This window comes from Amycolatopsis sp. NPDC051373, from assembly GCF_040689465.1.
GTDB lineage: Bacteria > Actinomycetota > Actinomycetes > Mycobacteriales > Pseudonocardiaceae > Amycolatopsis.
The window spans coordinates 57,672-112,212 of record NZ_JBFBAE010000007.1 but is presented as its reverse complement, the minus strand read 5'-3'; the positions used below and the strand labels follow the sequence as shown (position 1 = coordinate 112,212).

The following is a 54,541-nucleotide window of genomic DNA, read 5'->3' as shown; positions in this document are numbered from 1 at the left end:
GTGAGGGTGGCGACTTCGGTGACCATGAGTGCCTCCCTCAGGCGGTTTCGACGGGCAGGTCGGCGCGGGCGCTCCACTCGTTCCACGAGCCGTCGTAGTTGGTCCCGAGGGGGAAGCCGGCGATGGCGAGTCCGAAGAGGACGGTCGAGGCCGCGACGCCGCCATTGCAGTAGGCCACGACCGGCCGGCCGGGGTCGAGCTCGGCCGCGGTGAAGAGGTCCTTCAGCTCGGCCGCGGAGCGCCAGGTGCCGGTGGCGAGGTCCACGAGGTCTTCGCGCGGCACGTTCACGGCGCCGGGGATGTGCCCCGGCCGGTTGCCGGGACGCGCGATCTCGCCGGTGTACTGGCCGGGATCGCGGGCGTCGACGAGCTGGATCTCCGGTTTGTCCAGTGCGGCCAGCACGTCCTCGGCCGTGGCTCGCAGTTCGGGGCGGGTGTGCGGGGTGAACACGGCGCGCGGGTGCTGCGGCACGGCCGTGTCGACGGCCCGGTTTTCCTGCTGCCACAGGGTGAAGCCGCCGTCGAGCACGACCACGCGGTGGTGGCCGTAGTAGTGCAGCGCCCACCACAGGCGCGTGGCGAAGGTCGACGCCGGGTGCGTGTCGTAGGCCACCACCAGGTGCTCGTCACCGATCCCCGCCCGCGCCATCGCGTCGGCGAACTGCCGCTCGGTGGCCACCTGCACGGGCACGGCGTCGTCCGGGTCGACGATGTCGCGCGTCCAGTCGAGGAACACCGCGCCGGGCACGTGACCGGCGGCGTACTCGTCGGCCGAGCTCTCGTAGCCGAGGCCGGCCGGCCTCGGTGAAGAGGTCGCCGCGCCCTGGCCGGGCAGCGGCGGCACGGAGCCGCGGATGTCGACGACCCGGACGTCCGGATCGTGCAGGTGTGCGGCCAGCCACTCGGTGGTGACCAGGAAATCGGCGCGTGGCATCGGCTCGGGCCCGTCCCTCCGGCGGGGCCGGTGCCCGCCTTCAGTCTGTACCATACAGTACAGTTCCGGGCGGTGTCGTTCCCAGCAGGTCAGCGCAGCGCGTTGATCGTGATGGTGAGCGTGTCCGGGTCGCCCGCCTGCACGGCGCCGCTGAAGTCCGGGCCGGGGGAGACGTCGTCGTAAGGGAAGGCGTAGCCGCGGTTGTCCGGCAGGCGGCTGTGGACGATGCGGGCGTAGTGGTTGGTCTCGGCGGCGGTGTAGAACTTGGCGGGGTCTTCGCCGTCCGGCTGGTTCGGGTTGTCGAGCAGCGTCGTGCGGTTCAGCGCGGCCGCCAGCCGGGGGACGATGGCCTTGCGCGCGTCGCTGGCCCCCTCCTTCAGTGTGAACGGGCCGCTGTTGCAGCTCCACACGTCGGCGGTGACCGGTTTGGCGAAGCGCTCGCCGTTGGTGAAAGTCAGCATGCCGTCGCTGCCGACGCGGCCGGTGAACTTGCCCAGGCCCGGGATCTGCGAGTCGACGGTGAGGTCGGTGCCCGCGTACTTCTGCCAGACGGAGTCGATGTACCCGTCGAGATAACCGGTGAAGCGGTCGGCCCGGTGCTGCGCGGACAACGCACGCAGCGGACGGCCGTCGGCCCCGGCGTCCACCAGGTCGGCCCACGCGCCGCCCTGGGCTTTGAGTGCGGCGCAGATCGGGTCGAGCGAGCCGGCGGGCAGGCCGGGCACGGTCTGGTCGCCCGAGACCGTCGTCCGCAGGTGCAGGCCCATCGGGATCGCGACGAAGTCGACGTAGCTGATGTTGGCGAACAGCACCGCGTCGTTGAAGGTGAACTCGCAGAACGACCAGTCGCGGCCGTGGTTCGGGTCCGCGGTGTTGACGAAGCTCGGGTGCACCAGTGCGGGGCCGGGGTTGACGAAGAAATCGAGCTTCGCGTCGGTCACCACGTAGATCCGCGCGCCCGCCATCTTCGGCACGCTCACCTGCGGCAGCGATTTCACCGGGATGGCGCAGTCCTCGGCGAGCGGCGTCTGGTCCGCCGCGGGGGAGGGCGGGTAGTACGGCGTGCCGTCGGCCTTGAGGATAACGGGCCGGCTGTCCGGCGCGATGCCGGTGATGTAGGCGTAGGTCTGGCCGGCGCCGGAGCGGTCGTCGAACGCGACTTTCACCGTGTCCGGAGTTGCGGCGGAGGCGATGCCCCTGCCCCACAACGGAAAGGTGGCCGCCGCGGCGGACGCGCCGAGGAAAGCTCGTCGGGAAATCAAGGAAAACGCCTCCTGGGGACGGGGGAGTGTTCGGTGGGCCGGTGGGGCCCGCCGCCGCAGGCCCCACCGGCCGGGTCAGCCGACCTGGAGGTCGATGCAGGAGTAGAACGCGTTGGCCGTGTCCGCGATGTTCCACACGGCCAGCACGGTCTGGCGGCCGGTGTGGCCGCTCAGGTCCACCTGGTGCGTCACGGTTTCCGGCGGCTGCTGGTTGTGGCCGTCGAAGCTCGCGATCTTCTCGTCGCCCAGGTAGTACTCGTAGTTCGCCGTGCTGTGTCGCGCGGTAAAGGTCCACGTGAACGTGACCGTGGAGCCGACGGACGCGGCCTGCCAGGGCTTGGAGTTGTCGTTCAGCTCGGCGTACTCTTCCTTGCCGCCGTTGCAGCTGTGCAGGCCCTTGGGTCCTTCGACGCTCTGCGGTTCGTACTTGATCGCTCCGCAGTCCACGATCCCCTGCGCGCACTGCGCCTGCCGGCTGGCGGGGGAGTTGACGTAGCCGTGGGCGCTCGCGATGCCGGTGGGTCCGACGAGCACGAGCACGGGTGCGAGGGCGGCGCCGGTGAGGCCGGCGATGATCTTCCGGTTCGCTTTCATCCGAGCTCCTTCGGGGACTGCTCGCGACCCGAGGGGACGGCGAGCGAAGGATCGATTCGTGGTCTAGACCATAACCACAGGAACCGGACTCGGTCAACAACTGGCGAAGTGCATACGGAAGTTGGTTATCGGGCAACTGATCGTCATGGTTCAGTGCATCGACGCGCCGGCTTCCCGGGCTGCGTGGAGGAACGTGCGCACGGCCGGGGCGATAGCGTCGGCGTGATAAGCGACCCCGATGCCCAGCTGTGGCCGTGGGCCCCGGATCGGCCGGTAGACCACGCCGGCGCGGGTGAGTCGCTGCGTCTCCGAGGCGATGAACCCGAGACCGAGCCCGGCCGCGACCAGCGCGATGATCGACTGCGCGGGGTGGGCTTCCATGGCGATCTTCAGGCTGAAACCCGCTTCGCGGCACAGCAGCAGCACGGTGTCGTAGAGCTGCGGCGCGATCTGGCGCGGGAAGATCACCACCTGCTCGCCTTCGAGGTCGCCCAACTCGAGCGACTCGTGCGCCGTCAGCGGGTGGCCTTCAGGGAGCGCGAGCTGGAACGGTGCCCGGCCGATCTCTTCGACGGCGATGCCGGCGTCGTCCAGTGGCGGGTGCACCACGCCGACGTCGAGGTCGCCACGGCGCAGCGCGTGCTCCTGCTCCGCGGTGGTCAGCTCGCGGACCACGAGGCCGACGTTCGGGAGCCGTGCGCGGAACAACGCGGCGATCTCCGGGTAGACGACGTAGAGCGCGGGCGAGGTGACGCCGACCGTGAGCTGACCGACCTCGCCGCGGTCGGTTCGCAGGGTGAGCGCCGCGGCGTCGTCCATCTGCCGCAGCACCTTGCGCGCCTCGGCCAGGAAGACCTCTCCCGCCCGCGTGAGCGAGACCGAGCGCTTGTTCCGGTGGGCGAGACGCACGTCGAGTGCTCGCTCGAGACGCAGGATCTGCTGGCTCATCGCCGGCTGGCTGATGTGACAGCGCTCGGCGGCCCGGCTGAAGTGCAGTTCTTCGGCGAGTGCCACGAAGCACTCGAGTCCGGTCCGGTCCATTGGCCCAGCTAACTCTGATAACCAGAACAAATCAATAGATCCAGACAAAGAGTTGGACCCAATCGTCTCGGCGCTCTTACCGTGGCCTGCGCCACTCGAAGAACGGAGAGCACCGAATGCTGTTGCCGACGTCCGACGGTCCGCCGATTCGCGTCACGTCCGTGGAGACGACCGTCGTCAACGCGGAGCTGCGGAACTGGATCCTGGTCAAGGTCCGCACCGACCAGGACGGCTTGTACGGCTGGGGCGAGGCGAGCCTCAACTGGAAGACCCGGGCCGTGACCGGGGCGATCGAGGATCTCGCGCCGCTGGTGGTCGGCCGCGACCCGCGGGACATCGAGCAGATCGTGCGCGTGCTGACCAAGCACAGCTACTACCGCCTCGGCATCATCGGGTCCACCGCGATCAGCGGTATCGAGCACGCGCTGTGGGACATCTTCGGCAAGTCCGTCGGGCTGCCGGTGTGGCGGCTGCTCGGCGGCCGGGTCCGCGACTCGGTGCGCGTGTACACCCACCTCGGGCTCGGCGACATGAGTTCGGTGTACGACACGGCCGACGCCGGCCGGCTGCGCGAGAAGGCCGCGGCGGTCGTCGAGCAGGGCTACGACGCGCTCAAAGTCGTGTTCATCCCCTACGGCAACCACCTGACCGTCGCCGCGGAGCGCCGGCACGTCGACAAGCTGATGGCGACGCTGCGCGACACCGTCGGCCCCGACGTGGACATCATGGTCGACTTCCACGGGCGCACCGCGTCCGTCGCCGCGGCCTCCCAGTACATCGAGGTGCTGGCGCCGTACGAGCCGCTCTTCTGCGAAGAACCCGTACAGCCCGGTGACACGGAAGCACTGCGGCAGGTCGCCGAGCGTTCGCGCGTGCCGATCGCGACCGGGGAACGGCTGGTGGGCCTCGGCGAGTTCCTGCCGGTGTTCGCGGCGAAAGCGGTGCACGTCGCGCAGCCCGACCTCAACCACACCGGCGGGTTGCTGGAGGGCAAGCGCATCGCGGCCGTCGCCGACACCGAGCTCGTGGGCGTCGCGCCGCACAACCCCAACGGCCCGATCGCCGGGGCCGCGGCCCTGCACTTCGACGTGAGCACCCCGAACTTCGTGATCCAAGAGGAGATGAGCGGCGCGGTGAGCTGGTACGACGAGGTCGTGCGCACCCCGATGACCCGGGTGGGCAGCCACTGGCAGGTCCCCGACGCACCCGGGCTCGGGGTCGAGGTTGACGAGCGGGAGGCCGCGAAGCACCCGTTCAAGCCGGAAGTGCCGCACAGCAGCTCGGCCGTGCTGGCCGACGGAACGGTGGTGGACTGGTGACCACCACGATGCGGACGTTCGACCACCCGGCCGGCGTGCACAACGCCACGCCGCCGCGGGTGGTCTTCGGCCCCGGCACCTCGGCCGGCCTGCGCGACGAGGTGGAGCGGCTCGGCGCGAGCCGGGCGCTGGTCGTCACGACCCCGGGCCGCACCGAGCTCGGTGACCGGTTCGCGACCGCGATCGGCGATCGCTGCGCGGGGCTGCTGCCCGAGGCCGTGAGCCAGGTGCCGGTGGAGCTCACGCGCCGCGGCGCCGAGAAGGCCGCGAGCCGGGGCGCCGATTGCCTCGTCGCGGTCGGCGGCGGCGCGGCGACAGGCCTGTGCAAGGGCATCGCGTACCTCTCCGGACTGCCCATCATCGCCCTGCCCACGACCTACTCCGGCTCGGAGATGACGGGCTTCTGCGGGATGACCGCCGACGGCGTGAAGCGCATGCACGAAAGCCTCGCGATGCGACCGTCCACAGTGGTCTACGACGCCGAGCTCTCGCTCTCGCTGCCGCCGGCGGTCAGCGCGTCGAGCGCGATGAACGCGCTGGCGCACTGTGTCGACGCGATCTACCTGCCCAGTCTGAGCCCGCTGATCGCGCCCGCGGCCGTCGAGGGCGCCCGGGTGGTGGCGACCACGCTGCCGGCGCTGCTCGCGGACCCGGGTGATCTCGCGCTGCGGAACGAAATGCTCTACGGCGCCTACCTTTCCGGGGCCGCGCTCACCGGCGGGTTCGCGATGCAGCACGCGATCGCGCACATGCTCGGCGGCAGCTACGACGTGGAGCACGGCGTCGCGCACGCCGTGGTGCTGCCCTACGTGACCGACCACCTCGTGCGCCACGCGCCCGGGCCGCTCGGCCGGATCGCGGCCGCGCTCGGCACCGACGACCTCGCCGGCGCCCTGTGGGACCTGGCCGTCGGCGCGGGACTCCCGGTGCGCCTCGCCGACGTCGGCTTCGGCCCCGGCGACGAGGACCGCGCCGTCGAGATCGCGACCACGGCCGACGGTGCCCCGGCCACGCCCGACACCCACGACGGCGGCCGGGCGGGCAACCCGGCGCCGGTCACGCCGGCCGCCGTGCGCGCCATCCTCCGCGCGGCTGCCGACGGGACCAGGCCGGGTGGCTCGCGATGAGGATCCTGCTGATCGGCGAAGCCGCGGACCACGAGGACGACCTGCGCGCGCACCTGGCGCAGCCGTACGAGGTGGCCGGATTGCCGTGGGCGGCCGCCGACTCGGCCGCGTTCGACGGCGAGCTCGGCCCGGACGACGTCGTCGTCTCGTTGCGGTTCTCCCGCCCGGAGGGGCAGGCGCCGCCGTTCCGGCTGCTGCACGTGCCGGGCGCGGGCCTCGACCGGATCGACTTCGCCGCGCTGGCCCCGGAAACCGCTGTGGCCAACGTGTTCGAGCACGAAACGCCGATCGCGGAGTTCGTCCTCGCTCGGCTGCTGGAGTGGGAGATCCAGGCTGCCGCGCTGCAGGCTTCGTTCAGCGCGGACGCGTGGCCGGAGCTCTACGCGCACCGCGTCCCGCACGGCGAGCTGTACGGCAAGACGCTCGGTCTCGTCGGCTACGGGCGCATCGGGCGGGCCATCGCCGAGCGCGCCGCCGGGTTCGGTGTCGAGGTGCTCGCGGTGGACGACTTCGCGAGGGGCGACGGCATCGCGCAGGTGCTGCCGACCGCCCGGCTGGCGCAGGTGCAGGAAACGGCCGACTACCTCGTGCTCGCCTGCCCGCTCACCGCGGAGACGACGGGGCTGATCGACGCCGCGGCGCTGGCGCGGATGCCGGCGCACGCCGTGCTGGTGAACATCTCCCGCGCGCCGATCGTCGACGAGACCGCGCTCTACGAAGCATTGCGGGACAACGGGATCGGCGGTGCGATCCTCGACGTCTGGTACCGCTACCCCGGCAGCGGCGGGGAAGCCGTGGCCCCCGCGGCTCACCCGCTGTGGGACCTGCCGAACGCCTGGTGCACGCCGCACTCCAGCGCCTGGACCACCCAGCTGCCGCGCCGCCGCTACGCGGTCATCGCGGACAACATCAACCGGCTCGCCGCAGGGGAGCCGTTGCGCCACGTCGTTCGCCCGCCGAATGGCACCGCTCAAGGAGGAGCAAGCCATGACCCCCACCGGAACACCTGACCAGATCTGGGCCGAGTCCCGGCGCCGCCTCATCCCGGGGACGGTGATCGGGAGCCTCATCGAGTGGTACGACATCGCCGTCTACGGCCAGGCCGCGGCGCTCGTGTTCGGCACGCTGTTCTTCCCCCAGTTCTCCGACACTGCCGGGCGCGTCGCCGCGTTCGCGACCTTCGGCGTGGGCTACTTCGCCCGGCCGCTCGGCGCGATGATCTTCGGCCACGTGGGAGACAAATACGGTCGCCGGTTCTCCCTCGTCTGCACCCTGCTGCTGATGGGGATCGCGACTGTCGTGATCGGGCTGCTGCCCACCTACGCGGGCATCGGGATGCTCGCGCCGGTGCTGCTCGTGGTCTGCCGGCTGCTGCAGGGGCTCGGCGTCGGCGCCGAGTACGTGGGCGCCGTGACCATGGTCGCGGAGTTCGCGCCGGCGAAGAAGCGCGGCTACTTCGCCTCCCTGCCCGCCTCGGGGGTGTTCCTCGGGATCGGGCTGGCGGCCGCGGTGAGCGCGAGCGTCTCGGCGCTGCCGAACGACCAGCTGATGAGCTGGGGCTGGCGGGTGCCGTTCCTGCTGAGCTTCGTCGTGGTCGGCATCGGGCTGCTCATCCGCCTGCGCGTGCCCGAGTCACCGGTGTTCGCCGAGCTGAAGGAAGCTCGGGGCCGCACCAAGGTGCCGGCCCTCACCATGATCAAGGCGATGCCGAAGCGGCTGCTGCTGGTGATGGTCGCCAACGGCGTACTGGCGTTCAACATCTACGTGGTGCAGACCTATTCGCTCAGCTACCTGGCCGGCAAGGGCGTGGCCAAGAGCAGCGCGCTCGTGGCGGTGCTGGTCGGCTGCGCGGTCGGTGCGGCGGTGATCCCCGTGCTGGGCAAGGTTTCCGACCGCTCCGGGCGCAAGCCGGTGTACCTCGCGGTGAGCGCTTTCTGCGCGCTGGTGCCGTTCCCGTTCTTCTGGCTGCTGGACACCCGCAACGTGGGCCTGATCGTGCTCGCCTTCGCCCTCGCGCTCGGCGGCTGCCTCGCGATGTTCGGTTCGCAGGCCGCGTTCTACGCCGAGCTGTTCCCCGCGCAGTACCGCTTCAGCGGTTTCGCTCTGGGCCGCGAGATCCCCGGCGCGGTGCTCTCCGGACCCGCCCCGGTGATCTGTGTCGGCCTCGTGACGCTCGGCGCCGGTTCCCCGAGCCTCGTGGCGGTCGCGATGGTCGTGGTCGCCGTCGCGGGCCTGCTCGCGGTGCTCGCCCTGCCGGAGACCCGAGGCACCGACCTGGCACCCATGGTCGAGCCCTTTCCCGCCGTGACCGAGCGCGCCGGCGCCTGACCCCCGTTCCGGGCCGGCTGCCCCCCACCGGTCCGGAACGGGTTCCACACCACGTCCCTACGAACGCTGTCCCGACAGCAGCTCGAACGCCTCCCACATCCCGGCGTAGCGGCCGCCGCGGGCGAGCAGTTCGTCGTGGCTGCCGGCCTCGGCGATGCGGCCGCGGTCGAGCACCACGATGCGGTCGGCCGACTGCGCGGTCTGCAGCCGGTGGGCGATCACGATGGTCGTGCGCCCCGCCGAGAGCGTCCGCATCGCCTCGGCGACGTGAGCTTCGGCCGCGAGGTCGAGGTTCGACGTCGCCTCGTCGAGCAGCAGGATCGCCGGGTCCACGAGCTGGGCGCGGGCGAGCGCGAGGAGCTGGCGCTGCCCGGCCGAGAGCGAGCGGCCGCGTTCGGCGATTTCGTGCAGGTAGCCGCCGGGCAGCGTGGCCACGAACTCGTGCGCCCCGACGGCCCGGGCGGCCGCCTCCACCTCGGCGTCGGTGGCGTCGGCGCGGCCGTAGGCGATGTTGTCGCGCACGGTGCCGGTGAACAGGAACGCCTCCTGGGGCACGTAGCCGAGCGCGCGACGGTAGGCGGCGAGGTCGAGCGAGCGCAGGTCGTGGCCGTCGACGCGGACGCTGCCGGTGTCCGGATCGTAGAAGCGCGCGAGCAGCTTCACCAGCGTCGACTTGCCCGCGCCCGTCTCGCCGACCAGCGCCACGGTCTCGCCGGCCGCGATCGTCAGGTCGACCTCGCGCAGCGCCTCCGGCGGTTTCGCCACGGCCTGCGAGCCCGCGACCAGCCGCGGGTCGGCGGGACCACGGCGTTCACCCGTGCCGAGCGCCGGCGCCGAGGGGTACGCGAAGCGCACGCCGTCGAACGCGATCTCGCCGCGTAGCCGGCCGGGGTCGATCGCCTGGACGGCGGGCGGGGTGAGCGTCTCCAGCCGCATCAGGTCGGAGATGCGGCTCACCGACACCCGCGTCTGCAGCCACGAGTCGAACACCTGCGACAGCTGTTGGATGGGGGAGAAGAACAGGTCGATGTAGAGGATGAACGCGATCAGCGCGCCCGGCGTCAGGTGGCCGGAGTAGATCATCCCGGCGCCGACCCCGAGCACGATCGCGTCGGCGCCCGCCGAGAGGAACTGCACGAACGGGAAGTACGTGGCGGCCAGCCGCTGCGCGGAGTAGCGCGAGTCGAGGTAGTCGCGCCCGAGCCGGCGGAACCGGCGGATCGTCTCGTCCTCGTGGGCGAACGCCTGCGACTCACGCACACCCGAAAGACTCTCCTGGAAGTCGGCGTTCACGATCGCCACGCGGTCGCGCGCCACGTCGTAGAGCTTCGCGGCGCGCCGGCGGAAGATCACCGTGCCGATGGCCAGCGGCACCACCACCGACAGCGTGCACAGGCCCAGCAGCGGGTTGACCACGACCAGCGTCACGCCGACCCCGGCGAAGGTCACGAACGCGACCAGCGCCGAGAGCAGCCCGTTCTGGATCAGCGACTCGAACTGGTCGACGTCGGTGGTCATCCGCGTCATGATCCGGCCGGCCATCTCGCGCTCGTAGTAGTCGAGCGAAAGGCGTTGCAGCTGCGCCCAGATCCGGATCCGCAGCGACAGCATCACGCGCTGCGCGGTCCGGCCGGTCACGAACGTCTGCGCCACCTCGTCGAGGAAGGCGATCAGCGTGATCAGCAGGAACAGCCCTGCGGCGCCGAAGAGCACGGCCTGCGAGCCCTGCAGCACGCCGTCGTCGATGCCGCTCTTGACGAAGACCGGCCCGATCACCGACGCGACGGCGTCGATCACCACGAGCAGCAGCCCGAACAGCAGCGGCCGGCGGAACTCGCGCAGCAGCGTGCGCAGGGAGAACGTGCGCTCCTGGCGAGCTTCGGTGGCGAGGTCGACCTTCGCGAAGTCCCGCACGGGTTTCAGCTGGTCGACCCGAGCGAGCAGCTGCGGGGTCGGGGGAAGTGCGGCGCGCCAGCCGCTGCCGCCGGCCGAGCCGCCGAGGCCGGCGCCGATGCCCGCGGCTCCGGTCGCGCGGGTCGTGAAGCGCCGGCCGTTGCCGTTGTGCCCGTTGCGTTCCCCACGCCAGGCCGACGCGGTGGTGCCGGCCACGGTGAGGGCCTCGATGCGGTCGCCGACACGTTCGGCGGCTTCCTCCTCGAGGCCGGTGAGCAGCGTGCGGTAGAGGGCGCTGCGCTCGACCAGCTCCTCGTGGGTGCCCTGGTCGGCGACCACGCCGCCGTCGAGCACCACCACGCGGTCGGCCAGGTGCAGCGTCGAGCGGCGGTGTGCGACGAGCAGCGTGGTGCGCCCGGCCAGCACCGCGCGCAGCGACGCGTTGATCGACTCCTCGGTGTTGGCATCGACGGCGCTGGTGGCGTCGTCGAGCACGAGAATCCGGGGGTCGGTGAGGATCGCGCGGGCCAGCGCCACGCGCTGGCGCTGCCCGCCCGAGAGCGAGAGCCCGCGTTCGCCGACCACGGTCTCGTAGCCCTGCGGCAGGGCGCGGATGAAGGCGTCGGCCTCGGCGACCTCGGCGGCGGCGAGGATCTCCTCGTCGGTGGCGTCCGATCTGCCGTAGGCGATGTTGGCGCGGATGGTGTCGGAGAACAGGAAACTCTCCTCGAACACCACGCCGACCTGGGACCGCAGGGATTCGAGCCGCACCGTGCGCAGGTCGTGCCCGTCGAGCAGCACGGCGCCGGACTCCGGGTCGTGGAAGCGGGACACGAGCGTGGTCGCGGTGGTCTTGCCGCTGCCGCTCGGGCCGATCAGCGCCACGCGTTCGCCGGCCGCGATGTGCAGGTCGAAGCCCCGCAGCACCGGCGCGTCGGGCGAGTATCCGAAGTGGACGTTCTCGAAGGTGATCTCCCCTTTGGCCGTCGGCAGTTCCACGGCGTCGGGGGCGTCGGCGATGTCCGGTTTCAGGTCGATCAGCTGGAAGATCCGCTCGACGCCGGCGCGGGCCTGCTGGCTGATCGCGAGCACACCGGCGAGCTGGCGCGCCGGGGCCATCAGCTGCCCCACGTAGGTGGAGAAGGCGAGGAACGTGCCCAGGCTGAGCCCGTGGTGCAGCGCGAGCCAGCCGCCGAGCACGAGGATCGCGACCTGTCCGAGCGCGGGGATCGCCTGAAGAAGCGGCTGGTAACGCGACTGCAGCCGCACGGCCCGCAGCTGCATGCCGTAGAGGTCGCCGGCGGTGTCGGCCAGGCGGCCCAGCTCCCGGTCCTCCTGACCGAACGCCTTGACCACGCGCACGCCGTTGACGTCCTCGTCGACGATCTGCACCACGTCGCCCTCGCGCTGCTGCGCGGCCCAGGTGGCGGGGAAGATCCGCCGGCGCATCCGGTAGGACACCATGAGCAGCAGCGGCACCACGACCAGGCTCACGAGCGCGAGCAGCGGCGAAAGGACCAGCATCACGCCGAGCGAGAGCAGGACCAGCAGGATGTTGCCGCTCATGATGGGCAACAGGCTCAGCAGGCCCTGCACGAGCGCGGAGTCGGACGTCGCGCGCGACACGAGCTGGCCCGTGGGCATGCGATCGAGGTTCGCGAAGTCCATGCGCTGCAGGTGGGCCTGGATGTCGTTGCGCAGGTCGTACTGCACGGCCAGCGCGACCCGGCCACCGCGGTAGCGCCGCTGGTAGGCGAACACGAACGCGGCCGCGGCGAGCACGAGCAGCGCGATAAGCCACGGCCACAGCGAAGCCGAGCGGCTGAGGATCACCCCGTCCACGATCTGGCGTTCCAGCAGCGGCACCACGGTCTGGCAGGCGCTGCCGAGCACGGCGGCGCCGAAGGCGATCAGCAGCTCGCGGCGGTGGCGCAGGACGTAGCCGCCGAGGCGGCGCAACCAGCGGGACTTCTCTTCGGGTTCGCTCACCGGTTTCCGGCCAACCGCTCGGCCATGACCTCGTCGATCGCGTCACCCAGCCGGCCCAGCGACTCGAGCACCACGTCGCCGTCGGGCGTGCGGGCGACCAGCGCGAGGAGCTCCTTGATCATCTCGGCCTCGGTGGTGGCGAGCAGCCGTTCGCCTTCCGGCGTCAGGGAAAGCGCCGTGGCCCGGTGGTCGGCGTCGACGTCGCCGCGGACCAGGAGGCCGCGTTTCGTGAGCGCGTCGACCGCGGCGCTGATCGCCGGACGGCCGAGCGCGAGCCGCCGCGCCACGCGGGAGGCCCGCTCGTCGCCCGAGGCGATGGCGGACAGCACGCGGTAGTGGGCGAGGTTCAGCTCTCCGGACGAGCGCTCCAGCAGCCGCGAGACGCGGGCCAGTGCGCGCACGGCGCTCGTCGCGGTCTGCTCGCGGGATTCTCCGGGGGAGGGCATGATCCCGACTGTAACCCCTGTTTGTTCGATCGTCGAACTAGTAGGTCTCGGCGGACCGAACAGGATTCGGTAGCCTGGGCTCGACCGGCCTGGGTCGACAACGGAGTTCTCTGCTCACGCGCGCCGCGGGCAGAACGAGGTTCGGAGGTAGTGTGAGCTTCAACCTGGCCACGATCTTGCACGAGTCCGCGCTCGCCCAGCCGGAAAAGGACTTTCTGCGTTTTCCGGGTGGAATCCACTCCTACGCCGCGGTGGACGAGGCGTCCGGCCGGGTCGCGGCGGCGTTGCGCGCGCGGGGTTTCGCGCCGGGCGACAAGATCGCCGTGCAGCTGGCCAATGTGCCCGAGTTTGTGTTCGCGTACTTCGGGATCCTCAAGGCCGGGCTCACAATTGTCCCGCTGAACCCGCTGCTCAAGGCCGACGAGATCGCCTACCACCTGGCCGACTCCGATTCGCGGCTGCTCATCGCCGACACGGCGCTGGCCGGCGAGGTGGCGAAGGCGCTCGCCGAGGTGCCGGAGGTGACCGCGGTCGTCGTGGGCGGGCCGGACGGGTGGCCCGCCGGTGCGGTCGGGTTCGCCGAGCTGCTCGACGCCGAGGACGACGGCGACCTGTACCCCGGCGCGGCCGACGACACCGCCGTGCTGCTGTACACGAGCGGCACCACCGGACGTCCGAAAGGCGCCGAGCTGTCGCATTTCTCGCTGTACATGACGTGCACGATCGGCGGCCAGACGTTCGGCACGGGGCCCGAGGACGTGGTGCTCGCGGTGCTGCCGTTCTTCCACGTCTACGGCTTGTCCAGCATCCTCAACTCCGCAGCCCGCCACGCGCGCACGGTGTCGGTCGTCCGGCGGTTCGAGCCGAAGGCGGTGCTGGAGGCCATCGAGCGCGACCGCGTGACGATCATGGCCGGCGTGCCCACGATGTACCACGCGCTGGCCGTCGCCGACAGCTCCGCGTACGACACGAGCAGCCTGCGCATCGGCAGCTCCGGCGGCGCCGCGATCCCGGAGCAGGTGCTGCTGGCGTTCGAACAGAAGTACGGCATCCCCGTGCTGGAGGGCTACGGCCTGTCCGAGTCCGCGTCGACGACCACGGTGAACCCGGGCGCCGCCGACCGCAAGGTGCTCTCCATCGGCAAGCCGATCTGGGGCGTCCAGCTGCGCATCGTCGACGCGCAGGACCGGCCGCTGCCGGCCGGTGCCGACCACGTGGGCGAGATCGTGCTGCGCGGGCACAACATCACGAAGGGCTACTACAAGCGGCCTGCCGAAACCGCCGAAGCGTTCCGGGGTGGGTGGTTCCACACCGGGGACCTCGGTTACGTCGACGAGGACGGGTTCGTGTTCGTCGTGGACCGCAAGAAGGACCTCGTGATCCGCGGCGGGTACAACGTGTACCCGCGTGAGGTGGAGGAACTCCTCTACCGGCATCCGGCTGTCGGGGAGGCCGCGGTGATCGGAGAACCGGACGAGCGGCTGGGCGAGGAGATCGTCGCCGTGGTCTCTCTGAAGGCGGGTGCGTCGGCGGAACCGGAGGAGATCGTGGCGTGGGCGAAGGAACGGATCGCCGCGTACAAGTACCCGCGCCGGGTGCGGATCGTCGACGAGCTGCCGAAGGGGCCGACGGGGAAGATCACGAAGCTGCCGTTGCGGGGGCACTGAACGTCCACTGTGGTCGGAGGGTTCGGCTCGTTCAGTCGGCTCAGTCGAACGTGAAGTCGTACGCCTGAAGCCCCGGGGTGAGCGACAGTGTCAGCGTCGAATGGCGGGCCGCCGGGCCGGAAACCAGGGTGTAGAGCTTCGGCACGCCCGAAGCCGCCACTGTCGTGTGGGTGCCGTCGAGATCGACGATGAGCGTGCCCGTGCCGGCGACGAGGTGGACGGCACGGGCGCGGAAGTTCAGGCGCAGGCGCGCGGCCGGGCCCGCGGTGAGGGACTCGCCCGACGCGGTCCAGGTGCCGTCCAGGGCGAACGTGTCGGAGGAGACGGCGGCGGGGAAGTGCAGCGTGCGGGTCCGGCCCGGTGGTGGTTGGTTGCCGGTGATGTCGAGGGGCGCGTTGGCCGGGCCGAGGTAGGTCTCCGGCGTGGCGGCTTGCGCCGGGGTCCGGTCGGGGACGTCGGTGGGCGGCGGCAGGGGACCGGCGCCCGCGTCGGTGAGGAGGCCGCGGAGCTGCTGTTCGGTGTCCGCGTAGGCGCCTTCGCCGAAGTGGGAGCCGCGGACCTGGCCGGAGGCGTCGACGAGGTAGGAGGCGGGCCAGTACTGGTTGCCGTAGGCGTTCCAGGTGGCGTAGTCGTTGTCGATCGCCACGGGGTAGTCGACGCCGAGTGCCTCCACCTGGGCGGCGACGTTGGCGGGCTCGTGCTCGAACGCGAACTCCGGCGTGTGTACGCCGAGCACCACGAGCCCTGAATCGCGATAGGTGCGGTACCAGCTTTCGTAGTGCGGCAAGGCGCGCAGGCAGTTCACGCAGCTGTAGGTCCAGAACGTGACGAGCACGACCTTCCCGTGCCGGCTCGCGAGCGTCAACGGCCGCCCGCCGGGGGTGTTGAGCCACGCGGTGATGCCCGTGGGCTCGGGCGCGGCGGCGAGCTCGTGCAGGTTCGCGGTCGCGGAAGTGCCGGCCTCGAACGACTTCTGCAGCGCCGCGGTGTAGTCGGGCACCGCGCGCTGCAGGCCGGCGGTGAGGTCGAACGCCGTGGCCGCCGCGACCGCCAGCAGCGCGACGCCGGTGGTCACGCGGATCGCCCGGGCTCGGGTGCGCAGGGACCGGACGCGGCGGGTCAGCGCGTCGCCGGCCAGCGCGAGCGCGAGCAGCGGGATCCCGGCCCCGACGCCGAACGCCGCCGTGAGGACCAGCGCGCCGAACCCGATCCGGTGCGTCGCGCCCAGCACGGCGATGGTCGCGAGCACCGGGCCCGCGCACGGCACGTAGACGAGGCCGAGAGCGAGGCCGACGGTGAACCCGCCCGAGTCCGGGTCGACCGCGCGTCCGCGAAGGTGCGCGAACAGCCGTCCAGCAGCTCGCCGACGCGCCGCGAGACCAGGCCCAGCCCGAGCAGGGCGAGGACCGCGATCCCGGCGTCGCGCAGCAGGTCCTGTTGCAGGTGGAACGCGCTGAGCACGAGTGAACCGAACAGCGTCGCGAGGCTGAAGCTCGCCACGAGCCCGGCGACCACGCGCACGGGCCGGCGCGACCCGGCCGTGAGGACCACGGGCAGGACCGGCAGCACGCACGGCGAAATGCTCGTGACCGCGCCCGCGAGCAGACCGGCGAGCACAAGAGTGAGCATGGTTTCTCCCCGGGGATGAATTGCCCGTAGCTTAGCGGCTATTCGTAACCCGTCAAAATGGTTAGGACTTGAGACACGAAAAAGGCCGGTGAAGGCGGAATGCCTTCACCGGCCTGGTCGTGCCGGGGAGTGGGTCAGCCGACCTGTCGCGACGGGGACAGGGGCGGGTTACCGCGCTGGCGCGCCCGGTAGGCGGCGGCCTTCATCTTGTTCCCGCAGGTCGCCATGGCGCACCACTCGCGCCGCGACCCGCGGGAGCGGTCGAGGTAGACCTGGGTGCACTCGGGCCGGCCGCACTCCTTGAGCAGGTCGGCGTCCGGGCCGCCGAGGATCTCCACGGCCTCGCGAGCCACCGACGACAGCGCCTGCGCGGGGGTCGCTTCGAGCCGGCGACCCTCCGGTGTCAACTGCGGAACGGTCGAAGGATGCGCCGCGAACTCGTTGACCACGTCCATCGCCCGCAGGTCGGGCTCGTGGTGGGTCAGCCGCGCCGCGACCAGCGCGTAGATCGCCTCGCGCAGCTCGATCGCGGCGGTCACGTCCTGCGGCCGGCTCCCCGGGTCCGTGTCGATGACGCCCGACTCGCGGAACCACGCGTCGAGGTTGCGCGGTGAACCGAGCTTCTCCAGGGGTTCGGCGTTGCGCCGGGCGCGCAGGGTCCCGACGAAGTCGAGTGCCGGGTTCCCGCAGGGGAAGGCGTGCTCCATTGCACCAGTCTGACAGGTGACGAAAAAGAACGCAACAATCGCTAACCGGTAAAAGCAATTTAACTGGAATTGGCGGCAAAAATACGTAACCTTCTTGACTGGTGACGAATGCGCGTGCGAGAGTTTCGGCATCGCCACCGGGCCCCGCGGAAACCGCGGTTGGCGGCCCCCGTCCGGAAAGGTCTCGCCTTCGATGGATCCGACTGTCTCGCTTCTGCTCGTCCTGCGGAATCTGCTCGCCGTGTTGGGTTCGCTCACCGGCACCCTGGCGCTCGTTTACGTGGCTGGGGAGTACCTGTGATCACCACCGGCCAGTACCTGCACGTCGTCACCCGCGCGCTGACCGGCATGGCCGCGGTCGTCGAGCAGCTCGGCGACGACCTGGCCAACACCCGCCTCGAGCTGCCCGGTGCCAACACGCCGTTCGCGGTGCTCAACCACTGTCTCGGCGCCACGGCCTACTGGGCCGGCGAGGTCGTCTCCGGCCGCGCCGCCCACCGCGACCGCGACGCCGAGTTCACCGCCGCCGGCCCGGTCGCGCCGCTGCTCGACCGCGTGCGCACGACCGTGCGCCAGCTGAAGAAGGACGTGACCCGCGCGGATCCGCACGCGACCGTGCCCGCCGCGGTGGCCGGCCTCGGCGACCCGCTCGACGCCGGCGGCGCACTGCTGCACCTGTGCGCAGACCTCGTCCAGCACCACGGCCAGCTCGAAACCCTGCGCGACGTACTGCTCGCGCAAGCCCGCACCGCCGCCTGACCCCGAAGTTCTGTCGAGAAAGGACAGTTGCCATGACTGAAACCACCTACACCGCGGTTGTCACCGCCGCCGGCGAGGGCCGCAACGGCGGGCGCGCCACCGCCGCCGACGGTTCGCTCGACGTCACCCTCGCCATCCCGAAGGAGCTCGGCGGCAACGGCGGCGCGACCAACCCGGAGCAGCTGCTCGGCGCCGGCTGGGCGTCGTGTTTCCTCGGCGCGGTGAAGATCGTTGCCGCGCAGAAGAAGGTGAAGCTCGCCGACCTCGCCGTGGACGCCGACATCACCCTGCACAACGAGTCGGCCGACTTCTGGCTCAGCGCCGCCCTGCACCTCGAAGTGTCCGGTGTGGACCAGACGACCGCCGAAGAGCTGGGCCACGCCGCGCACCAGATCTGCCCGTATTCGAAGGCGACCCGGGGCAACGTCGAGGTCACCATCGACGCCACTGTCGCCACCGTCGCCTGACGGTGCGCCCGACCGACGAGGAGCACACCATGATCTCCCGGCGGGCGTTCGGGAAGGCCGTGGGAGCGGGGGCGGTCGTCGCCTCGCTCCCAGCCTTCTCCGCGGAGGCCTCGGCCGTCTCGGCCGTGGCCTCCGGGCTGGGTCCGGTCCGCCACGTGCGCACCGACCTGCTCGACCTCGCCTACCACGAGGTCGGCCCGGCCCGCGGCGACGTGGTGCTGCTCGGCCACGGCTGGCCGTACAGCCCGCACGCCTACGCCGAGGTCGCGCCCGCGCTCGCGCGCCGCGGCTACCGCGTGCTCGTGCCGTACCTGCGTGGCCATGGCGCCACCCGCTTCCGCGACGCCACGACGATGCGTTCCGGCCAGCAGGCCGCGCTCGGCGCCGACCTGATCGCGTTCCTCGACGCGCTCGGCGTCGAACGCGCGGTGTTCGGCGGCTACGACTGGGGCGGGCGCGCCCTCGACGTCGCCGCGGCGCTGTGGCCGGGGCGGTGCCGCGCGCTGGTGTCGGTCAACAGCTACCTGATCCAGAACCTGGACCCGGGCGTGCTCGCGTCCTCCCCGGACGCGCCCGGCACCGAATCAGCGCACTGGTACTTCTACTTCTTCTTGACCGAGCGCGGCCGCACGGCGCTGACACGTTCGCGGCGTGACCTGGCGGAAGTGGTGTGGCGGCGCAACTCGCCGCAGTGGCGCTTCACGAGCGCCGACCTCGACATCGCGGCCGCCGCGATGGACAATCCGGACTACGTGGACGTCGTCATCCACAACTACCGCGTGCGCCAGGGCGCGGCGCCGGGCGATCCTCGTTACGCCGGCCTCGAGGCGCGGCTGCTGGCGCAGCCACCGATCACAGTGCCGGCGGTGACGCTCGACGGGCTCGCCGACGGCAGCTTCCCGGCGACCGACGGCACGGCGTCGGCGAAACATTTCACCGGCCCGCGCGTGCACCACCGCGTGCCCGGGGCGGGGCACAACCTGCCCCAGGAGAAGCCGCGCGCGTTCGTGGACGCCGTGCTCGAAGCGGTCCGGTTGTGACCCCGCTCGGCGGCGAGGCCCCGGCCCCCTGGGCATCCGCCGGATCAGGAGCAGTGATGCACCCCGCCAAGACGCCCGTCACCTCGCGCGGCCGTGCCAAGCACGTGATCGCGGTGCTGGTCGTGCCCGATTCCGTGGCGCTGGAGGTCACGGTGGTGCACCAGGTGTTCGGGCCGCGGATGGCGGCGATCGCCGAGCTGACCGGCGATGCCGGCAGTGCGTACGAGGTGGTGCTCTGCGGCGAGGAGCCGCGCCAGGTGCTGTCTTCGGGCGTGGACTTCGGGGAGCTCGCGCCGCTGGAGACGCTGCTGACGGCCGACACGGTGATGGTGCCGGGCGTGGAGGAGCCGCTGGCGGAGCGGCCGCGGTCCGTGGTGCGGGCGTTGCGGGGCGCGGCGGAGGCCGGCGCGCGCATGGTGTCGTTCTGCGGGGGTGCGTTCCTGCTGGCCCGGGCCGGGTTGTTGGACGGGCGCCGGGCGACCACGCACTGGCTGTTCACCGAGGAGTTCTGCCGGGAGTTCCCGCAGGTCAAGCTGGAGCCAGGCTGCCTGTACGTGGACGACGGCAGGGTGCACACGTCGGGTGGGATCTTCTCGGCGACGGACCTCGCGTTGCACCTGCTGGCCGAGGATCTGGGCCAGGCTTACGCGGGGGATGTCGGGCGGCTGCTGGTGACGGCGCCGCGGCGGCCGGGTGGGCAGGCGCAGTTCGTGAAGGACTCCATCCGGATCGCGGGGGAGCCGGCGCTCGGTTCGTTCCTGGCGTGGCTGCGAGAGCACCTGCACGAGCCGTTGACGCTGGCCGGGCTGGCCTCGCAGGTGCACCTGAGCGAGCGGAGCCTGGTGCGGAAGTTCCGGCGGGCCACCGGGATGACGGTGTTCGACTGGATCAACCGCGAGCGCGTGGCGGCCGCCAAGGTGCTGCTGGAGACGACGGACCACCGGATCTCGGAGATCGCCGCGATGGTGGGGTTCGGGTCCGCGGAGACGCTGCGCCGCCACTTCGAACGCCAGGTCGGTACCACGGCGGGCAGCTACCGGGCCACCTTTCGCGCCACTCCGGCCGCGTCGTGACGAACCCGGCGCCGGGTGAGGCTCGATCTGGCGGGATTCGAGCGTCGGCCACGGTTCCCGCCAGCTAGCGTCGAAGAGCGGGGCCACGGTGGCTCCGGCGAGGAGGAAAACCATGCCGGCGTACGGATTTTTCGTCGAGTTCGAAGCGAAGCTCGGGAAGGAGGACGACGTGGCGCAGTTCCTGACCGCCGCGAAGTCCCTTGTGGACGCCGAACCGGGCACCTTGGCCTGGTTCAGCTTCCGCCTCGGGCAGTCGTCGTTCCGGATCTTCGACGCGTTCGAGACCGACGAGGACCGCGAAGCCCACCTCCAGGGTGAGGTCCGCCGGCAGATCGAGCTGCGCGGCGACGAGCTTTTCGCCGTGCCGCCCACGATCACACCGGTGGACCTGCTGGCCACGAAGCTCCCGCCGCACTGACCCTGCCGCGCCGCGGCGGCCGTGCCACGCTGGGTTGGTGCCCGAACCCCGTGACCCGGCCACCGCGTCCTCGCGTGACTTCGTCGGCTACGGCCGGTACCCGCCGCGCGTGCGCTGGCCCGGCGACGCCAAGGTCGTGGTGAACGTCGTCGTGAACTACGAGGAGGGGGCCGAGTACTCGATCCCCGACGGCGACGGCCGCAACGACGGCTGGGGCGAGTACGCCTACGAGGTCGGGCCCGAGGTGCGTGACTTCGGCACCGAGACGCACTACGAGTCCGGCAGCCGCGTCGGCATCTGGCGGCTGGCGCGGATCTTCGACCGGTACTCGGTGCCGGTGAGCGTCGGCGCGTGCGCGGTGGCGCTGGAGCGCAATCCGGCCGTCGCGGAGTGGATCCGCGAACGCGGCCACGACGTGATCGGCCACGGCTACCGCTGGCTCGACTACGCGCGGATGTCCGTCGACGAGGAGCGCGACCACCTGCACCGCGCGATCGCGTCGCTGGAGCGGACGACGGGCCAGCGGCCGCGCGGGTGGTACGTGCGGTCGTTCCCGAGCGAGCACACGCTCGACCTGCTCGTGGAGGAGGGCGGGTTTCTCTACGATTCGGATCCGTGCAACGACGAGCTGCCGTACTTTTCGGAGCTCGGGCTGCTGATCGTGCCGTATTCCAAGGTTTACAACTACACCCGCTACCTGCTGAGTCCGACCTACGGCTCGCCGGCGCAGTTCTTCGAGAGCCTGCGGCTCGCGCTCGACTACCTGTGCGAGGAAGCCGACGACGGCTTCGGGGCGCGGATGATGACCGTCGGGCTGCACCCGCGGTGGAGCGGTCAGGCCGGGCGCGCGGCGGCCGTGCGGGATTTCGTCCGATATGCCACGGAGCAGCCGGGTGTCCGCTTCCTGCGGCGGCTCGACATCGCGCAGTGGTGGTCGGACCACCACCGGGATTGGGAGCCGATCGGCCCTTGACGTGACTGTCCACAGTGGTCCTGGGTCGTTACGGTGTCCTCATGGTGGATGACGCGAGGACGGTGTCGGTGCCGGTCGAGGGCGGAGCGCTGGCCGTGGAGGTGGTGGCCGGGGCTTCGGCGCCGGTGCTCGCCGTTCACGGGGTGACCGGCAACCGGCGGTTGTGGAACTGGCTGCGGGCCGAGGCGCCGGACCTGTCGCTGGTGATGCCGGACCTGCGTGGGCGCGCGGGCAGCTTCGCGGTCGCCGGCCCGTCTTCGTTGCGGCAGCACGCTTCGGACCTGGTGCGGGTGCTCGACGCGCTGGGCCACCCGGTGGTCGACGTGTGCGGGATGTCCCTGGGCGGATTCGTCGCGGTGGAACTCGCCACGCGCCGGCCGGACCGTGTGCGCGGGCTCGTGCTGGTCGACGGCGGGCTCCCGATGGCCGTGCCGTCGGGCCTCACGCCCGAGACGGTGCCCGCCGCGTTCGCCCCGCAGCTGGAGCGCGTCTCGCGGCGCTGGGCGGACGTCGAAGAGTACTTGGCCTATTTCACGCGCGCCAACCCCTTGCTCGACGCCGCCGACCCGCTCCTGCGCGACTGCCTCGACCACGACCTGTCCGACGGCCGCGTCTTCCTCAGCCGGGAAGCCGTGCTGGCCGACGCGACCGACGTGTTCTTCGGCGAGTCACGCTGGCAGGAGATCACCGTACCGACCGAGCTGGTGTGCGCCGAGTGGAGCTCGGGGGCGGGCACGCCGCCCGCGTACAGCGACGAGGCTCTGGCCGGTTTCCGTGCCGCCGTGCCCTCCCTGCGCCGCCCCCGGCGCATCACCGGCGCCGACCACGCGGCCACGATCATGACCCACTCGGGCGCGGCCGTCGTCGGCGCGGCGCTGCACGATCTGCTGGCCCGATAGAGCCGTCGTCGAGTCGGGTGTTTCTCCTGCGCTTGACAATTATGACGGTTGTCATAGCCTTCGGGGGTGGCCGATCCCTGGTTCTTCTCCCGCTTGTCACCCGGCGTCCGCCTCGCCGGCACCATCCTCGACGGCGTACTCCAGGGCCCGGAGGCCGTGAAGACGCAGGTCCGCGCCGTGGGGGCGTGCTACTCGGGCATGACGGTCCGCTGGCGCCTCGACGCCGGGGACCGGCAGGTGGAGGAGTACACGGCCCAGGTCCGCGGCCACACCATCTTCGGCACCGGCACCTTCCACTTCGACGAACGCGGCGAGATCGACGAAATCGTGGTGAACCACCGTCCACTGGGGGCGGCGCTGGTTCTGGCGGGGCTGGCCGGGGGTGAGGGCGCGCCGGGGTTGGCGGTTTCCGAGGCTGTCGCTTCTGACGACGCGCCGGGTGCTGCTGTTGCCGCCAGCGGGGCGGGTTCGGCCGGTTCCGAGGGCGGGGTCGCTCCTGGTGATCCGCCGTCCGCGGGTTCGCATTGATCCGTTCCTGCTGCCGACTTCCCTGAAAGGACTTCCCCGATGGCCCGCCTTCTGTTGACCGAGTTCGGTGACCCCGCCACCTCCGTCCGCCTCGACGACGCCCCGGCTCCGAAGCCCGGGCCGGACGACGTTGTGGTCGAGATGCTCGCCGCCCCGCTCAACCCCGCGGACTTCCTGCTGATGCGCGGCCTCTACGGCGTCCGCCCGGCGCTGCCGGCGCCCCTCGGCGCGGAGGGCGTGGGCCGGGTCGTGGCGGGCGATGCCGGCGTGGTGGGCAAGCGCGTGCTCATCCTCCCGACCATGGAACAGGGCCTGTGGGCGGACAAAGTGGTGCTCCCGCGCCGAAACGTGCTGCCGATCCGCGAGGACGCCGACGTCCTGCAGCTGTCCATGCTCGCCGTCAACCCCGCCACGGCCTATCAACTGCTGCGCCTGCACGGCCCGCTGGAGCCGGGTTCGTGGATCGCCCAGACTGCCGCGAACTCCGCCATGGGCCGCTATTTGATCACCCTCGCGCGCCGAGCCGGCCTGCGCACCCTCAACGTCGTCCGCCGCCCTGCCGCGGCCGCCGAAGTCCTCTCCGCGGGCGGCGACCAGGCCGTCGTCGCCGACGACAACTTCCGCGCCTCCCTGAAATCCGCCCTGGCCGGCGAGCGGCTGTCCCTGATCCTCGACGCCACCGGCGGCCCGGTCGTCAAGGACCTCACCCGCGCCCTCGAAGACGGCGGCACCGTCGTCACCTACGCCTTCCCCGAAGGCGCCCCACGGATCTCCCCGGCGGACCTCGTCTTCCGCGGGATCACCCTCACGGGCTTCTGGCTGATGAACTGGCTCCGCACCGCCACGGCCGCCGAGGTGACCACCTTGTACTCCGACTTGGCCGATCTGGTGGCCACCGGCGAGCTGACGGCGCCGGTCGAGGCGACGTATCGGCTGGAGGACTACGAGGCAGCCTTCGCGCACTCCCTGACTCCTGGCCGCCGAGGCAAGATCCTCTTCACCTTCGGCGAGTAAAGGCCAAGCGAACAAGAAGAAAGCCGCAAGTCCCCAGGACCTGCGGCTTTCCCCAAGAGCAAAACCTCAGTGCCCCACAGCCGCCCGCACCGACTCCTTCAGTGAGCCCAGCGTGGCGATCACCGCGGTCGGCTCGTAACCACAGTGCGCCATGCAGTTGTCGCACCGAGGGTCCTTGCCGCGGCCGAAGGCGTCCCAGTCGGTGTCCTCGATGAGTTCCTTGTAGGTCTTCGCGTAGCCGTCGTCGAGGAGGTAGCACGGGCGCTGCCAGCCGAGCAGCGAGTAGGACGGGATGCCCCACGGGGTGCACTCCAGGTCGCGCTTGCCTTCGAGGAAGTCGAGGAACACGGGGGAGTGGTTGAGGCGCCAGCGTTTGCGGTTGCCGCCGCCGAAGGCCTTCGTGAAGAGCTCGCGGGTCTGCTGCACGCCGAGCCAGTGTTCCTGGTCCGGGGCCTTCTCGTAGGCGTACGCGGGCGAAATCTGCATGTTGTCGACGCCCAGGTCGTTGAGGAAGTTGAGCACGTCGACGACGTCTTCGGCGGTGTCCCCGTCGAAGAACGTCGTGTTCGTCATGACCCGGAAGCCCTTTTCCTTGGCGAGCTTGATCGCCTCGACGGCCGCGGCGAACCCGCCCTCCTTGCGCACCGACGCGTCGTGGCGGTCTTCGAGGCCGTCGATGTGCACCATCCACGCGAAGTTGTGGTGGGGCTTGAACTTGTGGATGTGCTTGTGCAGCAGCAGGGCGTTGGTGCAGAGGAACACGATCTTGCGCCGGTCGAGCAGCTGCCGCACGATCTCGTCGATCTTCGGGTGCATCAGCGGCTCACCGCCGGCGATGGACACCATCGGCGCGCCGCTCTCCTCGATGGCGCCCACGGCCTGCTCCACTGGCATGCGCTGCTTGAGCAGGGTGTGGGGTTGCGCGATCTTGCCGCAGCCGGCGCACTTGAGGTTGCAGGCGAACAGCGGCTCAAGCTCGACCAGCAGCGGGAACTTTTCCTTGCGCAGCAGCTTCTGCTTCATCAGATAACCGCCCAGTCGCACGGACTGACGCAACGGCATGGCCATGGCTCAGAGCACCTCCCGAGGTAGGGTGAAAGTGATTTCTTCCTCCGTCAGCCGATTTTCGGCGACGGTGACCGGCCCGAGTCCGCGCAGGCTCGCCACGACCTCGTCGACGAGGTGCGGCGGCGCCGAAGCGCCCGCGGTGAGGCCGATCCGGCCCGCGCCCGCCAGGCGGCGCAGGTCGATGTCCGAAACTCCGTCGACCAGCACGGCCGGCGTTCCCTCGCGCTCCGCGACTTCCACGAGCCGGCGCGAGTTGGACGAATTGGCGGAGCCCACCACCAGCACGAGGTCGACCTCGCGGGCGATCGCCCGCAGCGCCTGCTGCCGGTTGGTGGTGGCGTAGCAGATGTCGTCCTTGCGCGGCGCCGAAAGCCCGGGGAACCGCTCGCGCAGCACGGACGCGATCTCCTCGGCCTCGTCGAGCGCCAGCGTGGTCTGCATGGTGTACGCGACACCCTGAGTGGCGGGCACGGTCACGGTGCGGGCCGCCGCGACGTCCTCCACCACCACGACCGAACCGGGGGCCTCCCCGACGGTGCCTTCCACTTCTTCGTGCTCCGCGTGCCCGATCAGGAACACCGTGTCGCCGCGCCCGCTGTAGCGGCGCACCTCGTTGTGCACCTTGGTCACCAGCGGGCACGTCGCGTCGATCACCGACAGGCCGCGGCCGGCCGCGTCGCGCCGCACCGCCGGGGTCACGCCGTGGGCGGCGAACACGAGCGTCGCGCCCTCCGGCACTTCCTCGACCTCGTCGACGAACACCGCGCCGCGCTCCTGCAATTCCCGCACCACGTGGGTGTTGTGCACGATCTGGCGCCGCACGTACACCGGCGCGCCGTGCTTGGCCAACGCACGGTCCACGATGTCGATCGCCCGCTCCACGCCGGCACAGAACGAGCGCGGGCTCGCCATCACCAGCTGCCGCGGCCCGGTCGCGGCGGCCCACGCCGTGAGCGCGGGCACGGCCGCCCGCAGGCTGCGCAGCCCGGCCAGGCCGTGGGAAACCGTGGCGGGCCGCACCAGTGGTGCGCCGACCGTGTCCACAATGGACCGCACGACGGCGAACGGCTGCCCGGCAGCGGCCAGCCGGTGTGACTCCATGTCGACCGCCAACGCGCCCGACGAGGCCAGCGAAGCACGTTCCCGTTCGCCCACCACGTGGTCGACCCCGAGTACCGGTCCGACGTGGACGGTCAGCCCGAGCCGCCGCAACGCGCCGGCCAGCAGTGCGGCGGTCGGCACCTCGACCACTCCGTCGGGCCCGCGCACCTCGTCGGCCACCACGACGTCACCCGGTCGCACGTGTGACGCGAGCCCGCCGCCGATCCCCGCGACGAGGCGTGGCCCGGAAGGCAACCGGGCCGCGGTCGCTGCCGCCCGCCGAGGACCGAGGCCTGTGCGCACTACCGGCAGGCCGGCCGAGCGCAACGCGGCCCGCTCGATCCGCAGCGGCGCGCACAACACGGCCGGCCTCACGAGGAGCTCCGCACGTACCGGCCCAGCGCCGACAGGGGGAACACCACGCGGTAGAGGTGATACGAAAGGTAGAAGTCGCCGGGGAAGCCGGTGCCGGTGTGGAAGTCCTCGTCCCAGCCGCCGTCTGCGCGCTGCTGCTCGCAGAGCCACGCCACGCCCTCCGTCGTCGCGGCGGAGTCTCGCTCGCCGGCGGCCAGCAGCGCGAGCAGCGCCCACGCGGTCTGCGACGGCGTCGACTCGCCGCGGCCCGACCACTTCCCCGGGTCGTCGTAGGAGCGCAGGTCCTCGCCCCAGCCCCCGTCGGGATTCTGGTGCTCGGTCAGGTACCGCACGGCGCGGCGGATCCGGACGTCGGACGCCGGCATCCCGGCGAGGACCAGCGCGGGGACGACCGCGCCCGTGCCGTAGACGTAGTTCGCGCCCCACCGGCCGAACCACGAACCGTCGGCCTCCTGGTTGTCCAGCAGCCACTTGACGCCGCGGCGGCATTCGGTCGTGTCCGCCTTGCCCTCGGCCGCCAGCATCTCCACGACGTGCGCGGTGACGTCCGCCGACGGCGGGTCGATCACGGCGCCGAAGTCGCAGAACGGCAGCTTCGTGGCGAGCACCTGCGTGTTGTCCGCGTCGAACGCGCCCCAGCCGCCGTCGCTCGACTGCATGCCTTCGAGCCACTTCACGCTGCGGTCGATCGCCCCGCGGATGCGCAGGTGGTCGGGCCGGCCCATGCGCCGCAGTGCCAGCACCACCTCGGCCGTGTCGTCGGTGTCCGGGTAACCGTCGTTGGCGAACTCGAACGCGAACCCGCCCGGCGCCAGCGTGGGGCGGCGCACCATCCAGTCGCCCGGCACGGTGATCTCCTCGCCGAGCATCCACTCCGTCGCGCGCACCAGCGTCTCGTCGCCGGGGGAGACGCCCGCGTCGAGCAGCGCGGTCATCGCGAGCGCGGTGTCCCACACCGGCGACTGGCACGCCTCGAGCCGGCGCACCCAGCCCTGCTCGGTCTCCTCGCGGATGGTGAAGTCTTCGAGACCTTCGAGGCCGGCCTTGAGCGCGGGGTGGTCGAGCGGGTAGCCGAGCAGGTGCAGCGCGAGGATGGAGTACACCCACGGCGGCTGGATGCCGCCCCACGAGCCGTCGGACTCCTGGCGCGCCAGGATCCACTCGGCGGCCTGGCGCATCGCGACCTTGCGCACCGGGTTGAACGGCAGCTTCGCGTACGTGTGCAGCGCGGTGTCGAGGTTCTGGAACACCCCGTCCCACGTCCACGGCGCCGCGGACTTCTTCGGGCTCTCACCGACGCGCAGCTCCGCCACGTCGAACGGCAGCTTTCGCTTCGGCCGCAGCGTGCCGACGATCGTGAGCGGCACGATGGTCTGGCGTGCCCAGCACGCGAAATCGTAGACGTTGAGCGGAAACCAAGACGGCAGGAAGATCAGCTCCGGTGGCAGGTTCGGCAGGTCGGCCCACGACCACTGCCCGAACATCGCGAGCCAGATCCGCGTGAACACGCGGGTGCTCTCCAGGCCGCCGTTCGCGCGAATCCAGCCGGCCGCCTCGACGAGCCACGGCGCGTCGGCCGGGTCGCCGGCCAGCCGCAAGGCGACCCACGCCTCCACGGTGGTCGACAGGTCCGCCGGGCCGCCGGGGAAGTTGGCCCACGTGCCGTCGTCGCGCTGCTGCGAACGGATCCAGCGCGCCGACTCTTCTTTCTGCTGTTCGGTGAGGATGCCGAGGAACTGGCGCAACAGCAGGTCTTCGGCGTCCATCGTGACATTGGTGGCGAGCTCACCCTTCCACCAGCCGGCCGCGTCCTGCTCGCCGCGCAGGAACTCGACGCCGGCGGCGAGGGTTTCTTCCGGAGTACGCGAGCGTTCGCGCGGGGTGTCCGAAGTGGACGTCCCGGGGACGGTCTGCGTCATTCACGCCTCCCTGTGCACGATGAAGCGTGCGATGCCGATGAGCTCTTGGCGTGGCCCGGAACGAATTGCCGACAGCGCTCGCTCGGCCGTCTCGACGCGGCGGGCGGCCTCGGCCGTGGTCCACTCGCGGCCGCCGGCCGACTCCACGAGCGCGGCGACGCGCGCCAGCTCGGCCTCGTCACCCGTTTCCTCACCCGCGAGCCACTCCGCGAGCTCGCGGCCTTTCGCACCGCCATGGGTGATCGCATAGGTGACGGGCAACGACTTCTTGCGCGCCCGTAGATCGGAGTACACGGGCTTGCCGGTCACGGCCGCGTCGCCCCAGATGCCGAGCACGTCGTCCACGAGCTGGAACGCCAGCCCGACCTCTTCGCCGAACACCGCGAGGGCGTCGACGGTCTCGGCGGGCGCGCCGGCGAGCACGGCGCCGATCGCGGCGCTGCAGGACAGCAGCGCGCCGGTCTTGCCGCCGGCCATGGTGACGCACTCGGGCAGCGTCACGTCGTCGCGCTGCTCGAACTGGACGTCGAGCACCTGGCCGTGGATGAGCCGGCGGGTGGTCTCCGACAACAGCCGCGCGGCGGGGATCGCGTGCGGGGAATCGCTGTCCAGCACCACTTCCTGCGCGAGCGCGAGCATCGCGTCGCCGGTGAGGATGGCGGCCGGCGCACCCCACAGCGCCCACACGGTGGGCCGGTGGCGGCGTTCGGTGTCGCCGTCCATGAGGTCGTCGTGGACGAGCGAAAAGTTGTGCACCAGCTCGACGGCGACGGCTCCGGGCACGCCGGTCTCGGCGGGCGCGCCGGCGGCCAGCGCCGAGAGCACCGCGAGCGCGGACCGCACGGCCTTGCCGCCGTTGCCGCTCACCGGCGCGCCGTCGGCGTCGGTCCAGCCGAGGTGGTACGCGCTGATCGCGCGGCTGGTCTCGTCCAGCCGGCCGACGGCCTCGCGCAGCGCGGGCTGCACGACGTCGCGGGTGCGGCCGAGTGCTGCCGGCACCGCAGGGGCCGCCTCGGCGGCGGGTCGCATGGTGGCGGTCATGCTCCGACTCCCTCCTTCTCCTCGTGCACGTTGTTCTCGAGGAGGGCGGTCGCCGCGGCCGCACCGCTGCGGGCAGCGCCCTCCATCGTCGCGGGCCAGCCGGTGGCGGTCCACGCCCCGGCCAGGTAGAGCCCCCGCGCGGACGTCTCCGCGGCCGGACGCAGCGACGCAGTGCCCGGGCCGGGCCGGAACGTCGCGTGCCGTTCCCGGGTCACGAAGAAATCCAGCACCTGCGCGCCGCGAGCTTCGGGCAGCAGCCCGGTGAGCTCCGGCAGCAGGCGCTCGCGCAACGTCGCGGTCGGCAGGTCGATCAGGTCGTCGGCGGCCGAGAGCGACATCGCCAGGTATTGCCCCGATTCGAGGCCCGACTGGCGCGTGCGGTCGAAGACCCACTGCACCGGCGTGCGCACGCCGGCCACGAACGGCTCGTCCAGCACGTGCCGGTCGAGCACCACGTGGACGTTCACGATCGGCGAGCTGCCCAGCCCGCCCGACCAGCCGGGCGGCAACGGGATCGCGCCCGGCGGCGCGAGTTTCTCCGTGACGGGCGGGGGAGCGGCGAGCACGACGTGGGCGAAGGTGGCCTCGCCATCGTCGGTGCGCACGCGCCAGCCGCCGGCCGTCTCCTCGATGCCGCGCACCTTCGTGCCGGTCCGCACGTCGGCGCCGGCCGTGGTGAGCGCGTCGAGCGCCGCGTCGCCGTGCAGCTCGCGCAACGGCACGAGCGACCAGCCGATGTCGGCCGCGGCCGGGTCGGTGAGCAGGCCTTCCTGGAACACCGTGGCCGCGAGGGCCAGCGACGCTTCGTCGGCCGTCGCGTTGAGCGTCGCGACGCCGACGAGGTCCCACAGCGCCTCGATCGCGGCGGCGCTCTGCCCGTGGCGGCGCAGCCATTCGCCGAACGACTGCCGGTCCGTGCGGTCGTCGGTCGGGTCCACGCGCCGCAACGCCAGCGCTGCCAACGCGAAGCGCGCGCGGTCGAGCGGGCGCAGCGGGTCGTAGCGCAGCAGGGACGCAGCCAGGTGCAGTGGCGCGGGCAGGTCGCCGCGGCGCAGCCACGTCGACTCCGTCGAACCCGGCGTGCGGATCGGGATCTCCAGGCGCGGCTGCAGCATCACGCGGTCGGCGACGCCGAGGCGGTTCAGCAGCGCGAGGTAGGCGGTGCAGCAGCGGAGAAACACGTGCTGGCCGTTGTCCACGTGCAGCTCGCCGCGCGTGAACGAGTGCGTGAGCCCGCCCAGGTGCGGCCGGGCCTCGAACAGCGTCACCGAGCGCCCGGCGTCGGCGCAGCGCAGCGCAGTGGCGATGCCGGCGAGCCCGCCGCCGACGACCGCGACCTCGGAGGTCATCGGCCGATCCCCGTGAGCGCCCGAACCGCGACCACCGCCTTTTCCCTGCCGGACAAGGAAAGCCTGCGGTCGAACACGAGCGAGGGCTGCTCGTCGATGCGGTCGAGCAGCGTGCGGTAGATCCCGGACATCGCCGTGCAGCACGCGGCGCTGCGGCGGTCGAGCGAGGGCACGAGCTGCAGGCCGCGGGCGTACCACTCGCGAGCGCGGGCGGCGCTGAAGTGGACCAGCGCGGTCAGCCCGCCGCCGTCGTCGGCCAGCCGGCCGTCCTCGCCGACCTTCAGCTCCACGCCGAACTTGTCGAGGTCTTCCTTGGGCAGGTACACGCGCCCGTTGAGGAGGTCTTCGCGGATGTCGCGCAGGATGTTGGTCTGCTGCAACGCGATTCCGAGCTCGTCGGCGTACGTCGGTGCCTCGGGCTCGGGCCTGCTGCCGAACACGCCGAGGCACAGCCGCCCGACCGAACCGGCCACGCAGCGGCAGTACTCCACGAGGTCCTCGAACCGCACGTACTCGCGGCCGGTCACGTCCATCTCCACGCCGTCGAGCAGCTCCTCGAACGCGCCGAGCGGGATCGGGTAGCGCCGCGCCGCGTCGGCGACCGCGACGTACACCGGGTCGGCGCCGGCGGACAGGTCACCGAGCGACTTGCGGATGTCGGCCAGGCCCTGCAGCTTCGCCTCGGGCGCGAGATCGCCGTCGCCGATGTCGTCGACGATCCGGGCCAGCGCGTAGACCGCGCACAGCGCCGAACGCTTGTCGGGCGGCAGCAGCCGGATCCCGTAGTAGAAGTTGCGCGCCTGGTCCTTGGTGACCAGTGCGCAGTGCTCATACGCCTCTTCGACCGTGCTCATCCCGACCGCCTCCCCGTCCTGGGCTCACCCACCTGCAGCCACACGAGCCACGCCAGCACACCCGCTTTGCCCGGCTTGGCCTGCGTGGCGAGTACGTCTCCGTTCGTCTCCCGCAGCGCGTCGACGGTCGCCAGCCCGCCGGCCACGAATCCGCTCACGGCCAGCCGGCCCCAGCCGGACAAGAGCCCGACCAGACCAGCGCCGCTGCCCAGAAGGGCCGCGGCGCGGTCGATCTCGAAGCGCATCAGCTCTCTCAGCCGGCGCGACGCCCGCGCCGCGCCGAGCTCGTCTTCGGTGACGCGAAAGGCCGCGAGGTCCTCTTGTGGCAGGTAGATCCGGCCGTTCCCGTGGTCCTCGGCCACGTCCTGCCAGTGCTCCAGCAGCTGCAGCGCGGTGCACACGCGGTCCGAGAGCTCCTCAGCGTGCGCGTCGTGCACGTCGAACAGCCGCAGCACGATCCGGCCCACCGGGTCGGCCGACAGCCGGCAGTACGCGCGGAGGTCCTCATACGTCGCGTACCGCGTCACGTGCTGGTCTTGCAGATTGGCCTCGACCAGCCGGCGGAACGGTTCGAGCTCCACCCGCCCCGCGCGCATCGCGGGCACCAGGCCACGGATCACGGGGTCGGTGGGATCGGCGCCGTCGAAGGCGGCCGACAGCTCGTCCCCGAACGCCTTCAGCAGCGCGCTGCGGTCGCCTTCGGCTTCGTCGCCGAGGTCGTCGATCGTGCGCGCGACGGCGTAAACGGCCTGCAGATCCGACCGGAGCCGCCGGGGCAGCACTCGGAGCGCGACCGGGAAGTTCTCCGCATGCCGCTTCTCCCGCAGACCGTCCGTGTCCGCTGCGTGACCGCCAGGTGAAGTCGATCTCATTGCACACAGTCTGACTCGCACGGATGGGCGGCTTCTGCGACCGGAAGAAGAATTTTGCTGGCTTCGACTTGGCACGAGCGGACAAAGTGGGGTGAGGATAAGGCGGACCGAACCCATAGACCTGCTACCTGCTACGGAAGGACGAGCTGCGCTCATGGGATCAGACCAGGTGACCCGTCTGGGTGAGCTGGAGACCGTCGTGACCAGGCGACTCCCGGCCATTCTGAACGAGGTTCGTGATCAGCTCGTCGAGCAGCACCCCGACTACGCTGCGTTCCTCACCGAAGAGCTGGCGGAGATCGTGACGGCCAGCGCCGGGTTCGTGCGCCGGCTCATCAACCTCGCCGAACAGCCGGACGAGAACCTGCCCGAGCTCGGCTCGGGCGTCGAGCAAGTGGTGTTCGAGGAGATCGGGCGGACGCAGTACCGCCAGGGCCGGCGCGTGACGAGCCTGCTCTCGGCCTACCGCGTGGGTGCGCGGGTCGCGTGGCGCCACGTGTCGGAAGCCGCGCTGGACCTCGAGGTGCCGGCGGAGCTGTTCGCCTCGCTCGCCACCACGGTGTTCGCGCTGGTGGACCAGCTGTCGGAGTCCTCGCTCAAGGGTTACCTGCAGGAGCAGTCCGATGCCGTGCGCATGCGCGAGCGGCTGCGCGACGAGCTGACCGAGCTGCTGCTGTCCGACCGCGCCGACGGGGCGGCGGTGCAGGCCGCCGCGCTGCGGGCGGAGTGGCGGCTGCCGCGTTCGGCGACGGTGGTGCTGGTGGAGGACGAGAACCAGCTGGGCCGCGACCTCGTGGCGCGGCTCGACGACACCTGCCTGCGGCTGCGCCGGCCGGGCCAGCTCGTGACGATCGTGCCGGACCCGGGTGGCCCGGGCCGGCGCGCGTGGCTGGCCCGGGCGCTGCGTGGCGGTGGCGCGGTGGTCGGGGCGACCGTGCCCGTCGACCGGCTCCCGGCGAGCCTGCGGATCGCGGAGGTGACCGCCCGGCTGCGCCGCGACCGCCTGCTGTCCGACGACCCGGTTTTCGCCGACGAGCACCTCGACGCGATCATCGTGCACCGCGACGACCGGCTGCTGGAGGTGCTGCGCAAGCGGTCGCTGGCGCCGCTGGACGACCTCAACGACTCCTCGCGCGAGCGCCTGCAGACCACGCTGCGCTCGTGGCTGCTGCACCTCGGCGACCGCAAGGCCGTGGCCGAGGACCTGCACATCCACCCGCAGACGGTGTCCTACCGCCTCGGCCGCCTGCACGAGCTGTTCGGGCCCGCGCTCGACGACCCGGAGGCCAGGGCGACGTTGCTGCTGGCCCTGGCCTGGGGTCCGCCCGGGGGACAGCCGACATCGGAGTGACTCAGGGAATAACCCCGAGGACAGAGTTGGTTAGCAGGGCTAAGTTGTTCACGGACGGCGAAGACGAGGCGAGACACAGGAGACGCTTGCAGGCATGACTTGGGGCGAGGGAGGTGCCGTGCGCGGTCCGCTGGGCGACCGGTCAGCTTTCGGCGCCGAACCGCGTCGCCAGCGCGCGGTACGCGCCGGGCAGCGCGCCACGCAGCGCGACCGGCACGCGCAGCCAGCGGGGCACGTAGTAGTCACCGGGCCGCTGCGTCGCGCGCACGACCGCAGCGGCCACGCGCTGCGCGGACACCGGCCGTGGCGTCGTGCGGGTGTAGGGCCGGCCGCGACGCTCGAAGAACGCGGTGCGCACCACGCCGGGCACGACCACGCCGACGTCCACGCCCGTGCCGTGCAGCTCGAAGCGGAGGCTGTCGGCGAACGCGTCGAGCCCGGACTTGGTCGCCGCGTACACGGCTTCGCCCGCGACGCCGGTGCGCCCGGCGATCGACGTCACGAAGACGATCCGGCCGCGGCCCCGCGCCAGCATGCCGGGCAGCAGCGCGCGGGTGAGCTCGAGCGGCGCGGTCAGGTTCACGGTGACCAGCCGGGAGAGGAGCTCGGAGGAGAGCTCGGGCAGGGGACCGGCCCAGCCGAGGCCCGCGTTGTTCACGAGCGTGTCGACGCGGCCGGTGACGGCCAGCGCGCGTTCGGCCAGTTTGCCCGCGGCTTCGGGGTCCGCGAGATCGGCTTCGAGCGCGGTGCCGCCGGTTTCCGCGGCGAGCGCGGCCAGGCGCTCGCGGTCGCGTCCGTGCAGCAGAACGTGGGTTCCCGCGGCGGCGAGCAGGCGCGCGGTGGCCTCGCCGATTCCCGAGGAAGCGCCGGTGACCAGCGCTGTGCCGCGGGGAGCGGGCATCAGACGGCGGTGAGCGCGGGCTTGTGCGAGGCCATCCGCAGCACGATGCCCTCCGAGCGCAGCGAGCGCCGGAACCACAGCAGCGAGCCGACGATCGCCAGCGCGACCAGGCTGTATGAGCCCGCAGTGCTGACCATGAGGAAGTTGCCGACCGTCGCTTTCGCGAGCATCACCAGCGTCACGGAACCGTTCACGGCGAACACCAGCGCCCACAGCACCGACACGCGCTGGAAGAAGCGCCGCATGCCGGGGTGGCCCGACAGCGTGTCCGGGAACGAGCAGAAGTCACCGGCCAGCCGCGCGAGCAGCGGTTTGTTGAACGGCGCGGAGACGAGGAACAGGCTGGCGATAACGAAGTTCTGTAGGGTCGGCTGCAGGAAATACAGGAAGGCGCTGCCGGTGGCCAGGCCCAACGCGGTCCGGGCGATCAGCAGCACGGACGTGAGCCACAGGACCGCGGGGACGGGCTTGCGCATCACCAGGCGCGTCACGATGACGACGACCGACCAGCACAGCGCGGCGATGACCCCGCTGTCGAAGCTGACCAGAGTCAGGAGGAGGTAGAAGAGGCCGGCTGGTACGAGAGTGGACTCCAGCAGATGCCGACCCCCGCCCACGACCAAGTTGCGGAACGACGGGAGGTCGATCGTCATGTGGTGTCGCATGCGGTTCAAGTACCTCCGGTGCGGGGTGACCATCCCCCCAACGGCCCACGAATTTTTCAACAGCATAGGCACGGCGGATGGGAATGGTGTGAGGTGAGTATTCCATGAGTGTCACGGGGGTGTCGCTTTTCGTGGCCGTCCCTGCCGCGGTGCTGGGCGCGGCGTGCATGGGAATCGCCAGCGCCGCCCAGGCAAAGGCGGCCAAAGAGGTCGAGCCGGCGAACCCGCTCGATCTCACGTTGTTCAGGCGCCTCGTCGGTCGACCATTGTGGCTCATCGGCATCGTGGCGACCGTACTGGGGCTCGTGCTGCAGCTCGTCGCGCTCGCGTTCGGGCCGTTGCTGCTGGTCCAGCCGTTGCTCATCACGTCGCTGATCTTCGCTGGGTTCGTCTTCGCGCGGCTCGAGCGACGAGGTCCCGACCGGGTGATGAGCGCCGGCTCGGCGCTGTGCGTTGTCGGGCTCGCGGTGTTCCTCGTGATCGCCCGCCCCAGCGGCAACGGCGACGTGCTCGTCACGGGCGCCAAGCTGCTCCCGCTCGGCATCGCGCTGGCCGTGGTGACGATCGCGGGCCTCGCGCTCGCCGCGCTCACCCACTCCGGCTCCGGGCGCGTGCTGGGCCTCGCTGTGGCCACGGGCGTGCTCTACGGCCTGACCGCCGGCCTGATGAAGGTCGTCGCCGGGCAGTTCCGCCAGGGCCTGGACGAACCGTTCAAGCACTGGACGCTCTACATCGTCTGCGTGGTCGGCCCGCTCGGGTTCCTGCTCAGCCAGAACACCTTCCAGCAGGGCCGCTATCTCACGCCGGCGCTGGCTGTCATCACGGCCCTCGACCCGCTCGTGGGGGTCGCGATCGGGCTGTCCTGGATGGGGGAGAGCGCCAACGGCACGCCGTGGGGGCTCGCGGGCGAGGCGTTCGCCGGTGCGGTGATCGTGGTCGGCATCGCGATGCTCTCGACGCGCGCGGCTCACCTGGACGTGGCCGCGATCGAGGAAGAACACGAACACGCCGAGGCCGAGCACGCCGGGTCGGACCCCGACGACGGGTACGGTCTGGCCGGATCCACCTGTTAGGAAACAGCTGGTGACCGCCGCTCGCGGCACCTCTGGCGAAGGGGGCGCGTTGGAGCGCGTGCTGATCGTCTCGGCGAACATGGGGGAAGGGCACAACGCCACCGGACGGGCGCTGGAGGGCGCCGTGCGGGAGCGCTGGCCCGCGGCCGAGGTGAAGTGGCTCGACGCCCTCGACCAGCTGGGGCCGGGTTTCGGAGGCCTGTTCCGCCGCATCTACGTCGCCAACGTCGAGACCACCCCGTGGCTGTACGAGTTCTTCTACGACGCCATCTGGCGCCTCGCCTGGTTCGCGGCGGCGTCGAAGCGCTTCACCGCGTCCTGGTGCGGGCGGCGCCTCGCGAAACCGGTGGCGGACTTCGCGCCGGACCTCGTGTTGTCCACCTATCCGATGGGCACGGCCGGGCTGGCGTGGCTGCGCCGGCGCGGGAAGCTGGAGGCGCCGATCGGTGCGTGGGTGTCGGACTTCGCGCCGCACCCGTTCTGGGTCTACGGCTCGGCCGACCTCACGATGGTGATGCACGAAGTCGCCGTGGGCCTGGCGCGCCGTTGCGCGCCCTCGGCCGCGGTCGGGGTGTCGGCGCCGCCGGTGCGCGCCGAGTTCCGGCCCGGCGACCGTGCAGGCGCGCGTCAGTGGCTGGGCTTGCGGCCGGACGCGTTCGTGGCGTTGGTTTCGTGCGGCTCGCTCGGGTTCGGCGACGTCGAGGGCACGGTGCGTGAGCTGCTCGCCGCCGGGCCCGAGGTGGTGCCCGTGGCGATCTGCGGCCGCAACGAGGCTTTGCGGCACCGGCTCGAACGGCTCGACGAGCCGCGCCTGCGGGTCGTGGGCTGGACCGACCGGATGGCCGACTACACGATCGCCTCCGACGTCGTGGTGACGAACGCCGGTGGCGCGACCGGGCTGGAAGCCCTGGCGTGCGGGCGGCCCGTGCTCATGCACCGGCCCATCGCCGCGCACGGCAAGGCCAACGCCCGGCTGATGGCCGGGGCCGGTCTCGCACTCGTGACCGAGAAGGACGGTGAGCTCACCGGCTCCGTCCGCACGCTGCTCGCCGAACCGGAGCGGCTCAAGGCGATGGCGGAGGCGGCCACGCGCCACTGCGATTCGGCCACTTCGCTCACGGCGGCGCTCGAGTCGCTCGTCGACTCGCCGCTCAACCCGGCGCCGCAGCGGCTGCGGCCCGAAGACGCGTTGTTCCTCCACGTCGCGACGCCGCAGGTGCCGCAGCAGGTCGGCGCGGTGCTGATGCTCGACCCGAAGGCCGACGGTTCCCGCCCCACGCACGCGGACGCCGTCCACCTGCTCTCGGCGACGCCCGGCTTGCGCGCGCGGCTCTTGCCGGGCGGTGGCCTGTGGCGGGCGAAGTGGCAGGAGGACCCGGCGCGCACGGCCGACGGCATCCTCGGCGACGTCGAGCTGCCGGCGGGCAGCGAGCTCGAGTCCTCGCTCACCGCGCAGATGGACGACTTCTTCTCCGAGCCGGTCTCCCCGGAACACCCGGTGCGCGCGCGGCTCGTGACGGGCATCGAGGGCGAGCAGGGCGCGTTGCTCATCGCCCTGCACCACGCGGCGAGCGACGGCATCGCGGTGATCGGCGCCCTCGTCGGGCAGGCTCGCGGCAAACCGCCGCTGGACCCGCCGCCGGCGCTGATGCGCCGCAGCCGGCTGCGCGGGGCGGCCGACCGTGTCTCGGCCGCGGCGCGGAAACGGCCTGGGCGCAGGAAGGAAGCCGAGGAGCTGGCCCGCGGCATCTGGGCGCTCGCGCGGGCGGGCACCGCGCCGCGCGTGCGGTGGGAGACCGAGATCTCGGGCCCGCGGCGGCATTACGCGCGAGCGCACCTGTCGGCGCCGCAGGTGCGGGCGGCCGCACGCAAGGTCGGCGTGCCGACCACGGACTTCGTGCTCGCGCTCGTCGCGGAAGCCGTGCACCAGGAACTGGGCGCGGCCGCGCCGGAGCGGGTGCGGGTGCTGATCCCGATGTCCATTCGCGACACCGGCACGTTCCGCCAGCTGGGGAACCACACAGGGGCCGCGAGCGTCGACCTGCCGACCGGTGCGATGTCGCTGGCCGAACGCGTGCGCGCGACGCGGGAGCTGCTGGCCGAGCAGGTGACCCGGGGCGCGCCCCGGGCGGGCAACGCCGTGGTGCGCGTGATCGGGATCCTGCCGCCGTGGCTGCACCGGCGCGTGGCACGGTTGGTCTACCGCGGCACCTGGTTCAGCATGATCGCCTCGGTGCTGCCGGGCGCGCGTTCGCCGGTGGTGCTCAACGGTTCCCTCGTGCGCACCGTGTACCCCGTGCTGTCGCTGGCGCCGGACGTGCCGGTGGCGGTGGGTGTGATGACGTGGGCCGACCGGTTCACCGTGTGTGTGACGGTGCCCGCCGGCCACGCCGCGCGAGGCGACCGGATGGCGGGCACCGTGACCTCGGCGTTCGCCCGGTTGCAGTCCGAAGTGGACTGACCCGTCAGGAGAAGTGCGTGGTCGGCCGGGGGATCTCCTGGCCGTCGACGAAGAGGTCGACCTTCTCGTTGTAGAAGCAGATCAGGTTGGAGATCGCGCTGAGCGAGCGCGTGGGGAAGTCGTAGGACCAGGCCAGGTCCTGGTGCACGACGTCGCCGACGCGCACGGACCAGTAGCCGGTGGTGGTGCCCTTGTACGGGCACTCGGTGACGGTGGCGGTGGGCACGAGGTGGGAGAAGTCCACCTCGGTGCGGTTGAGGTAGTATCGCGTCGGCAGGCCGGTTTCGAACAGCAGCACCGGAGACGACGACTCGGCGAGCGTCCGGCCTTCCAGCGCGACGCGCACGTGCCGGGTGGAACGCAGGGCGTCGACGCGCGCGTACGGGTTGCGCGGGTGGACGAACACCTGCTCGTCCTCCTCGAACCACGCGTCGAGGGCCGCCCACTCGAACCGGACGTGGTCCGCGAGCCCGGAGGTGGCGTCCTCACCGTAGAGGCGCGCGGCCGCGGTCTTGACCTTGTCGCCCGCCTTGAGGGTCTGGCGGCGCGCGGTGCCGCGCTTGAGGTGCTGCGGGTGGTTCTCGTCCACGAGCACGCCGGGCGTCACGTCGGCGGCCGGGATGTAGTACTGCGGGTAGTACGGCCACTCCCACACGTACAGCGCGCGGGTGGTGTCGAGTACCGTCTCACCGCCGAGCACGGCGCGGATCCGCCGGGGCACGGGCTCGACGTGGTCGATCGGGGTGATCGCGTCCGGGTAGTCGCGCATCGGGATCTCCTCGGTTCGGCCGGGCCGGTTTCCGGTGTGACAGCTCCGGCTGCGCTGGAACTGGGGCGTTGAAAAAGGAGCGCTGAAAAAGAGGCGCCGAAACCCGGGCGCTGGAAAAAAGGCGCCGAAAAGCGCGCGGCGCGCGGACGTGGGTCCGCGCGCCGTCGTGATCAGGCCGTCGCCCGCTTGGGCAGCTTCCACCCGGGGCGGGGGAAGTGGCAGGTGTAGCCGTTCGGGTACTTCTGGAGGTAGTCCTGGTGCTCGGGCTCGGCCTCCCAGAAGTCACCGGCCGGGGTGACCTCGGTGACGACCTTGCCGGGCCAGAGGCCGGAGGCCTCGACGTCGGCGATGGTGTCTTCGGAGACCTTCTTCTGCTCGTCGTTCGTGTAGTAGATCGCCGAGCGGTAGCTCATGCCGATGTCGTTGCCCTGGCGGTTCTTCGTCGTGGGGTCGTGGACCTGGAAGAAGAACTCGAGCAGGTTGCGGAAGTCCGTCTGGGAGGGGTCGTAGAGGACCTCGATGGCCTCGGCGTGGGTGCCGTGGTTGCGGTAGGTGGCGTTGGGTGTGTCGCCGCCGCTGTAGCCGACGCGCGTGGACACGACGCCGGGCTGGTGGCGGAACAGCTCCTCCATGCCCCAGAAGCACCCGCCGGCGAGGATCGCCTTTTCGGTCGTCACGTCGTCTCCTTACTTGTCGGTGTTGTCGGTGAAGAGGGCACGGAAGTCTCCATACCCCTCTTTGTCCAGGTCGTCGAGGTGGATGAACTTCAACGACGCGGAGTTGATGCAGTAGCGCAGGCCGCCCTTGTCGAGCGGGCCGTCGTCGAAGACGTGGCCGAGGTGGCTGTCACCGTGCAGCGAACGGACCTCCGCCCGGATCATGCCGTGGCTGAAGTCGTTGCGCTCGACGACGTTCGTCGTCTTCTGGATCGGCTTGGTGAAGCTCGGCCAGCCGGAGTGGCTGTCGTACTTGTCGACCGACGCGAACAGCGGCTCGCCGGACACGACGTCGACGTAGATGCCGGGCTCGTGGTTGTCCCAGTAGGCGTTCGCGAACGCCCGCTCGGTCCCGTCCTGCTGGGTCACGCGGTACTGCTCCGGGGTCAGCCGGGACACGGCTTCCGGGTTCTTGTTGTACTGGGTCTGCTGGGACACAGCTCTCCCTTCGCGGCCTCTCGGCTCGGGCTGGGGAACCAGGTGAAACGCACCTGAACGTACAGCTATACAGACACCGTACGGGCACTTTCTATTCCCTCGGACGGCCGCTTGCGCCCCCGTCCGACTTCTGTAAGAAATCGGTCTCCACCAGCAGATCGAGCAGGGTCCGCAGCGCCCGGCCGGGGGCCTTTTCACCGTGGCTCACGACCGAGAGCGGCCACGTGAGCCCGGCGTCGTCCAGCGGCACCACGGCCGTGCCGGGAGCGGTCAGCGGCACGAGGTCCGGGACCACGGCGACGCCCAGCCCCGCGGCGACGTACAGGGGCATCACCCGGAGGTCGGCGACCTCCACGGGAACCCGGCGCCCGACGCCGAGGGACTCGCAGGCCCGGTCGATGGCGATGCGGTTGCCGAAGCCGCGGGGCGCGTCCACGAACCGCTCGCCGGCCAGGTCCCGCAACGAGATCGACGGCCGGCCGGCGAGCGGGTGCGCGGCCGGGAGGACGGCGAGGTAGGGGACCGTGACGATCGTGCGCACGGTCAGGCCCGGCAGCTCGCTCTCGGGCAGGCCGAGCAGCGCGAGGTCGAGCCGGCCGTGGCGGACGTCCTCGGCCAGGCCGGTCGGGCCCGTCACCGACACCGTGAGGTGCAGGTCGACCAGCGGGTGCCGGTCGTGGAACGTGCCGAGCAGCGCGGGCAGGTCGAGGGCGCCGACGCTGGTGAGCGTGCCCACCCGCAGGCTCCCGCGCAGGCCGGCCGAGGCCTCCTGCACCACCTCGCGGGCGCGCTCCACGGCGTCGAGCGCCGCCTTCGCCTCCGGCAGGAACAACGCGCCCGAGGCCGAGAGCGCGACCCTGCGCGTCGAGCGGTCGAACAACGTCGTGCCCAGCTCCGTCTCCAGCGTGCGGATCGTGGCCGACACCGTGGACTGGACGGCGAACAACCGCTGAGCCGCGCGCGTGAAGCTGAGCTCCTCGGCCACGGCCACGAAGTACTCGAGCTGGCGGGTCTCCACGGCATGAATTATCGCATCGAGCGATAACTGTTGCCAAGACTTTTCGTTGGACGGAATGAGTCGCCGAGGGGATGGTTGAAGGCACAAGGATCTTCCGGGGAAGGCAGCCATGCTCCACACCGTTTCGCCCGTCACAGCCCGCACAATCCGCCCGCGGCTCACTCACGACTGGGGCTTCCGCGTGATCGCCCTCGCGTTCGCCGCGTCGCTCGCGTTCTCCACCGTGCCGACGCCGCTGTACTCGATTTACCAGCGCCAGGACGGGTTCCCGACGTTCGTGGTCACCCTCGTCTTCGTCGCCTACGCCGTGGGCGTGATGGCGAGCCTCTACCTCGCCGGCCACGTGAGCGACTGGCTCGGCCGGCGCCGCGTGATCGTCGCCGCCACACTCGCCGAAGCGCTGGCGGCCGCGTTGTTCCTGTCGTCGCCGGAGGCGCCGGTGCTCCTGCTGGCCCGGCTGGTCAGCGGCGCCGGCATCGGCGCGCTCACCGCCACTGCCACCGCGCACCTGTCGGAGCTGCGCGCGGTCGCGCGGCCCGGTGAGCACGCCGGCCGCGCCGGGCTGATCGCGAGCGTGGTGAACCTCGGCGGGCTCGGCCTCGGCCCGCTCGTCGGCGGGTTCTTCGCGAAGTACGCGACGAGCCCGCTCACCACACCGTTCGCGGTGTTCCTGGTGGTGCTGCTCGTGGCCGCGATCGCCGTGGCGCTGGTGCCCGAGACCGTCGAGCCGTGGGACGAGCCGCCCGCGTACCGGCCGCAGCGGCTGACGCTCCCGGCCGACGCGAAGCCGACGTTCTTCGGCGCGGCCATCGCGGTGTTCGCCTCGTTCGCGATCACGGGACTGTTCGCGGCCCTGGCGCCGACGCTGCTCGCCCAGGGTCTGCACCAAAGCGGCCATCTGCTCGCCGGGATCGCGGCGGCGTCACTGCTGGTCGCCGCCGCGTTCGGGCAGATCGTCTTCGCGCGACTCACGGTCGCGCGCCAGCTGCGGCTCGGCTTCACGCTGATGGCCGTGGGACTCGTGGTGCTGCCGGTCGCCGCGCTGCTGCCTTCGTTGTGGCTGTTCTTCGCCGGCAGCCTGCTGGCCGGCACGGGCATGGGGCTCGGATTCCGCGCGTCGGTGACCACTGTGGCCACGCTGACCGGTCCGCGCTCGCGCGGGCAGGTGCTGGCGGCGCTGTTCCTCGCGGCTTACGCGGGCCTCGTCGTGCCGGTGCTCGCCGTCGGGCTGGCGCTGGTGTGGGTGTCGAGCCCGATGGCGCTGCTGGGGTTTTCCGCGGCCGAGCTCCTGCTGCTCGTCTGGTCGGCGAACCGCATCCTGCGGCCCGCTACCCGGCCGGTTCGAGCCGCCAGTTGAGCGTCACCGTGGTGCCGTCCGGGCGCTGCACGCATTCGCTTTCGTGCGCCAGTCCCTGCATCAACGGCAGGCCGCGGCCGCGCAGGCCGTTGGTCGGGCGGGGCGGCAGCCAGCGGCCGTAGTCGGTGACGATCACGGTGACGGTTCCGCCCACGCAGGTCGCGAGGACGTCGAGGACGCCGGTTTCCCGGCCCTCGTAGGCGTGTTCGGCGGAGTTGGCCATGGCCTCGTAGCTCGCCATCACCACGTCCTCCTGCTGCGTGGTGCTCATGCCGAGGCCCGCGACCCAGCCGGCGAGGCCGCGGCGCAGGCCGCTCAGCGGCTCCGGCGCGGCGGTGACGCGGCGGCGGAACTCCGGCGTCAGGCGATCTTCGGTCGCGCGCCCCGTCACGCCGCACCTCCGTCGCGGCGGCGCACGTGGATCAGGGCGATGTCGTCGTCGTGGCTGCCGCCGGTGAGTTCGTGGATCAGGCGGTCCCGCGCGGTTTCCGCGTCGGAGCCCTCGAGCAGGCCATCGCGCAGGCCACCGAGCGCGTCGAGCAGCCCGGCGATGCCGGCGGTGAGGTCGCGGATGCGGCTCTCGACCAGACCGTCGGTGTAGAGCACGAGGTCGGTGCCGGGCGGGAAAGCCACCTGCTCCTGCGGGAACTCCGCGCCGACGCCGAGCGGCTGGGCGAGCGCCTCGCCGATCTGCTGGGGCGTGCCGTCGGCGTGGACGAGCACGGCGGGCAGGTGCCCGGCGTTCGCGTACGTCAGCGAGTGGTCTGCGGGGTCGTGCACGGCGTAGAAACAGGTCACGAAACTCGGCTCGGCGAACCGGCCGGTGAGCTGTGAGACGTTGCGCAGGACCTCCGACGGCGGCAGCTCCAGTAGCGCGTATGAGCGGATCGCGGTGCGGACCTGGCCCATCACGGTGGCGGCGGTGACGCCGTGGCCGACGACGTCGCCGATCACGAACGCGGTGGCGCCCGAGCCAAGGCGGAGCACGTCGAACCAGTCGCCGCCGACCTTGCTGCCGGTGGCGGCCGGCGGGTAGCGCGTGACGAGGTCGAGGCCCGGGATCCGCGGCGCGGCGGGCACCATGCTCCGCGAGAGCTCGGCGGCGAGGGTCCGCTCGCGTTCGAAGAGGCGGGCGTTGTCCAACGCGATGGCGGCGTAGCCCGCGATGCCTTCGGCGAGGTACTCGTGGCGCTCGGTGAACCGGCCGGTTTCGGGGTGGCCGAAGAAGAACCCGCCGAGCACGTCGCCGCTGGTGGGGCTGACGACCGACACGGCGAGATAGCTGCGCACGGGCAGGTGCCCTTCGGGCATGCCGTGGTAGGGCGCGTTGTGGCCGAACCGCGGGTCGGCCGTGATGTCCGCGCTGCGGACGGTGAGGGTGCCGTCGAACGTCGGGCCGAACACGGCGGTGTTGCGGGGCACGGGGAAGCGGGAGAACGCTTCGCGCGGCACGCCGGAGAGGGTGTAGAGCGTGTACGACTCGCCGAACTGGTCGACGAGGTTGTAGAAGAACGCGCCGACGGCCGCGCCCGTCGCCCCGGTGGCGGCGTCGGTCGCTTCCTGGACCACGACGTCGAGGTCGAGCTGGGCGGTGAGCCGGCGGCCGATCGAGTGCAGCGCGTCGACGACGCCGGCCTCGGCGCGCAGCCGCCTGACGGTGCCGGTGAGCTCGGCCGTCGCGGCGTCGACCCCGGCCGCGGTCGGTGCGAGGCGGGCGCCCTCGGGAGCGTCGGTGTGCAGCAGCACGGTGGCGTCCTCGTCGGTGACGACCACGGCGCCCGTCACGCGTTGAGCCGGGACGAGCTGGGCCACGGTCGCGGCGTCGGGGACCACGATCCGGCCGCGGCCCCGGTAGTCCGCGGCGTCGAGCCGGCGGATCCGCACGGCCACGGGCCGACCCTCGGCGTCGACGAACGCCTTGCGCACGGCCGCGGCCACGGGCCCGAGGCCGTCGGCGGTGGTCATGCGCCCGCCAGCGCGGCGGGCACGGACGGGAACACGGCGAGCTCGTCGGTCAGGCGGGTCATCTCCAGCGGCCGCAGTGTGAGCCGGCTGCTCGCGACCACGCGCACGTCGGCGGGTTCGGCCTGCCGGTGGGCCCACACGAGCACCGCCATCCCCGCCGACGCCAGGAAGTCGACGGCGCTGAGGTCGATCACGAGCACCGGCGCCCCCGTGCGCGCGGCGCGGTCCACGAGGCGGCGCAGCTTGGGGGCGAGCGCGAGGTCGAGAGCGCCGCTCACGGCCGGCACCGTGGCGCCGTCGTCCTCACTGAGCGCGACGGCGCCGCCCGTGGTTTCCACCCGGCCCGCGTCGTCGGAGGGGGCACCGGACTCAGCCATGCGCAGATAATGCCAAGCCGCGTCCGTCTCGCCCGGCTGTACCCCGTTCGGTGCAGTGCGGGGCAATCTCGGGGCCGGCGACCGGTTCGGTGACCGAATGATCAGGCGTCGTTCAGCGCCCGGGCGAAGGCGGTGTGCACGCGCAGGTACTGGCGAAGCGGAAGGGCGTCGCCGGGCGCGGGGGAGGCCAGCCGGCGGGTGGCCCACGTGTTCCAGGTGAGGTGCGCTTGGGCAATCGACAGCCGCGCGGCCGCGGCGACCTCGGCGGGGCCTTCGCCGGCGAGAACGGCTTCGTGCATGAGACGCGGGCTGCTGCGCCGGATCCAGTCCTGCAGCGAAGCCATGGCCGCGAGGCGGTGGAGCTGAGAGCCGGATCCCCCGGTGTCGGTGTTCGTGTCCGGGGCAGTTGTGTGCACGCCGGTGAGGTCCGGCGCGGTGGCGCCCGGTGCGCCGGCGTCCAGTGCGGGCGCGGCCGGAGCCGGTGCCGCACGCGGGAATTCGGAGCGTCCGGCGAGTTTCGCGGGCGCCTTTTCGGTGATCTCGGGGGTGAGTGAGGTCGTCATGGCGATTCTCCCTGGTCGGGCGGTCAGCCACACCGCGATCGTGGCCGCGCCGGTCGGGACGGGCGGCGTCCCACGGCTACCCTCTCACCCTTCGGTTCAATCCTCGGTTTTGTGAGACCGTGATCTCACTCGTTCGGGGGCGATTTCCCTTGGGGCGCCTCACCTTCCGGGACGCGCGAGCGCCGCCGGGCGGAACCCGGCGGCGCTCGTTCACCCGCGTGTCAGCCCTTGTTCTTCAGCCCGTCGACCGCGTCCTTGACCTTCTCGCCGGCCTGCTTGAGCGCACCCTTGGTCTGGTCCGCCTTGCCCTCGGTCTGCCACTGCTCGTTTCCGGTGGCGTTTCCGAGCGCTTCTTTGGCGCGGCCCTTCAATTCATCGGCCTTGTTCTGCATTTTGTCGTTCACGACCGCTCCTTTCGCGAAGCCGGGTGGCTACCCGTTTTCCGGCGGTTCAAACAAGTGGCCCGGTAACAAAGTGGCCCGGTGACCCAGTGGCTCAGTACCAGTGCGCGCGGCCGCCGACCTTGCGGCCGGTTCCGCCCAGGATGGCCAGGACCGCACCGATGACCAGCAGGACGATGCCGATCGTCCACAGGATCGAGATGCCGGTGATGAAACCGACGACGAGCAGGATGACTCCGAGCACGATCATGGATTCTCCAGCTGTTCGTTTGGGGACCGATGGTTCCGGAGTACCCGGCCGGGCGATCTCGCAAACACTCTCGGGTCCGGTCCGGTGTGGACGTACCAGTGGTCTGATCCGGTGGCCGAATCGGTGGAACCGGTTCCGGAGAGTTCATTCGGTCACCGAAGGAATATGCGCACAGGTGGGCGAAGCTGCGGTTTTGTACCGCCTTTGCCAGGGCCGACCAGGATGTGAAACCGCTTTGCGGCGGGGTGCAAGCGGCCTAGCTTTTGAGCCCGACAGATCGATTTCTCACCGAATGAGGGGAGCCGGTGCGTGGCCTCGGGCGAACTCGCGACGACGGCGCCGGTCGGGCTCGGCTGGCTCGCCGTGCGGATCGGCGAACGCACGGCGCGCGGCATCGCGGGCGCGGTGTCGGGCCTCATCCGCGACGGTGAGGTACTGCCCGGCACGCGGCTGCCGACCGTGCGCGCGCTCGCGGCCGAGCTGTCGGTGAGTCCCACGACGATCGCGGAGGCGTGGGCGCAGCTGCGCGCGGCCGGGCTGATCGGCACCGGCCGCAGGCGTGGCACGACAGTGCTGGCCCCGCCCGCCGGGCTCCCGCCCGCGCAGATGTTCCCGGGCTGGCAGTCGGTGGACCTGGAGCACGGCTCACCCGATCCCGCGCTGCTGCCGCCGCTGGAGGACGCGGTGGCCGCCGGGGTGCGGGCGGAGCGGCCGGCGGCGAAGGAACCGATCAGCTCCCGGCTGCGGGCCGCGGTGAAGCCGGAGTGGCCGTTCGCGGCGGAAGCTTGGACGGTCGCCGCCGGTGGTCAGGAAGGCGTGGCGTTGGCGTGCCGGGCGGTGGCCCGGCCCGGCGACGTGGTCGCGGTCGAGGAACCCACCGCGCCGTCGCTGCTGCGGCACCTGCGCGCGGCGCGCATCCACGTGGTTCCGGTGCGCTGCGACGAAACCGGCCCGCGCGCCGACGCGCTCGAAGCCGCGCTGGCGCACCGGCCCGTCGCCTTCGTCTACCAGCCGCGCGCGCAGAACCCGCTGGGCCACACCGTGTCCGCCGCTCGCGTCGCCGAGCTCGCCGCCGTGCTCGCGCGTACCGACGCGGCCGTGATCGAGGCCGACGACTTCGGCCCGCTCGCCGCCTCGGCGGGGGCGAGCCTGGGCACGCACCTGCCCGGGCAAGTGCTGCTGGTGCGGTCGTATTGCACGGCCTTCGGCACCGAGCTGCGCAGCTGCGTGCTCGGCGGCTCGGCCGCGCTCGTGGAGCGGGTGCGCGCACACCGGACGTTCGGCACCGCGTGGTCCAGCCGGGTGCTGCATGACGCGCAGGCGTTCCTGCTCACCGACACCGCCACGGACGCGCTGGTCCACCGCGCGCGCCGGCGCTACGCGGGTCGCCGGGCGGTGCTCGCCGAGGCCCTGCGCGACCACGGCCTCGACGTGGCCGTGGGCGACGGGCTCACGCTGTGGGTGCCGGTGCCCGAGGAGACCCGCACTTTGGTCACGCTGGCCGCGCACGGCGTTTCCGTTGGCGCGGGCAGCCGGTGTTTCACCGGCCGCTCCGGCGCGCCGCACATCCGCGTCGCCGTGGGCCAGCTGCCCGACGACCCGGCCCCGGTCGGCGACCTGGCCGGGATGATCGCGCGGGCGGCCGGCGTCCGGTCCCGCCGCAGCGCCTGAGCCCGTCAGACGGCCTCGAAGTGCTCCACCCGCGGCGGCGCGGCGAGGTAGGGCCCGAGCAACGCGCCGTACGCCGCGTAGCGGTCGGTGCCCCGGAAGTGCTCCAGGTGGTGCTGCTTCGACTCCCACTCGACGACGCCGACGAAGCGGTCCGGGCTCTCTTCACTGCGCATCATCCGCGCACTGCGGCAGCCGGGCGTGGTCGCGAGCAGCTCGTGGGCTTTCGCGTACGCGGCGGCGAATTCGTCGCCGGCGCCCGGTTTCACGTCGACGATCGCGATTTCGGTGATCACCCCTGTCGTTCTACTCCGGACTCGCGATCACCGGTACTGCCGGCTCGGTGATCGACCTGAGGGACTAGTACCTCCGCCGCTTCCGGCGCGCGGGCCGGGTGGGCAGGGTGGCGCGCATGATCCGTCCCCACCTGCCCGGCGGGCCCGCCGCTGGACGATCTCGCTCGCCGTCGTGCTCGTGCTGGTGCTGGTGCTCGCCGGCGGGTACGCCCTGCTGCGGGTGGCCGACGCGCGCACGTTCCAGTTCTTCGGCGGCCTCACCGACCAGGTCGAGACCTCGCAGAAAGTCGTGGCGCTGACCTTCGACGACGGGCCCGATCCGGCCGGCGTGACGCCGGTGCTCGCGACGCTGGCCTCGCGCGGGGTGACGGCCACTTTCTTCCTCATCGGACGAGAACTGGAGGCACAGCCCGAGCTGGGTCGCGAGCTCGCCGCGGCCGGGCACGAGCTGGGCAACCACACCTACTCGCACGAGCGCATGGTGCTGGTGACGCCCGGCTACGTCGCGTCGGAGATCGAACGTACCGACGCGCTCATCGGCCGGACCGGCTACCGGGGGAAATCACCGTGCGCCCGCCCAACGGCAAGAAGCTGCTCGCGCTCCCGTGCTACCTCCACCAGCACGGCCGGCGGACGATCATGTGGGACGTCGAGCCGAACTCCTACCCCGACGTCGACGCTTCGGCCACCGTGACCGCCGCGTACGTGGTGAGCCACGTGCGTCCGGGCTCGATCGTGGTGCTGCACGCGATGTACCCCGCTCGCGAGGCGACGCGGGAAGCGCTCGGCCCGGCGATCGACGGGCTGCGGGCACGGGGCTACCGGTTCGTCACGGTGTCGCAGCTGCTGGCGTTGCGGGGCAAGGGGTGACGGCCACGCGCTGGCCCGCGAAGGTCTCGCCCTCATCCTCGCCGCGCAGCCGGATCTCACCGTGACGGGGCGTGCACGCCGACGGCGCAGAGCTGCTCGCGGTGCCGGGCGACCTGGGTGGCGTGGTGCTGCTGGACCTGAACCTGCCGGGCCTCGACGGCCTCGAGGTGTTGCGGCGGCTGCGGGCGCGCGCGCCCCGCCCGCGCGTGGTGATGCTGACGACGATCGGGCGGGCGAGCGACATCCGCCGCGCCCTGGCCGAGGGCGCGGACGGGTTCGTGCTCGAGGACTCCACGGGCGAAGAGCTGGCCGCCGCGGTGCGCGCGGCGCACGCGGGGATGACCGCCGTCAGCGCGGCCGTCGCCGCGGAGCTCGGGGTGCCGGCCGAACCGTTCACCCCGCGCGAACGCGACGTGCTGGCGTTGCTCGGCCGCGGACTGTCCAATCGGGACATCGCCGCCGAGCTCGGCCTGGCGGAACGCACGGTCAAGGTCCACGCGGGCAACTGCTCGCGAAGCTTCAGGTGGGCAGCCGCACGCAGGCGGCGCCGGCGGCGGAGCGGGTGCTGGGCTGAGGCGTGCGTTCGCCCTCCGCGAGACCGGTGGCGGCGCCGCGGCGGGCGCGCCAGGGTGAGGGCATGAGACTTCTCGTGCTGGGTGGGACGGTGTTCGTCGGACGGGCCGTCGCGGCGGAGGCGCTGCGACGGGGTCACGAGGTCGTGTGCGCGGCGCGCGGCGAGTCGGGGACAGTGCCCGACGGTGCGCGGCTGATCAAGGGGGACCGGGACGATCCGGACGGATTGGCTTCGCTACCCGATTTCGACGCCGTGGTGGACGTGGCGCCGATGTCGTTCCCGTGGGTGCAGCGGGCGCTGGCGGCGCTCGCGGACCGCGTGGCGCACTGGACGTTCGTCTCGACGATCAACGTCTACGCCGACGAGGCGACGCCCGGCCAGACCCCGGCGACCGGCCCACTGGTGGACTCGCTGCCGCGCCACGCGACCCGCGACGACCTGACCGCGGAAGGCGGCACCGGGCTGTACGGCGGCATCAAGGTGGCCGGCGAGAACGCCGTGCGCGCCGCGCTGGAGGAGCGCGCCTTCGTGGTGCGGCCCGGCCTGATCACCGGCCCCGGCGACGGCAGCGACCGCTTCGGCTACTGGCCCGGCCGCTTCGCCCGCGGCGGGCGCGTGCTCGTGCCCGCCTCCGACCGGCTCGCGCAGTACATCGACGTGCGCGACCTCGCGGCCTGGATCGTCACCGCGTTCGAGACGGGAATGGGCGGCACCTTCGACGGGATCGGGCCCGCGGTCGACCTGGACAAGCTGCTCGCGGACATCGCCGCGGCCGTCGGAACCGACGTCGAGTTCGTGCCCGCCACGGATACCCAGCTGGAAACCGCCGGCGTCGCCCCGTGGTCCGGTCCACGTTCCCTGCAGCTGTGGCTCCCACCCACCTACGCCGGCCTCGCCTCCCACGACCCGGCCCCGTCGCTGGCGGCGGGCCTGGACGTCCGTCCCCTCGCCGACGCCGTCGCGGGCGCCCTGGCGCGCGAACACGAGCTGGGCCTGGACCGCGACCGGCGCTCGGGCCTGTCGGCAGCCGAGGAGGCGGAGGTGCTGGCGGGGTTGTGATCAGGTGAGATCTGGGGGAGGGGCGTGGCTGCTGGGGGAGCTGGGTCGGTTCGCGGGCAGCCGCTTCACCGCCGGGACGCGCCGGCGAGCAGGGGTTGGCTTTCGCGAGTCACTCCGCCGACGGTCACGGGGACCGGGTCGGTTCGTCACGAACCGGTCCACGGGCGGGGCAGGCGATGGGTGAACTCGCGGCAAGCCACTTCGCAGGCCGGCGGGAGTCGGTGTACCAGGCCGGTTCGCGGCGAAGCCGCTTGCCGCCGGGCACGCGGCAGGGGGCTGGGGTCGGTTCGGGGCGGGCCGTCTCACCAGTTCTCGGGCGTCGGTGCCTGGCGAGGTCACGTCAAACGACCGCGCGGGCCAGAAGGCGCAGCAAACCCGGAGCCGCGCCTGTCGTCAGTAGCTGGTGAGGCGGGTCAGCTTGCGGCGAGCCACTTCGCCGTGCCCGGGCGGACCGGGACCCAGCAGCCGCCCGACACAGCGGGGGTGGTTTCGTCGGGGAGGGCGAGGAGATCGGCCAGCACGCGGGTGGCGGGGCCGCTGGTGCGCCAGAGCCAGGTGCTCGGCGTGAAAACGTTTTCCTCGTCCGCCGGCATGCGGGTGGCGGTGGCGTCGTCCTCGGCGTCGAGGCGGAAGACGTCCACGACGTCGCCGTGGACGCGGACGCCGACGACCGCGAGGACGGCGCCGGTGGCGTCGCTCGGGTGCACGAACTGGTAGCCGCGGGCGACGAGGGCGCGCAGGCCGGATTCGACGTCGCAGGGTGGCCGGGCCGCTCGGTGGTTCATCATCCCCGCTTTCCGTTGCCAGCTCGGGCATCCGCACGTGCATCTGCGCGCTGGTGCGGACGTTAGCACGACCTCCCCCAGCGTAGGACAGACACACTTCTCTTTTCGGTCCCGTCTGCGCGCTTATGTAGAAGATCGGGCACCGCGCGAAAAGGGTCGTTCGTACCACGGCTTGGTGGTCGACCGGGCAATGGCGACACGGGCGTGACGAATCTCGCTCACCATGTCAAGTGACGTTCACGAGGCGGACGCCACCACGGCCGGGTGGTGATCCTGTTGGCCATGTGGCAACCGGCGCTAGCATCGACTACCCCGCGAAGCACGGGGGACGGACCGCCGAGGCGAGCGGTCACGGTGCCGGTGTCCGCGCACCTCTGGGGTCGGTGATGGGACTGTTCGCGATGGTGATCGCCGGTCTGCCCTTGGCAGGCGGGCCGTTCGCCGCGGCGCTGCTGGTGCTGCGCCGCCGCCCCGCCCTGCGCACAGCGCGCGCCGTCCGCACGCAGGCGCGGCTCGCAGAGGAGCTGCGCGCGGTCGCCGAGGTTCTGCCGCGCGTACGGCCCGCGCCCGACCAGCACGCCCTGCCGAAACGAGCGACCGTCGAACCCGTGCCGATCGTCAGCGAGTGCCAGCCGTGCCGCGCGGCCGCTGTACCCCAGCCTCGGCGGCCCCTGGCCCCCATCGAACCCGACCCCGTACCCGCACCCGCGACACAAGCCTGCGCCGCCTGCACCCACTGACGCACTCATGCCCCGAACGGCGCCCCGAACCGCGCCGGCACCCCCGGCGAATACAGCACGCTCACCGGCTCGCCCGCCACCGCGACCCCGCCCAGCCCCTCCAGGTCGTCGCGCAGCTCCAGCAGCGACGCGCGGTGCAGCGGCCACTCGGAGTAGTCGTTGGGCACGTACAACGTCCGCCCGTGCCACGTCACGTGCAGCCCCCACCGCGCGGTCAGGAACGTCTCCAGCTCCGACGCCCGCTCGATCCGCGCGCCGGCCCGCACCACCAGCCGGCTCGAACCCCGCCCGGACCGGCGCCGGCATTCGTAGGCGAGTACGTCGCCGTCGCGGCGCAGGCTCATCGACGACCACCGGTACGGCAGCGAGAACGCGAGCCGCCCAGCCAGCGCGGGCACGAGCCGGGCGGCGTCGAGCGAGCGGAACACCACGCCCCGGCGCCCGGCCGCGTCCACGGAGTACAGCCGGACGTTCGTCTCGCAGAAGCTCCCGAAGTACGGCACCGCGGGCCCGCCCAGCGGCCGCACCCGATCCATCCGGAACGGCACGAGCCCGACGTAGGTGACGCCGTCGGCCGTGTCGGGCCGCGTGCCCTCGGGCAACAGCGGTGCGACGGTCGCCGGGTCCACCGGCCAGTGCGCGAACACGAGGTCGCGCCACCACTGCGCGAGCACGCCGCGCGTCACCCGCCGGGCGACGTGACGGTGATCGGCTCCACGAACTCCACCGTACGCGTCCGAAGTGGACGGTCGCCCGGCGGCGTGACCCCGGCCACTGCCCGCCGGGACTTTTCCGTGCCCTCCCACTGTTACACGTGCTGCGGAAGCCGGAGGAACCCGGCGACCGCCACGAGCAGGAAGGGGTGAGAACCGATGGCGAAGAGCGTATTGCGCCCGGTGATCAAGCTGCGTTCCACCGCCGGCACGGGTTACACGTATGTGGTGACCAAGAACCGCCGCAACGACCCGGACCGGATGGTCCTGCGCAAGTACGACCCGGTCGTCCGCGAGCACGTGGACTTCCGCGAAGAGCGCTGACACCGAGCAAGACACAGGGGGCTGAGGGTGGTCACCACGACCACCCTCAGCCCCTTTTTCGGTGGCGCCGCGTCAGCGGCGGCACGCGAAGTCAGCCGCAGTGCCCCAGCGGCGCGTCGAACTTCACGGTGCCGACCGAGCCGCCCCACGTCACGCACTTGCCGGCCGCCGAAGCCGTGACCGGCCCGGCGAACCAGGAAAACGAGCCGGAGTCCGTCTGCTTCGTCCCGCCCTGCACCTGCAGGTACGCGGTGGTCTGCGACGGCGTGCCCGCGCCGGAGTTCTTCATCGTGCTCACGCAGTTCTTGCCGGTGGACGCGTTGTAGGACAAGTACACCGTCCCAGCGGTGCCGAGCGAGCCCTGGTCGATCACGCCGTAGCCCGAGCCGCACGCGGGCGCGCCCAGGTCCGCGTCGGTGAACTTCGCCCAGCGGATCGCCGCGCTGGAGTTGCCCTGCGGGCCGCCCTCCAACAGCACGCCGGCCGAACCGGTGCCGAGCGAGACGAGGTCGGAGTACGCC

Annotated in this window: 57 protein-coding genes (2 of these 57 only partly in view); 25 read left to right on the top strand and 32 right to left on the bottom strand. The window is 71.8% G+C overall.

From position 1 onward, the window contains the following. From AB0383_RS14960 to AB0383_RS14940, 5 genes are all read right to left on the bottom strand, one after another. Nucleotides 1–26 carry the start of an antibiotic biosynthesis monooxygenase family protein gene (locus tag AB0383_RS14960; RefSeq protein WP_364175453.1) on the bottom strand. It extends 271 nt beyond the left edge of the window, so only the first 26 of its 297 coding nucleotides appear in the window; its start codon is at nucleotides 24–26; its stop codon lies off the left edge, out of view. 11 nt (nucleotides 27–37) lie between these two features. Next, complete coding sequence (locus AB0383_RS14955) at nucleotides 38–934, bottom strand: sulfurtransferase (RefSeq protein WP_366187521.1); 897 nt, start codon at nucleotides 932–934, stop codon at nucleotides 38–40. 89 nt (nucleotides 935–1,023) lie between these two features. Beyond that, entirely contained in the window at nucleotides 1,024–2,196 is a 1,173-nt protein-coding gene (locus tag AB0383_RS14950; RefSeq protein ID WP_366187519.1) for a glycoside hydrolase family 64 protein, read from the bottom strand. 75 nt (nucleotides 2,197–2,271) lie between these two features. Beyond that, nucleotides 2,272–2,790 (bottom strand): lytic polysaccharide monooxygenase auxiliary activity family 9 protein, encoded by a 519-nt coding sequence (locus AB0383_RS14945; protein WP_364175461.1) that lies wholly within the window; start codon nucleotides 2,788–2,790, stop codon nucleotides 2,272–2,274. Between the two features lie 150 nt (nucleotides 2,791–2,940). Beyond that, nucleotides 2,941–3,831: a LysR family transcriptional regulator gene (locus tag AB0383_RS14940; protein WP_366187516.1), complete on the bottom strand. Its 891-nt coding sequence runs from the start codon at nucleotides 3,829–3,831 to the stop codon at nucleotides 2,941–2,943. A gap of 116 nt (nucleotides 3,832–3,947) precedes the next feature. On the opposite strand from AB0383_RS14940, the gene AB0383_RS14935 reads away from it, so the two are divergent. Genes AB0383_RS14935 through AB0383_RS14920 form a run of 4 tightly spaced genes read left to right on the top strand, consistent with a single transcriptional unit; the run spans nucleotide 3,948 to nucleotide 8,605 of the window. Further along, the gene (locus AB0383_RS14935; RefSeq protein ID WP_364175467.1) at nucleotides 3,948–5,150 is read left to right on the top strand and encodes an enolase C-terminal domain-like protein; all 1,203 of its coding nucleotides are present in this window, start codon (nucleotides 3,948–3,950) and stop codon (nucleotides 5,148–5,150) included. Beyond that, on the top strand, nucleotides 5,147–6,277 hold the full coding sequence (locus tag AB0383_RS14930; protein WP_364175469.1) for a maleylacetate reductase: 1,131 nt from the start codon (nucleotides 5,147–5,149) through the stop codon (nucleotides 6,275–6,277). The genes AB0383_RS14935 and AB0383_RS14930 overlap by 4 nt, the downstream gene beginning before the upstream one ends. Further along, a complete protein-coding gene (locus AB0383_RS14925; protein ID WP_364175472.1) occupies nucleotides 6,274–7,287 on the top strand; it encodes a 2-hydroxyacid dehydrogenase in 1,014 nt (337 codons plus the stop codon). The genes AB0383_RS14930 and AB0383_RS14925 overlap by 4 nt, the downstream gene beginning before the upstream one ends. Then, the gene (locus AB0383_RS14920) at nucleotides 7,265–8,605 is read left to right on the top strand and encodes an MFS transporter (RefSeq protein ID WP_366187513.1); all 1,341 of its coding nucleotides are present in this window, start codon (nucleotides 7,265–7,267) and stop codon (nucleotides 8,603–8,605) included. Before AB0383_RS14925 ends, AB0383_RS14920 begins: the two co-directional genes overlap by 23 nt. A gap of 57 nt (nucleotides 8,606–8,662) precedes the next feature. Here AB0383_RS14920 and AB0383_RS14915 read toward each other — a convergent pair whose 3' ends face one another. Together AB0383_RS14915 and AB0383_RS14910 are read right to left on the bottom strand one after the other, a co-directional pair. Further along, nucleotides 8,663–12,487 carry an ABC transporter ATP-binding protein gene (locus AB0383_RS14915; RefSeq protein ID WP_366187511.1) on the bottom strand — a complete coding sequence of 1,275 codons (3,825 nt, stop codon included), beginning with the start codon at nucleotides 12,485–12,487 and terminating at the stop codon, nucleotides 8,663–8,665. Further along, the gene (locus AB0383_RS14910; RefSeq protein ID WP_364175481.1) at nucleotides 12,484–12,933 is read right to left on the bottom strand and encodes a MarR family winged helix-turn-helix transcriptional regulator; all 450 of its coding nucleotides are present in this window, start codon (nucleotides 12,931–12,933) and stop codon (nucleotides 12,484–12,486) included. The genes AB0383_RS14915 and AB0383_RS14910 overlap by 4 nt, the downstream gene beginning before the upstream one ends. Before the next feature lie 152 nt (nucleotides 12,934–13,085). Between AB0383_RS14910 and AB0383_RS14905 the strand changes: the two genes are divergently transcribed. Beyond that, a complete protein-coding gene (locus tag AB0383_RS14905; RefSeq protein ID WP_366187509.1) occupies nucleotides 13,086–14,600 on the top strand; it encodes a long-chain fatty acid--CoA ligase in 1,515 nt (504 codons plus the stop codon). Between the two features lie 40 nt (nucleotides 14,601–14,640). Here the strand turns inward: AB0383_RS14905 and AB0383_RS14900 are convergent, their stop codons facing one another. Continuing rightward, entirely contained in the window at nucleotides 14,641–15,849 is a 1,209-nt protein-coding gene (locus tag AB0383_RS14900; protein WP_366187507.1) for a thioredoxin family protein, read from the bottom strand. 514 nt (nucleotides 15,850–16,363) lie between these two features. Beyond that, nucleotides 16,364–16,936, bottom strand: coding sequence for an ABATE domain-containing protein (locus AB0383_RS14895; protein WP_366187505.1), 573 nt, complete (start codon nucleotides 16,934–16,936; stop codon nucleotides 16,364–16,366). 297 nt (nucleotides 16,937–17,233) lie between these two features. On the opposite strand from AB0383_RS14895, the gene AB0383_RS14890 reads away from it, so the two are divergent. The 9 genes from AB0383_RS14890 to AB0383_RS14850 all read left to right on the top strand — a co-directional run bounded on the left by AB0383_RS14890 (nucleotide 17,234) and on the right by AB0383_RS14850 (nucleotide 24,107). Then, nucleotides 17,234–17,695: a DUF664 domain-containing protein gene (locus AB0383_RS14890; protein WP_366187503.1), complete on the top strand. Its 462-nt coding sequence runs from the start codon at nucleotides 17,234–17,236 to the stop codon at nucleotides 17,693–17,695. Nucleotides 17,696–17,727: 32 nt separating this feature from the next. Continuing rightward, on the top strand, nucleotides 17,728–18,162 hold the full coding sequence (locus tag AB0383_RS14885) for an organic hydroperoxide resistance protein (RefSeq protein ID WP_366187501.1): 435 nt from the start codon (nucleotides 17,728–17,730) through the stop codon (nucleotides 18,160–18,162). A 29-nt stretch (nucleotides 18,163–18,191) separates the two neighbouring features. After that, entirely contained in the window at nucleotides 18,192–19,202 is a 1,011-nt protein-coding gene (locus tag AB0383_RS14880) for an alpha/beta hydrolase (protein ID WP_366187499.1), read from the top strand. A gap of 56 nt (nucleotides 19,203–19,258) precedes the next feature. Continuing rightward, nucleotides 19,259–20,275 (top strand): helix-turn-helix domain-containing protein, encoded by a 1,017-nt coding sequence (locus AB0383_RS14875; protein WP_366187497.1) that lies wholly within the window; start codon nucleotides 19,259–19,261, stop codon nucleotides 20,273–20,275. Between the two features lie 112 nt (nucleotides 20,276–20,387). Beyond that, nucleotides 20,388–20,693 carry an antibiotic biosynthesis monooxygenase gene (locus AB0383_RS14870; RefSeq protein ID WP_366187495.1) on the top strand — a complete coding sequence of 102 codons (306 nt, stop codon included), beginning with the start codon at nucleotides 20,388–20,390 and terminating at the stop codon, nucleotides 20,691–20,693. 37 nt (nucleotides 20,694–20,730) lie between these two features. Next, nucleotides 20,731–21,666: a polysaccharide deacetylase family protein gene (locus AB0383_RS14865; RefSeq protein ID WP_366187493.1), complete on the top strand. Its 936-nt coding sequence runs from the start codon at nucleotides 20,731–20,733 to the stop codon at nucleotides 21,664–21,666. A 41-nt stretch (nucleotides 21,667–21,707) separates the two neighbouring features. Continuing rightward, nucleotides 21,708–22,565, top strand: coding sequence for an alpha/beta hydrolase (locus AB0383_RS14860; protein WP_366187491.1), 858 nt, complete (start codon nucleotides 21,708–21,710; stop codon nucleotides 22,563–22,565). Between the two features lie 66 nt (nucleotides 22,566–22,631). Next, on the top strand, nucleotides 22,632–23,093 hold the full coding sequence (locus AB0383_RS14855) for a hypothetical protein (protein ID WP_364175512.1): 462 nt from the start codon (nucleotides 22,632–22,634) through the stop codon (nucleotides 23,091–23,093). 39 nt (nucleotides 23,094–23,132) lie between these two features. Then, nucleotides 23,133–24,107 (top strand): zinc-dependent alcohol dehydrogenase family protein, encoded by a 975-nt coding sequence (locus AB0383_RS14850; protein WP_366187489.1) that lies wholly within the window; start codon nucleotides 23,133–23,135, stop codon nucleotides 24,105–24,107. Nucleotides 24,108–24,173: 66 nt separating this feature from the next. On the opposite strand, the gene hpnH is transcribed toward AB0383_RS14850, so the two are convergent. From hpnH to hpnC, 7 genes are read right to left on the bottom strand one after another with little or no spacing between them, the layout of a single operon-like run. Continuing rightward, nucleotides 24,174–25,175, bottom strand: coding sequence for an adenosyl-hopene transferase HpnH (hpnH, locus tag AB0383_RS14845; RefSeq protein WP_364175517.1), 1,002 nt, complete (start codon nucleotides 25,173–25,175; stop codon nucleotides 24,174–24,176). A 3-nt stretch (nucleotides 25,176–25,178) separates the two neighbouring features. Continuing rightward, nucleotides 25,179–26,651, bottom strand: a complete 1,473-nt coding sequence (gene ispH / locus AB0383_RS14840; RefSeq protein ID WP_364175519.1) for a 4-hydroxy-3-methylbut-2-enyl diphosphate reductase — start codon at nucleotides 26,649–26,651, stop codon at nucleotides 25,179–25,181. Then, the gene (shc, locus tag AB0383_RS14835) at nucleotides 26,648–28,570 is read right to left on the bottom strand and encodes a squalene--hopene cyclase (protein WP_366187486.1); all 1,923 of its coding nucleotides are present in this window, start codon (nucleotides 28,568–28,570) and stop codon (nucleotides 26,648–26,650) included. Before shc ends, ispH begins: the two co-directional genes overlap by 4 nt. Further along, nucleotides 28,571–29,611, bottom strand: a complete 1,041-nt coding sequence (locus tag AB0383_RS14830) for a polyprenyl synthetase family protein (RefSeq protein ID WP_364175525.1) — start codon at nucleotides 29,609–29,611, stop codon at nucleotides 28,571–28,573. Next, nucleotides 29,608–30,960 (bottom strand): hydroxysqualene dehydroxylase HpnE, encoded by a 1,353-nt coding sequence (hpnE, locus tag AB0383_RS14825; protein WP_364175528.1) that lies wholly within the window; start codon nucleotides 30,958–30,960, stop codon nucleotides 29,608–29,610. The genes AB0383_RS14830 and hpnE overlap by 4 nt, the downstream gene beginning before the upstream one ends. Next, entirely contained in the window at nucleotides 30,957–31,814 is an 858-nt protein-coding gene (gene hpnD / locus AB0383_RS14820; protein WP_364175530.1) for a presqualene diphosphate synthase HpnD, read from the bottom strand. The genes hpnE and hpnD overlap by 4 nt, the downstream gene beginning before the upstream one ends. Further along, the gene (gene hpnC, locus AB0383_RS14815; protein WP_366187483.1) at nucleotides 31,811–32,686 is read right to left on the bottom strand and encodes a squalene synthase HpnC; all 876 of its coding nucleotides are present in this window, start codon (nucleotides 32,684–32,686) and stop codon (nucleotides 31,811–31,813) included. The genes hpnD and hpnC overlap by 4 nt, the downstream gene beginning before the upstream one ends. A gap of 154 nt (nucleotides 32,687–32,840) precedes the next feature. On the opposite strand from hpnC, the gene AB0383_RS14810 reads away from it, so the two are divergent. Next, the gene (locus tag AB0383_RS14810) at nucleotides 32,841–34,037 is read left to right on the top strand and encodes a helix-turn-helix domain-containing protein (RefSeq protein ID WP_364175536.1); all 1,197 of its coding nucleotides are present in this window, start codon (nucleotides 32,841–32,843) and stop codon (nucleotides 34,035–34,037) included. Between the two features lie 142 nt (nucleotides 34,038–34,179). Here the strand turns inward: AB0383_RS14810 and AB0383_RS14805 are convergent, their stop codons facing one another. After that, entirely contained in the window at nucleotides 34,180–34,938 is a 759-nt protein-coding gene (locus AB0383_RS14805) for an SDR family NAD(P)-dependent oxidoreductase (protein ID WP_364175539.1), read from the bottom strand. Beyond that, nucleotides 34,938–35,591: a VC0807 family protein gene (locus AB0383_RS14800; protein WP_364175542.1), complete on the bottom strand. Its 654-nt coding sequence runs from the start codon at nucleotides 35,589–35,591 to the stop codon at nucleotides 34,938–34,940. The genes AB0383_RS14805 and AB0383_RS14800 overlap by 1 nt, the downstream gene beginning before the upstream one ends. Nucleotides 35,592–35,707: 116 nt before the next feature. On the opposite strand from AB0383_RS14800, the gene AB0383_RS14795 reads away from it, so the two are divergent. Next, on the top strand, nucleotides 35,708–36,676 hold the full coding sequence (locus AB0383_RS14795; RefSeq protein WP_364175545.1) for a DMT family transporter: 969 nt from the start codon (nucleotides 35,708–35,710) through the stop codon (nucleotides 36,674–36,676). Between the two features lie 10 nt (nucleotides 36,677–36,686). Next, nucleotides 36,687–39,137, top strand: coding sequence for a WS/DGAT domain-containing protein (locus tag AB0383_RS14790; protein ID WP_366187480.1), 2,451 nt, complete (start codon nucleotides 36,687–36,689; stop codon nucleotides 39,135–39,137). Between the two features lie 4 nt (nucleotides 39,138–39,141). Here AB0383_RS14790 and AB0383_RS14785 read toward each other — a convergent pair whose 3' ends face one another. From AB0383_RS14785 to AB0383_RS14770, 4 genes are all read right to left on the bottom strand, one after another. Further along, nucleotides 39,142–39,906: a DUF427 domain-containing protein gene (locus tag AB0383_RS14785; protein ID WP_366187478.1), complete on the bottom strand. Its 765-nt coding sequence runs from the start codon at nucleotides 39,904–39,906 to the stop codon at nucleotides 39,142–39,144. A 170-nt stretch (nucleotides 39,907–40,076) separates the two neighbouring features. Further along, nucleotides 40,077–40,583 (bottom strand): peptide-methionine (S)-S-oxide reductase MsrA, encoded by a 507-nt coding sequence (gene msrA, locus AB0383_RS14780; RefSeq protein ID WP_364175553.1) that lies wholly within the window; start codon nucleotides 40,581–40,583, stop codon nucleotides 40,077–40,079. A 9-nt stretch (nucleotides 40,584–40,592) separates the two neighbouring features. Further along, the gene (gene msrB / locus AB0383_RS14775) at nucleotides 40,593–41,060 is read right to left on the bottom strand and encodes a peptide-methionine (R)-S-oxide reductase MsrB (protein WP_364175556.1); all 468 of its coding nucleotides are present in this window, start codon (nucleotides 41,058–41,060) and stop codon (nucleotides 40,593–40,595) included. Between the two features lie 91 nt (nucleotides 41,061–41,151). Continuing rightward, the gene (locus AB0383_RS14770) at nucleotides 41,152–42,078 is read right to left on the bottom strand and encodes a LysR family transcriptional regulator (RefSeq protein ID WP_366187475.1); all 927 of its coding nucleotides are present in this window, start codon (nucleotides 42,076–42,078) and stop codon (nucleotides 41,152–41,154) included. 109 nt (nucleotides 42,079–42,187) lie between these two features. Between AB0383_RS14770 and AB0383_RS14765 the strand changes: the two genes are divergently transcribed. Then, nucleotides 42,188–43,435: an MFS transporter gene (locus AB0383_RS14765; RefSeq protein WP_366187473.1), complete on the top strand. Its 1,248-nt coding sequence runs from the start codon at nucleotides 42,188–42,190 to the stop codon at nucleotides 43,433–43,435. Here AB0383_RS14765 and AB0383_RS14760 read toward each other — a convergent pair. From AB0383_RS14760 to AB0383_RS14735, 6 genes are all read right to left on the bottom strand, one after another. Next, a complete protein-coding gene (locus AB0383_RS14760; RefSeq protein ID WP_366187471.1) occupies nucleotides 43,407–43,826 on the bottom strand; it encodes an ATP-binding protein in 420 nt (139 codons plus the stop codon). The two genes, AB0383_RS14765 and AB0383_RS14760, sit on opposite strands and share 29 nt — an antisense overlap. Then, nucleotides 43,823–45,400 (bottom strand): GAF domain-containing SpoIIE family protein phosphatase, encoded by a 1,578-nt coding sequence (locus AB0383_RS14755; protein ID WP_364175564.1) that lies wholly within the window; start codon nucleotides 45,398–45,400, stop codon nucleotides 43,823–43,825. Before AB0383_RS14755 ends, AB0383_RS14760 begins: the two co-directional genes overlap by 4 nt. Continuing rightward, nucleotides 45,397–45,777 carry an STAS domain-containing protein gene (locus AB0383_RS14750; protein WP_366187468.1) on the bottom strand — a complete coding sequence of 127 codons (381 nt, stop codon included), beginning with the start codon at nucleotides 45,775–45,777 and terminating at the stop codon, nucleotides 45,397–45,399. The genes AB0383_RS14755 and AB0383_RS14750 overlap by 4 nt, the downstream gene beginning before the upstream one ends. Before the next feature lie 101 nt (nucleotides 45,778–45,878). Continuing rightward, nucleotides 45,879–46,340, bottom strand: a complete 462-nt coding sequence (locus AB0383_RS14745) for a hypothetical protein (protein ID WP_364175570.1) — start codon at nucleotides 46,338–46,340, stop codon at nucleotides 45,879–45,881. A 221-nt stretch (nucleotides 46,341–46,561) separates the two neighbouring features. Further along, a complete protein-coding gene (locus AB0383_RS14740) occupies nucleotides 46,562–46,744 on the bottom strand; it encodes a CsbD family protein (protein ID WP_364175572.1) in 183 nt (60 codons plus the stop codon). A gap of 91 nt (nucleotides 46,745–46,835) precedes the next feature. Continuing rightward, nucleotides 46,836–46,991 (bottom strand): hypothetical protein, encoded by a 156-nt coding sequence (locus AB0383_RS14735; RefSeq protein WP_326834498.1) that lies wholly within the window; start codon nucleotides 46,989–46,991, stop codon nucleotides 46,836–46,838. A 309-nt stretch (nucleotides 46,992–47,300) separates the two neighbouring features. Between AB0383_RS14735 and AB0383_RS14730 the strand changes: the two genes are divergently transcribed. Then, entirely contained in the window at nucleotides 47,301–48,662 is a 1,362-nt protein-coding gene (locus AB0383_RS14730; RefSeq protein ID WP_366187465.1) for a PLP-dependent aminotransferase family protein, read from the top strand. A 5-nt stretch (nucleotides 48,663–48,667) separates the two neighbouring features. On the opposite strand, the gene AB0383_RS14725 is transcribed toward AB0383_RS14730, so the two are convergent. Next, on the bottom strand, nucleotides 48,668–48,955 hold the full coding sequence (locus tag AB0383_RS14725; RefSeq protein WP_364175578.1) for a putative quinol monooxygenase: 288 nt from the start codon (nucleotides 48,953–48,955) through the stop codon (nucleotides 48,668–48,670). Between the two features lie 172 nt (nucleotides 48,956–49,127). Here AB0383_RS14725 and AB0383_RS14720 point away from each other — a divergent pair, with 172 nt between their 5' ends. The 4 genes from AB0383_RS14720 to AB0383_RS14705 all read left to right on the top strand — a co-directional run bounded on the left by AB0383_RS14720 (nucleotide 49,128) and on the right by AB0383_RS14705 (nucleotide 51,458). After that, nucleotides 49,128–49,649: a polysaccharide deacetylase family protein gene (locus tag AB0383_RS14720; RefSeq protein WP_366187462.1), complete on the top strand. Its 522-nt coding sequence runs from the start codon at nucleotides 49,128–49,130 to the stop codon at nucleotides 49,647–49,649. Further along, the gene (locus AB0383_RS14715; RefSeq protein WP_366187460.1) at nucleotides 49,595–49,825 is read left to right on the top strand and encodes a hypothetical protein; all 231 of its coding nucleotides are present in this window, start codon (nucleotides 49,595–49,597) and stop codon (nucleotides 49,823–49,825) included. The genes AB0383_RS14720 and AB0383_RS14715 overlap by 55 nt, the downstream gene beginning before the upstream one ends. 71 nt (nucleotides 49,826–49,896) lie before the next feature. Continuing rightward, on the top strand, nucleotides 49,897–50,466 hold the full coding sequence (locus AB0383_RS14710) for a response regulator transcription factor (RefSeq protein ID WP_366187458.1): 570 nt from the start codon (nucleotides 49,897–49,899) through the stop codon (nucleotides 50,464–50,466). Next, nucleotides 50,463–51,458, top strand: coding sequence for an NAD-dependent epimerase/dehydratase family protein (locus AB0383_RS14705; protein ID WP_366187456.1), 996 nt, complete (start codon nucleotides 50,463–50,465; stop codon nucleotides 51,456–51,458). Before AB0383_RS14710 ends, AB0383_RS14705 begins: the two co-directional genes overlap by 4 nt. Before the next feature lie 413 nt (nucleotides 51,459–51,871). On the opposite strand, the gene AB0383_RS14700 is transcribed toward AB0383_RS14705, so the two are convergent. Then, complete coding sequence (locus tag AB0383_RS14700; RefSeq protein ID WP_366187454.1) at nucleotides 51,872–52,246, bottom strand: hypothetical protein; 375 nt, start codon at nucleotides 52,244–52,246, stop codon at nucleotides 51,872–51,874. 383 nt (nucleotides 52,247–52,629) lie between these two features. On the opposite strand from AB0383_RS14700, the gene AB0383_RS14695 reads away from it, so the two are divergent. Beyond that, entirely contained in the window at nucleotides 52,630–52,983 is a 354-nt protein-coding gene (locus AB0383_RS14695) for a hypothetical protein (protein WP_364175588.1), read from the top strand. Between the two features lie 5 nt (nucleotides 52,984–52,988). On the opposite strand, the gene AB0383_RS14690 is transcribed toward AB0383_RS14695, so the two are convergent. Beyond that, a complete protein-coding gene (locus AB0383_RS14690) occupies nucleotides 52,989–53,669 on the bottom strand; it encodes a DUF2071 domain-containing protein (RefSeq protein WP_366187452.1) in 681 nt (226 codons plus the stop codon). Nucleotides 53,670–53,855: 186 nt separating this feature from the next. Between AB0383_RS14690 and rpmG the strand changes: the two genes are divergently transcribed. After that, the gene (gene rpmG, locus AB0383_RS14685; protein ID WP_220239238.1) at nucleotides 53,856–54,020 is read left to right on the top strand and encodes a 50S ribosomal protein L33; all 165 of its coding nucleotides are present in this window, start codon (nucleotides 53,856–53,858) and stop codon (nucleotides 54,018–54,020) included. 91 nt (nucleotides 54,021–54,111) lie between these two features. Here the strand turns inward: rpmG and AB0383_RS14680 are convergent, their stop codons facing one another. Continuing rightward, nucleotides 54,112–54,541, bottom strand: partial view of a sialidase family protein gene (locus AB0383_RS14680; protein ID WP_366187449.1) — the 3' end only. Its footprint extends 1,046 nt past the window's final position; only the last 430 of its 1,476 coding nucleotides appear in the window; its start codon lies off the right edge, out of view; it ends in the stop codon at nucleotides 54,112–54,114.

What these genes read in the sequence shown, in the direction of transcription:
- AB0383_RS14795 (WP_364175545.1), top strand. Translation starts at nt 35,708, where the DNA reads ATGAGTGTCACGGGGGTGTCGCTTTTCGTGGCCGTCCCTGCCGCGGTG.
- AB0383_RS14885 (WP_366187501.1), top strand. Translation starts at nt 17,728, where the DNA reads ATGACTGAAACCACCTACACCGCGGTTGTCACCGCCGCCGGCGAGGGC.
- hpnH (WP_364175517.1), bottom strand. Translation starts at nt 25,175, where the DNA reads ATGGCCATGCCGTTGCGTCAGTCCGTGCGACTGGGCGGTTATCTGATG.
- AB0383_RS14705 (WP_366187456.1), top strand. Translation starts at nt 50,463, where the DNA reads ATGAGACTTCTCGTGCTGGGTGGGACGGTGTTCGTCGGACGGGCCGTC.
- hpnD (WP_364175530.1), bottom strand. Translation starts at nt 31,814, where the DNA reads ATGAGCACGGTCGAAGAGGCGTATGAGCACTGCGCACTGGTCACCAAG.
- hpnC (WP_366187483.1), bottom strand. Translation starts at nt 32,686, where the DNA reads ATGAGATCGACTTCACCTGGCGGTCACGCAGCGGACACGGACGGTCTG.
- AB0383_RS14805 (WP_364175539.1), bottom strand. Translation starts at nt 34,938, where the DNA reads ATGCCCGCTCCCCGCGGCACAGCGCTGGTCACCGGCGCTTCCTCGGGA.
- AB0383_RS14955 (WP_366187521.1), bottom strand. Translation starts at nt 934, where the DNA reads ATGCCACGCGCCGATTTCCTGGTCACCACCGAGTGGCTGGCCGCACAC.
- AB0383_RS14715 (WP_366187460.1), top strand. Translation starts at nt 49,595, where the DNA reads ATGTGGGACGTCGAGCCGAACTCCTACCCCGACGTCGACGCTTCGGCC.
- AB0383_RS14735 (WP_326834498.1), bottom strand. Translation starts at nt 46,991, where the DNA reads ATGATCGTGCTCGGAGTCATCCTGCTCGTCGTCGGTTTCATCACCGGC.
- AB0383_RS14875 (WP_366187497.1), top strand. Translation starts at nt 19,259, where the DNA reads ATGCACCCCGCCAAGACGCCCGTCACCTCGCGCGGCCGTGCCAAGCAC.
- AB0383_RS14945 (WP_364175461.1), bottom strand. Translation starts at nt 2,790, where the DNA reads ATGAAAGCGAACCGGAAGATCATCGCCGGCCTCACCGGCGCCGCCCTC.
- AB0383_RS14745 (WP_364175570.1), bottom strand. Translation starts at nt 46,340, where the DNA reads ATGACGACCTCACTCACCCCCGAGATCACCGAAAAGGCGCCCGCGAAA.
- shc (WP_366187486.1), bottom strand. Translation starts at nt 28,570, where the DNA reads ATGACGCAGACCGTCCCCGGGACGTCCACTTCGGACACCCCGCGCGAA.
- AB0383_RS14830 (WP_364175525.1), bottom strand. Translation starts at nt 29,611, where the DNA reads ATGACCGCCACCATGCGACCCGCCGCCGAGGCGGCCCCTGCGGTGCCG.
- AB0383_RS14700 (WP_366187454.1), bottom strand. Translation starts at nt 52,246, where the DNA reads ATGATGAACCACCGAGCGGCCCGGCCACCCTGCGACGTCGAATCCGGC.
- AB0383_RS14695 (WP_364175588.1), top strand. Translation starts at nt 52,630, where the DNA reads ATGGGACTGTTCGCGATGGTGATCGCCGGTCTGCCCTTGGCAGGCGGG.
- AB0383_RS14810 (WP_364175536.1), top strand. Translation starts at nt 32,841, where the DNA reads ATGGGATCAGACCAGGTGACCCGTCTGGGTGAGCTGGAGACCGTCGTG.
- rpmG (WP_220239238.1), top strand. Translation starts at nt 53,856, where the DNA reads ATGGCGAAGAGCGTATTGCGCCCGGTGATCAAGCTGCGTTCCACCGCC.
- AB0383_RS14935 (WP_364175467.1), top strand. Translation starts at nt 3,948, where the DNA reads ATGCTGTTGCCGACGTCCGACGGTCCGCCGATTCGCGTCACGTCCGTG.
- AB0383_RS14920 (WP_366187513.1), top strand. Translation starts at nt 7,265, where the DNA reads ATGACCCCCACCGGAACACCTGACCAGATCTGGGCCGAGTCCCGGCGC.
- AB0383_RS14910 (WP_364175481.1), bottom strand. Translation starts at nt 12,933, where the DNA reads ATGCCCTCCCCCGGAGAATCCCGCGAGCAGACCGCGACGAGCGCCGTG.
- AB0383_RS14755 (WP_364175564.1), bottom strand. Translation starts at nt 45,400, where the DNA reads ATGACCACCGCCGACGGCCTCGGGCCCGTGGCCGCGGCCGTGCGCAAG.
- AB0383_RS14940 (WP_366187516.1), bottom strand. Translation starts at nt 3,831, where the DNA reads ATGGACCGGACCGGACTCGAGTGCTTCGTGGCACTCGCCGAAGAACTG.
- AB0383_RS14925 (WP_364175472.1), top strand. Translation starts at nt 6,274, where the DNA reads ATGAGGATCCTGCTGATCGGCGAAGCCGCGGACCACGAGGACGACCTG.
- AB0383_RS14785 (WP_366187478.1), bottom strand. Translation starts at nt 39,906, where the DNA reads ATGCGCGACTACCCGGACGCGATCACCCCGATCGACCACGTCGAGCCC.
- AB0383_RS14895 (WP_366187505.1), bottom strand. Translation starts at nt 16,936, where the DNA reads ATGGAGCACGCCTTCCCCTGCGGGAACCCGGCACTCGACTTCGTCGGG.
- AB0383_RS14880 (WP_366187499.1), top strand. Translation starts at nt 18,192, where the DNA reads ATGATCTCCCGGCGGGCGTTCGGGAAGGCCGTGGGAGCGGGGGCGGTC.
- AB0383_RS14800 (WP_364175542.1), bottom strand. Translation starts at nt 35,591, where the DNA reads ATGACGATCGACCTCCCGTCGTTCCGCAACTTGGTCGTGGGCGGGGGT.
- AB0383_RS14870 (WP_366187495.1), top strand. Translation starts at nt 20,388, where the DNA reads ATGCCGGCGTACGGATTTTTCGTCGAGTTCGAAGCGAAGCTCGGGAAG.
- AB0383_RS14765 (WP_366187473.1), top strand. Translation starts at nt 42,188, where the DNA reads ATGCTCCACACCGTTTCGCCCGTCACAGCCCGCACAATCCGCCCGCGG.
- hpnE (WP_364175528.1), bottom strand. Translation starts at nt 30,960, where the DNA reads ATGACCTCCGAGGTCGCGGTCGTCGGCGGCGGGCTCGCCGGCATCGCC.
- AB0383_RS14860 (WP_366187491.1), top strand. Translation starts at nt 21,708, where the DNA reads ATGGTGGATGACGCGAGGACGGTGTCGGTGCCGGTCGAGGGCGGAGCG.
- AB0383_RS14850 (WP_366187489.1), top strand. Translation starts at nt 23,133, where the DNA reads ATGGCCCGCCTTCTGTTGACCGAGTTCGGTGACCCCGCCACCTCCGTC.
- AB0383_RS14750 (WP_366187468.1), bottom strand. Translation starts at nt 45,777, where the DNA reads ATGGCTGAGTCCGGTGCCCCCTCCGACGACGCGGGCCGGGTGGAAACC.